Source organism: uncultured Methanobrevibacter sp., assembly GCF_900314695.1.
In the GTDB taxonomy this organism is placed as follows: domain Archaea; phylum Methanobacteriota; class Methanobacteria; order Methanobacteriales; family Methanobacteriaceae; genus Methanocatella.
In genome coordinates, this window is the sequence record NZ_OMWD01000015.1 from 1 (window position 1) to 57524 (window position 57524).

59 protein-coding genes, 1 tRNA gene and 2 pseudogenes are annotated in these 57524 nt (G+C 32.2%); 23 read left to right on the top strand and 39 right to left on the bottom strand.

The annotated features are described in order from the left end of the window. A partial coding sequence (locus QZN45_RS06245; RefSeq protein ID WP_296811898.1) for a hypothetical protein occupies positions 1-3376 on the bottom strand: 3376 nt, incomplete at its 3' end. Between the two features lie 460 nt (positions 3377-3836). Here QZN45_RS06245 and QZN45_RS06250 point away from each other — a divergent pair. After that, entirely contained in the window at positions 3837-4967 is a 1131-nt protein-coding gene (locus QZN45_RS06250; protein WP_296811900.1) for an adhesin, read from the top strand. 56 nt (positions 4968-5023) lie between these two features. After that, positions 5024-5707, top strand: coding sequence for an MIP family channel protein (locus QZN45_RS06255; protein WP_292606913.1), 684 nt, complete (start codon positions 5024-5026; stop codon positions 5705-5707). A gap of 20 nt (positions 5708-5727) precedes the next feature. On the opposite strand, the gene QZN45_RS06260 is transcribed toward QZN45_RS06255, so the two are convergent. Then, entirely contained in the window at positions 5728-6420 is a 693-nt protein-coding gene (locus QZN45_RS06260) for a nitroreductase family protein (RefSeq protein WP_296811902.1), read from the bottom strand. Between the two features lie 88 nt (positions 6421-6508). Between QZN45_RS06260 and pyrH the strand changes: the two genes are divergently transcribed. The 5 genes from pyrH to QZN45_RS06285 are packed head-to-tail and all read left to right on the top strand — an operon-like array spanning position 6509 to position 9376. Then, positions 6509-7186, top strand: a complete 678-nt coding sequence (gene pyrH / locus QZN45_RS06265) for a UMP kinase (RefSeq protein ID WP_292880259.1) — start codon at positions 6509-6511, stop codon at positions 7184-7186. 8 nt (positions 7187-7194) lie between these two features. Further along, the gene (locus QZN45_RS06270) at positions 7195-7983 is read left to right on the top strand and encodes a TatD family hydrolase (RefSeq protein ID WP_296811905.1); all 789 of its coding nucleotides are present in this window, start codon (positions 7195-7197) and stop codon (positions 7981-7983) included. A gap of 15 nt (positions 7984-7998) precedes the next feature. Then, positions 7999-8190, top strand: coding sequence for a DUF2116 family Zn-ribbon domain-containing protein (locus QZN45_RS06275; protein WP_292606902.1), 192 nt, complete (start codon positions 7999-8001; stop codon positions 8188-8190). Positions 8191-8199: 9 nt separating this feature from the next. After that, entirely contained in the window at positions 8200-8523 is a 324-nt protein-coding gene (locus QZN45_RS06280; RefSeq protein WP_292606900.1) for a heavy metal-binding domain-containing protein, read from the top strand. Between the two features lies 1 nt (position 8524). Beyond that, a complete protein-coding gene (locus tag QZN45_RS06285) occupies positions 8525-9376 on the top strand; it encodes a hypothetical protein (RefSeq protein ID WP_292606898.1) in 852 nt (283 codons plus the stop codon). Positions 9377-9391: 15 nt separating this feature from the next. Here the strand turns inward: QZN45_RS06285 and QZN45_RS06290 are convergent, their stop codons facing one another. Beyond that, positions 9392-10681 carry a TIGR02710 family CRISPR-associated CARF protein gene (locus tag QZN45_RS06290; protein ID WP_292606896.1) on the bottom strand — a complete coding sequence of 430 codons (1290 nt, stop codon included), beginning with the start codon at positions 10679-10681 and terminating at the stop codon, positions 9392-9394. Positions 10682-10751: 70 nt separating this feature from the next. Further along, positions 10752-11570: a sulfite exporter TauE/SafE family protein gene (locus tag QZN45_RS06295; protein WP_292606892.1), complete on the bottom strand. Its 819-nt coding sequence runs from the start codon at positions 11568-11570 to the stop codon at positions 10752-10754. Positions 11571-11602: 32 nt separating this feature from the next. Here QZN45_RS06295 and QZN45_RS06300 point away from each other — a divergent pair, with 32 nt between their 5' ends. From QZN45_RS06300 to QZN45_RS06310, 3 genes are all read left to right on the top strand, one after another. Further along, the gene (locus QZN45_RS06300; protein WP_296811909.1) at positions 11603-12730 is read left to right on the top strand and encodes a hypothetical protein; all 1128 of its coding nucleotides are present in this window, start codon (positions 11603-11605) and stop codon (positions 12728-12730) included. Positions 12731-12740: 10 nt separating this feature from the next. Then, complete coding sequence (locus QZN45_RS06305) at positions 12741-13631, top strand: DMT family transporter (protein WP_296811911.1); 891 nt, start codon at positions 12741-12743, stop codon at positions 13629-13631. 467 nt (positions 13632-14098) lie between these two features. Continuing rightward, a complete protein-coding gene (locus QZN45_RS06310; protein ID WP_292880271.1) occupies positions 14099-16000 on the top strand; it encodes an MJ1255/VC2487 family glycosyltransferase in 1902 nt (633 codons plus the stop codon). A 33-nt stretch (positions 16001-16033) separates the two neighbouring features. On the opposite strand, the pseudogene QZN45_RS06315 reads toward QZN45_RS06310, so the two are convergent. The 3 genes and pseudogenes from QZN45_RS06315 to QZN45_RS06325 form a co-directional block, all read right to left on the bottom strand. Continuing rightward, positions 16034-16948, bottom strand: a pseudogene (locus QZN45_RS06315) (transcription initiation factor IIB); the annotation flags it as partial. Positions 16949-17010: 62 nt separating this feature from the next. Next, a complete protein-coding gene (locus QZN45_RS06320) occupies positions 17011-17298 on the bottom strand; it encodes a Gar1/Naf1 family protein (RefSeq protein ID WP_292606882.1) in 288 nt (95 codons plus the stop codon). Between the two features lie 116 nt (positions 17299-17414). Continuing rightward, positions 17415-18152: an RraA family protein gene (locus QZN45_RS06325; protein ID WP_292606878.1), complete on the bottom strand. Its 738-nt coding sequence runs from the start codon at positions 18150-18152 to the stop codon at positions 17415-17417. A 423-nt stretch (positions 18153-18575) separates the two neighbouring features. On the opposite strand from QZN45_RS06325, the gene dnaG reads away from it, so the two are divergent. From dnaG to QZN45_RS06350, 5 genes are all read left to right on the top strand, one after another. Then, entirely contained in the window at positions 18576-19823 is a 1248-nt protein-coding gene (gene dnaG / locus QZN45_RS06330; protein ID WP_292606875.1) for a DNA primase DnaG, read from the top strand. Between the two features lie 182 nt (positions 19824-20005). Continuing rightward, complete coding sequence (locus tag QZN45_RS06335; protein WP_292880334.1) at positions 20006-20608, top strand: biotin transporter BioY; 603 nt, start codon at positions 20006-20008, stop codon at positions 20606-20608. A 44-nt stretch (positions 20609-20652) separates the two neighbouring features. After that, the gene (locus tag QZN45_RS06340; RefSeq protein ID WP_292606872.1) at positions 20653-21039 is read left to right on the top strand and encodes a DUF1284 domain-containing protein; all 387 of its coding nucleotides are present in this window, start codon (positions 20653-20655) and stop codon (positions 21037-21039) included. Positions 21040-21099: 60 nt separating this feature from the next. Next, a tRNA-Gln gene (locus QZN45_RS06345) sits at positions 21100-21171 on the top strand. Between the two features lie 29 nt (positions 21172-21200). Next, entirely contained in the window at positions 21201-22385 is a 1185-nt protein-coding gene (locus tag QZN45_RS06350) for an ATP-grasp domain-containing protein (protein ID WP_292606869.1), read from the top strand. On the opposite strand, the gene QZN45_RS06355 is transcribed toward QZN45_RS06350, so the two are convergent. From QZN45_RS06355 to QZN45_RS06405, 11 genes are all read right to left on the bottom strand, one after another. Further along, the gene (locus QZN45_RS06355; RefSeq protein WP_292606867.1) at positions 22357-22506 is read right to left on the bottom strand and encodes a hypothetical protein; all 150 of its coding nucleotides are present in this window, start codon (positions 22504-22506) and stop codon (positions 22357-22359) included. The genes QZN45_RS06350 and QZN45_RS06355 overlap by 29 nt on opposite strands. A gap of 147 nt (positions 22507-22653) precedes the next feature. Next, positions 22654-23340, bottom strand: coding sequence for a V-type ATP synthase subunit D (locus QZN45_RS06360; protein ID WP_292606865.1), 687 nt, complete (start codon positions 23338-23340; stop codon positions 22654-22656). 28 nt (positions 23341-23368) lie between these two features. Further along, on the bottom strand, positions 23369-24760 hold the full coding sequence (locus QZN45_RS06365) for a V-type ATP synthase subunit B (protein ID WP_292606862.1): 1392 nt from the start codon (positions 24758-24760) through the stop codon (positions 23369-23371). A 2-nt stretch (positions 24761-24762) separates the two neighbouring features. Continuing rightward, positions 24763-26505, bottom strand: coding sequence for an ATP synthase subunit A (locus QZN45_RS06370; RefSeq protein ID WP_292606859.1), 1743 nt, complete (start codon positions 26503-26505; stop codon positions 24763-24765). Further along, on the bottom strand, positions 26502-26819 hold the full coding sequence (locus QZN45_RS06375; protein WP_292606857.1) for a V-type ATP synthase subunit F: 318 nt from the start codon (positions 26817-26819) through the stop codon (positions 26502-26504). The genes QZN45_RS06370 and QZN45_RS06375 overlap by 4 nt, the downstream gene beginning before the upstream one ends. After that, positions 26816-27970, bottom strand: coding sequence for a V-type ATP synthase subunit C (locus QZN45_RS06380; RefSeq protein ID WP_292606853.1), 1155 nt, complete (start codon positions 27968-27970; stop codon positions 26816-26818). The genes QZN45_RS06375 and QZN45_RS06380 overlap by 4 nt, the downstream gene beginning before the upstream one ends. A gap of 15 nt (positions 27971-27985) precedes the next feature. Further along, positions 27986-28597 carry a V-type ATP synthase subunit E gene (locus QZN45_RS06385; RefSeq protein ID WP_292606850.1) on the bottom strand — a complete coding sequence of 204 codons (612 nt, stop codon included), beginning with the start codon at positions 28595-28597 and terminating at the stop codon, positions 27986-27988. A gap of 18 nt (positions 28598-28615) precedes the next feature. Next, positions 28616-29101 carry a V-type ATP synthase subunit K gene (locus QZN45_RS06390; RefSeq protein ID WP_292606848.1) on the bottom strand — a complete coding sequence of 162 codons (486 nt, stop codon included), beginning with the start codon at positions 29099-29101 and terminating at the stop codon, positions 28616-28618. Positions 29102-29164: 63 nt separating this feature from the next. Continuing rightward, complete coding sequence (locus QZN45_RS06395) at positions 29165-31168, bottom strand: V-type ATP synthase subunit I (protein WP_296811917.1); 2004 nt, start codon at positions 31166-31168, stop codon at positions 29165-29167. 11 nt (positions 31169-31179) lie between these two features. Beyond that, positions 31180-31494 (bottom strand): HrpE/YscL family type III secretion apparatus protein, encoded by a 315-nt coding sequence (locus tag QZN45_RS06400; RefSeq protein WP_292606844.1) that lies wholly within the window; start codon positions 31492-31494, stop codon positions 31180-31182. A 165-nt stretch (positions 31495-31659) separates the two neighbouring features. Next, positions 31660-32010 carry a hypothetical protein gene (locus QZN45_RS06405; protein WP_292606842.1) on the bottom strand — a complete coding sequence of 117 codons (351 nt, stop codon included), beginning with the start codon at positions 32008-32010 and terminating at the stop codon, positions 31660-31662. Positions 32011-32071: 61 nt separating this feature from the next. Between QZN45_RS06405 and QZN45_RS06410 the strand changes: the two genes are divergently transcribed. Beyond that, on the top strand, positions 32072-32401 hold the full coding sequence (locus QZN45_RS06410) for a hypothetical protein (RefSeq protein WP_292606840.1): 330 nt from the start codon (positions 32072-32074) through the stop codon (positions 32399-32401). Here the strand turns inward: QZN45_RS06410 and QZN45_RS06415 are convergent. From QZN45_RS06415 to QZN45_RS06465, 11 genes are all read right to left on the bottom strand, one after another. Then, positions 32391-32729: a hypothetical protein gene (locus QZN45_RS06415; RefSeq protein ID WP_296811920.1), complete on the bottom strand. Its 339-nt coding sequence runs from the start codon at positions 32727-32729 to the stop codon at positions 32391-32393. The genes QZN45_RS06410 and QZN45_RS06415 overlap by 11 nt on opposite strands. 1 nt (position 32730) lies before the next feature. Then, entirely contained in the window at positions 32731-33240 is a 510-nt protein-coding gene (locus tag QZN45_RS06420; RefSeq protein WP_292606835.1) for a nitroreductase family protein, read from the bottom strand. A 4-nt stretch (positions 33241-33244) separates the two neighbouring features. After that, the gene (locus QZN45_RS06425; protein ID WP_292606832.1) at positions 33245-34042 is read right to left on the bottom strand and encodes a citryl-CoA lyase; all 798 of its coding nucleotides are present in this window, start codon (positions 34040-34042) and stop codon (positions 33245-33247) included. A 55-nt stretch (positions 34043-34097) separates the two neighbouring features. Continuing rightward, positions 34098-34970: a fumarate hydratase gene (locus tag QZN45_RS06430; RefSeq protein WP_292606829.1), complete on the bottom strand. Its 873-nt coding sequence runs from the start codon at positions 34968-34970 to the stop codon at positions 34098-34100. A 4-nt stretch (positions 34971-34974) separates the two neighbouring features. Then, positions 34975-35877: a peptidase gene (locus QZN45_RS06435; protein WP_292606827.1), complete on the bottom strand. Its 903-nt coding sequence runs from the start codon at positions 35875-35877 to the stop codon at positions 34975-34977. Further along, on the bottom strand, positions 35874-37292 hold the full coding sequence (locus QZN45_RS06440; RefSeq protein ID WP_292606825.1) for an MmgE/PrpD family protein: 1419 nt from the start codon (positions 37290-37292) through the stop codon (positions 35874-35876). The genes QZN45_RS06435 and QZN45_RS06440 overlap by 4 nt, the downstream gene beginning before the upstream one ends. A 90-nt stretch (positions 37293-37382) precedes the next feature. Beyond that, the gene (locus QZN45_RS06445) at positions 37383-37874 is read right to left on the bottom strand and encodes a hypothetical protein (protein WP_292606822.1); all 492 of its coding nucleotides are present in this window, start codon (positions 37872-37874) and stop codon (positions 37383-37385) included. Next, positions 37874-38746 carry a DUF3100 domain-containing protein gene (locus QZN45_RS06450; protein WP_292606820.1) on the bottom strand — a complete coding sequence of 291 codons (873 nt, stop codon included), beginning with the start codon at positions 38744-38746 and terminating at the stop codon, positions 37874-37876. Before QZN45_RS06450 ends, QZN45_RS06445 begins: the two co-directional genes overlap by 1 nt. 182 nt (positions 38747-38928) lie before the next feature. Further along, positions 38929-39417 carry a hypothetical protein gene (locus tag QZN45_RS06455; protein WP_292606817.1) on the bottom strand — a complete coding sequence of 163 codons (489 nt, stop codon included), beginning with the start codon at positions 39415-39417 and terminating at the stop codon, positions 38929-38931. Then, a complete protein-coding gene (locus tag QZN45_RS06460; RefSeq protein ID WP_296811924.1) occupies positions 39418-40380 on the bottom strand; it encodes a DUF3100 domain-containing protein in 963 nt (320 codons plus the stop codon). Positions 40381-40514: 134 nt separating this feature from the next. Continuing rightward, complete coding sequence (locus QZN45_RS06465) at positions 40515-41783, bottom strand: tRNA(Ile)(2)-agmatinylcytidine synthase (protein ID WP_292606936.1); 1269 nt, start codon at positions 41781-41783, stop codon at positions 40515-40517. 62 nt (positions 41784-41845) lie between these two features. Between QZN45_RS06465 and QZN45_RS06470 the strand changes: the two genes are divergently transcribed. Both QZN45_RS06470 and QZN45_RS06475 read left to right on the top strand, forming a co-directional pair. After that, positions 41846-42784, top strand: coding sequence for a transcriptional regulator (locus QZN45_RS06470; protein WP_292606812.1), 939 nt, complete (start codon positions 41846-41848; stop codon positions 42782-42784). Between the two features lie 8 nt (positions 42785-42792). Further along, positions 42793-43179, top strand: coding sequence for a hypothetical protein (locus QZN45_RS06475; RefSeq protein ID WP_292606810.1), 387 nt, complete (start codon positions 42793-42795; stop codon positions 43177-43179). On the opposite strand, the gene QZN45_RS06480 is transcribed toward QZN45_RS06475, so the two are convergent. After that, the gene (locus QZN45_RS06480; protein ID WP_292606808.1) at positions 43176-43970 is read right to left on the bottom strand and encodes a hypothetical protein; all 795 of its coding nucleotides are present in this window, start codon (positions 43968-43970) and stop codon (positions 43176-43178) included. The two genes, QZN45_RS06475 and QZN45_RS06480, sit on opposite strands and share 4 nt — an antisense overlap. Before the next feature lie 4 nt (positions 43971-43974). Beyond that, positions 43975-44316 (bottom strand): annotated as a pseudogene (locus QZN45_RS06485) (heavy metal-binding domain-containing protein). 191 nt (positions 44317-44507) lie between these two features. On the opposite strand from QZN45_RS06485, the gene serA reads away from it, so the two are divergent. Next, on the top strand, positions 44508-46082 hold the full coding sequence (serA, locus tag QZN45_RS06490) for a phosphoglycerate dehydrogenase (RefSeq protein ID WP_292606806.1): 1575 nt from the start codon (positions 44508-44510) through the stop codon (positions 46080-46082). Between the two features lie 56 nt (positions 46083-46138). Here serA and QZN45_RS06495 read toward each other — a convergent pair whose 3' ends face one another. The 4 genes from QZN45_RS06495 to QZN45_RS06510 form a co-directional block, all read right to left on the bottom strand. After that, the gene (locus QZN45_RS06495) at positions 46139-46807 is read right to left on the bottom strand and encodes a Mov34/MPN/PAD-1 family protein (protein WP_292606804.1); all 669 of its coding nucleotides are present in this window, start codon (positions 46805-46807) and stop codon (positions 46139-46141) included. A gap of 8 nt (positions 46808-46815) precedes the next feature. Continuing rightward, positions 46816-47529, bottom strand: a complete 714-nt coding sequence (locus tag QZN45_RS06500) for a tRNA(His) guanylyltransferase Thg1 family protein (protein ID WP_292606802.1) — start codon at positions 47527-47529, stop codon at positions 46816-46818. After that, the gene (locus QZN45_RS06505; RefSeq protein WP_292606800.1) at positions 47529-48293 is read right to left on the bottom strand and encodes an aspartate dehydrogenase; all 765 of its coding nucleotides are present in this window, start codon (positions 48291-48293) and stop codon (positions 47529-47531) included. Before QZN45_RS06505 ends, QZN45_RS06500 begins: the two co-directional genes overlap by 1 nt. 65 nt (positions 48294-48358) lie before the next feature. Further along, complete coding sequence (locus QZN45_RS06510; RefSeq protein WP_292606798.1) at positions 48359-48763, bottom strand: PRC-barrel domain-containing protein; 405 nt, start codon at positions 48761-48763, stop codon at positions 48359-48361. 160 nt (positions 48764-48923) lie between these two features. Here QZN45_RS06510 and QZN45_RS06515 point away from each other — a divergent pair, with 160 nt between their 5' ends. Continuing rightward, complete coding sequence (locus QZN45_RS06515; protein WP_292606795.1) at positions 48924-49646, top strand: tRNA-binding protein; 723 nt, start codon at positions 48924-48926, stop codon at positions 49644-49646. A gap of 88 nt (positions 49647-49734) precedes the next feature. On the opposite strand, the gene QZN45_RS06520 is transcribed toward QZN45_RS06515, so the two are convergent. After that, entirely contained in the window at positions 49735-51147 is a 1413-nt protein-coding gene (locus QZN45_RS06520) for a lactaldehyde dehydrogenase (RefSeq protein WP_292606934.1), read from the bottom strand. A 382-nt stretch (positions 51148-51529) separates the two neighbouring features. Here QZN45_RS06520 and QZN45_RS06525 point away from each other — a divergent pair, with 382 nt between their 5' ends. From QZN45_RS06525 to QZN45_RS06535, 3 genes are read left to right on the top strand one after another with little or no spacing between them, the layout of a single operon-like run. Further along, positions 51530-51907: an ATP-binding protein gene (locus QZN45_RS06525; RefSeq protein WP_292606793.1), complete on the top strand. Its 378-nt coding sequence runs from the start codon at positions 51530-51532 to the stop codon at positions 51905-51907. After that, the gene (locus QZN45_RS06530) at positions 51907-53808 is read left to right on the top strand and encodes a PP2C family protein-serine/threonine phosphatase (RefSeq protein WP_292606791.1); all 1902 of its coding nucleotides are present in this window, start codon (positions 51907-51909) and stop codon (positions 53806-53808) included. Before QZN45_RS06525 ends, QZN45_RS06530 begins: the two co-directional genes overlap by 1 nt. Continuing rightward, positions 53801-54433 (top strand): 4'-phosphopantetheinyl transferase superfamily protein, encoded by a 633-nt coding sequence (locus QZN45_RS06535; protein ID WP_292606789.1) that lies wholly within the window; start codon positions 53801-53803, stop codon positions 54431-54433. Before QZN45_RS06530 ends, QZN45_RS06535 begins: the two co-directional genes overlap by 8 nt. Before the next feature lie 14 nt (positions 54434-54447). On the opposite strand, the gene QZN45_RS06540 is transcribed toward QZN45_RS06535, so the two are convergent. The 3 genes from QZN45_RS06540 to QZN45_RS06550 form a co-directional block, all read right to left on the bottom strand. After that, the gene (locus QZN45_RS06540) at positions 54448-54636 is read right to left on the bottom strand and encodes a class III signal peptide-containing protein (protein WP_292606787.1); all 189 of its coding nucleotides are present in this window, start codon (positions 54634-54636) and stop codon (positions 54448-54450) included. Further along, complete coding sequence (locus QZN45_RS06545; protein ID WP_292606785.1) at positions 54636-55562, bottom strand: type II secretion system F family protein; 927 nt, start codon at positions 55560-55562, stop codon at positions 54636-54638. The genes QZN45_RS06540 and QZN45_RS06545 overlap by 1 nt, the downstream gene beginning before the upstream one ends. A gap of 347 nt (positions 55563-55909) precedes the next feature. Further along, the gene (locus tag QZN45_RS06550) at positions 55910-57343 is read right to left on the bottom strand and encodes a TrkH family potassium uptake protein (RefSeq protein ID WP_292606783.1); all 1434 of its coding nucleotides are present in this window, start codon (positions 57341-57343) and stop codon (positions 55910-55912) included. Between the last annotated feature and the right edge of the window lie 181 nt (positions 57344-57524).

The following is a 57524-nucleotide window of genomic DNA, read 5'->3' on the forward strand; positions in this document are numbered from 1 at the left end:
TAGCCAAATCAGAAGCCGGAGAAACATCAATTATTTCAGAATCATTATTATTACTCAAATCATAATCAAACTCACGAGCACTAACAGAAACATTATTTTCGACAGTACCAGTCTGATTAACCATAGTAATAATATCCAATTGAATATCCTCATCAGGATTTAATTTATTTATTGTCCAAATACCAGTTTTAGGGTTAAATTTACCACTGCCATTATCAGCAACCCAAATCAAGGATTTAGGAAGGACATCATTCACAACAATATCATGAGCGACATCAAGACCATTATTTCTAACAACAATACTCCAAGTCACACAGTCCCTATAGTTCGGATTACTTTCATTTACAGTTTTTACAACCTCCATATCACAAGCAGGATTGATTAATACCGATGCATTAGCACGGTTATTGGACAAATCATGATCAAATTCGTTTCCAGTAACATTAGCAATATTGACAAAACGGCCAGTATTTTCAACTTTACAGATTATTTCCAAAATAACACTCTCACCAACAGCAAGTTTATCGATGTTAATAACTCCATTGGAATAACTACCTTTCTCCAAAACAGAATCAACATAAACAAAGCCATCAGGCAAGACATCAGTCATAACAACTCCAGTTGCAACATCAGGACCATTATTAGAAACAATCAACCTCCATCTAACCAAATCATTGAAATTAGCCTGAGACACATTAACATGTTTAACAATAGCCAAATCAGAAGCCGGAGAAACTTTAATTATTCCAGAATCATTATTATTACTCAAATCATAATCAACTTCCTGACCGGAAACTGAAACATTGTTTGTAATTACTCCTGTTGCATTTACACGACAAATGATTTTTAATCTAGATTCCTGATTAACATTAAGAGTACCAATGTTCCATATTCCAGTGATATGGTCATAATTTCTATCGTTGCTAATCCAAATCAAAGATTTAGGAAGAATATCTTTTGCCACAACGCCATGTGCAGTATCCGGACCATTATTTTTAACGACAATAGTCCATTCCACCAAATCATTATAATCTGGAAGTGAATTGTTAACCATCTTTTTTACTTCCAAATCAGATGTTGGAGGAACAATAATGCTAGATTGATCATGATTGTTAGTTAAATTAATGTCAAACTCTTTAGAAGTCACATTAGCTTTATTAACTATTTCACCAGTTTTATTAATTATGGCAAAAATATTAACAATCTTTTGCTCACCAACATTCAATTCACCAATATTCAATATACCTGTTGCAGGATCATATTTTCCACCACTGTCATCACGGATATAAATTAATCCTTCAGGCAAAATATCAGTTACCACAACGCCGGTTGCTTTATTTGGACCTGCATTTGTAATGTTTAATGTCCAGACAACAACATCTTCAAAGTTATAATTATCTGAATTAGAGGATTTCTCTATTCTGCTGTCTATCTTAGGAGAAACTGTGAAAGTTGTCCTATTGGTTATTGCTTTATAATAGGTATCTTCAAAGTGTTTTGCAGTTACATAGTATTTTCCAGGTTGTAAATTGTTTAATTCATCTGAAACTTCACCTAAATAATTAGAATTCAATGTCTTATTGTAAACAACAGTGCCGTCATCTTTTTCTACAGTCAATTCTATTTCCATGTTATATTCACGATCATCCTGATATAATCTCCCATCATTTGTTGCACCATTAATCGGATTTTCATTATCAATTTTGATTTTAGAATAGCTTGCAGCATTGTAGATTGCATTTGAAACAGCCAAATTATTATATTTTGCAATATTATTTCCACCATGAATGATAGATTTGATTTCTTCACTATCTCCATAATAAATATCATTGGCAAAAATTGGCAATGCATAAACCCATGCCTGATTCTGATACATAGTATTATTGACAAATATTGATTTTTCACTGAATTTATCCAAGTAAACGGCACTACCATTTCTTGCAGTATTATAGTAAAACTCATTATTTTCAATGTTTGTGTTGGTACTGTTTACATAGATTGCACCACCTAAACCTTCATTGTATTTATCTTTATCCGGAATTGCACTATTATTCCTAAATGAAGAATTAACAATGAATGTATTTTTTCCTTTGGTAAATACTGCACCACCATCAATTTCAGCAATATTACCATTTAAAAATGAATTTTTTAATGTGACTGTAGTAGCTTCCATATTCAATGCGCCACCATATGTTGATGCATAATTATCATTGAATTTACAATTATCGAATTCGATATTAAATCCACATAATTGAACTGCGCCACCCAATGGGGCTTCATTTTCAATAAATGTACAATCATTAATTTTTAAATTCATTGAAGGATAAAAACCAAGACCTGTAGATAAGGCTCCTCCATATTCTGAAGCCTTGTTGGATATGAAAATACAATCATTCAATTTCCCAGATGCATGATATGTTAACGCTCCACCCTCATCAGCAGAATTGTTAATAAATATGCATCCTCTATATTCTACACCATTACGGATGCATCCTGCACCACCATGAGTATGACCACCTTTAGAAGTTACATAATTGTTGGTGAAATTACAATTTGAAACAAGTCCATTACAATTTGGCTCATCCATACCTATTTGAATCGCACCCCCATAACAATCACTTCCAACAGTATCAATAACCCGATTAGATGTAAACAAACAATTAATTACTTTTGAATTCTTTCCAAATAACCCTAAAGCACCTCCTGCTATATTTGCAGTATTTGAACTAAATTTACAATTTTTAACAACCGTATTTACCGCAAATGATGAATTATACCTACTACTTACTCCTGCACCACCTGTAGAAGCATGGTTATTTTCAAAAATACAATTATCGATTACAACATTATTGCCTTCAATATATATTCCCCCACCTCTACTACGATTACCATTAATAAATTTTAGATTGCTGATAACAGTGCCTGCAGCCGCACTTTTAATCGAAAAAATCCCTACCGAATTTTTACCATTGAGAGTGGCTGAAGACGATGATGTTATCTCCAATTTTTTATTTATATAAATACCATCATTGTCATTTTTAGATACGAAACTACCTTTTAAAATAATTTTATCATCAGCGCTTGCCTTATTGATCACCTCTTGAATATCACTAAAACTACCGCCATTCAATGTATATGTTTTAGCAGTTAAAATTTCATCTTTTTGATTATTGTCCAAACTTAACAGTTCATTTTGAGAATTTTCTAGCGTATCTTCAACATCTAAACCAATTTCCATTTCACTACTATTTTCATTTAATTCAACAGCATATGAATTGTCCATATTTAATCCAAATGCTGCAAATACTAAACAAACAAATAGCATCGAAATTAAGAAATTTTTGCTAATTGCTATCTTTTGAGTTTTTTTCAACATTTTATCACCTAAGCGAGGACGATGACAAATACCATTAATTAACAAAAGCTATTAATTAGCAATTAAACTTTTTACCTTAATTAAAATCCTAAAAAGAATGTCCCATCATTATAAAATTTAAAACAGTTCCAAAATCATTAGAAAAACTATTCATTAGCCCCCTAACACAAATATTTTTTTATAAACATTTGCCCAAAGTTTAGAACCATAATAATTTTACAAAGTAAAATAAACTTTTTTAAAATCTTGCTAAATTTACCTTAAAATAAAAGATAACCTCCTTTAAATCCTCAAAATCATTATTAAACTTCAATTTATTTAAATTTTTTCTAAAAAACGATAGCAATTTCTTATTTTAAAAAAATATGCCATTCAAAAATAAAAAACATAAAGTGAAATAAAAAAAATATTTTATCTATGAAAGAGAAATAAAAGTATAATAAAAGTTAAGGTAAGAGACATGAGGAAAAAAATCGCAATATTAATAATGGCATTACTATTAATTGCACCAGTTATACAAGATGTAACTGCAACTAAAACTGTTTTTATCACAACAGACAATATTGTTGATCATGATTTCGATGTAGGATTAATAACAGCCATTAAAAACTACGTACAGGAACTTAGCGGTGGAGAACTTCAAGTTGTAATTGATAATCAAGCCCCAGCTGCCGGAGAAGGTTATCGGTCGATTGAAGTAACAAGTGATGCAAGCATAGATTTAGCTGCATCAGATGCTGGAAATTATATACAATTAGCAAATTATAGTGCACATTCCAATAAACAAATTGTTTTTGTCAATATAGGAGATTATGACTTAGATAACTCTTCAAACTACCTCAGAAGAGCATGGGATGACAATTATACCAATGAAACTATTGCTGGAGTGCATGACCCTGGAACACTTCTTAGAAATTCAGGAATATTTTATGTACAACCTGCAAAAGAATTCCCAGACAAATACAAAAACGGCATTTTAGACAATTATGATGATGAAATGGCTAAACAGATTGCTCAAGAAATTGTTGGCATCATCAATACCCATGATAATGATACAAAAGTATTCAGCGAGGATCTGGTTGTTAAAAATAAAATTAGCCCTGCAGGAATGGCAAATGCAAGCAAAGAATTATTGAATAGTGGTGATAAAGAGTTTAATGGGACCTTCGGAGCATACACTGCCCCACAATTATTATATCAAACCAGTTCCTATTTAAATGGTAATGGATTAGATATTCCAAAAACTTTCAAAGAGCCTGAAAATCCAATGGGCGTTTCAATATTTGCAAAAGGATCATATTCAATTTCTGATTATTTCAAAATGGGAGGAATAGTTAGAAATTATATGGACGAACATGGTCAAGCCCCTGACTCAATTGAATATGAAGGTGCACAAATCAGTTATTATGATTTATTATATAACTTCGCAAAAATAACTCAAAATCATACAGACAGTGCACATATGGGCTTTGAAAATGAATATCAGTTTGAAAAAGTAAATAGTTCATTCTTACTGGATGCATTCCCATTCATATTAGTATTATTCATATTATTCCTTGCGTATTTAGTTTATAAACGAATAAGAAGATAATTTTTAATATCATAAAAAACAAAATTTACATTTTAAAAAAAATAGAGGGAAAAATTATGAAAAGATATATAGCAGAATTAATCGGAACAATGGTTCTTGTATTATTTGGATGTGGAAGTGCAGCAATTGCAGGTTCAGTTTTAGGAAATCTTGGTATTGCAATGGCATTTGGATTATCAATTGTAGCAATGGCATACGTAATTGGCGACATATCAGGATGTCACATCAATCCAGCCGTTTCAATAGGTATGTGGATAGATGGCAGAATGGAAGCAAAAGACTTAATAATGTACATTGTATTCCAATGTATTGGTGCAATTATTGGTATTGCACTTCTTGCAGCTATTATTAACTCATCAGCATACCTTGGAGGATATGCTACAACAGGATTAGGTCAAAACGGATTTGGAATGGCATCAAGTGTTGGCCTTAATGTCGTAGGTGCAATTATTGTAGAAATTATCTTAACTTTTGTCTTTGTATTCACCGTTCTTGGCGTTACCAAAAAAGTGGAAAATGCAACTATTGCAGGTATTGTAATAGGTTTAACATTAGCATTTGTACATATTATGGGAATTCCGTTAACTGGTACTTCAGTTAACCCTGCACGTAGTTTAGCTCCTGCATTATTCATGGGCGGTCAAGCTCTCCAACAAGTATGGGTATTTATTTTAGCACCTATAGTTGGTGCAGTAATTGCAGGATTACTATACAAAGGTTTAATTTCAGAGGATGCATAATCCTCTAACTTTTTTTATTTTCAAATTTTTATACTTCCAGTATATGTATAACCCTTAATCTCTTCAAAATCAGTTTTTATTTTAAAATCAAATGTTTTTTCATTAGCAACATACATATGAGCCAATGCGATTCCCACATCAATAGGATTCCACTTTTTAAGAACTTGACGCTTTAATATATTCTGTCTGATTTGATATACGTCAAAGCCATCCCCAGTATGTTTAAAGTACCAAGGTTGCGAATTGATAGCTGACGGCGCTAATCGTGCAGGTTCCAATCTATCATCATCGTTGTCACTGATTTTGGATAATTTTTTTCTTTTGAAGGAATTAACTTCCCTTGATTTGTCATTAGACTTTCCAAATGCAATTGCAATTATGAAATTAGGATCTTTCTTCTTAACTGATGCCATTCCAACCCAACAGCTTCCAATATCAATACTCTGTAAAAAAAGGGAAACCTGCTGAAAAACAAAACCAATATTTTCAAGATAATTTTCCTTTTTCTCGGAATATAATGTCAAGTAATATGGTGCTTTCCAACGAGTCTTAATGTTGAGTTCATTTTTTTTAAGAATTTCATACCTGTAATCGATTTTCTCATTTAATGGCTTAACATTGGATATGAAGTCATGAATAGGCCCCATATCAATGGCTTCATCAACATACTTGCGACAAGATTTCCTAAGATATATCTGATTGACTAAATTCATTGAAAATCACCTTATATAGAACTTTATAATTAAAACAATATAAAATTTAAATAATATTGAATTGATACATTATAAATAAGGTGAATTTATGAAAATTGTTATTGCAATTGGAGGATCAATATTACTTAAAGAATATGATTGTAAAAAATTCCAAGAGTACAGTGCTATATTAAAGGATTTATCTAAAGAACATGAATTATTCGTCGTTGTTGGTGGTGGAAAGCCTGCAAGAGAATACATTGGAGTAGTTCGTGATTTAGGTGCCGGTGAAGCACAATGTGACGATATAGGAATAGAAGTTACAAGAATTAATGCAAAATTATTATTGTCTGCACTTGGAGATGCAGCATATCAAAGAGTTCCTCACAACTTCCAAGAAGCTTTGGAATTCTCAGCAAGTGGAAAAATTATTGTTATGGGTGGAACCGAACCTGCTCACAGTACCGATGCAGTATCTGCAATTCTTGCAGAATACATTAATGCAGACAAGTTAATTAATCTTACTTCAGTCGATGGAATGTATACCAAAGACCCTAACAAATTTGATGACGCCGAACTTGTTCCTGAAATTTCAGCAACTGATTTGCTTGAATTTTTAAGTGGCAAAGATGTTAAAGCAGGAACTTACGAATTCTTTGACACCACAGCTGTTCAAATGATTAAAAGATCCAATTTAGAAACTGTTATTACCAATGGTTTTGAACCTGAAAACTTAATTAAAGCAGTGAATGGCGAAGAAATCGGTACTAAAGTAATAAATGAATAGGTGATTAAGTGGAAAATCTCATTGATATTGGTTTAAACCTAATGCACTCCTCTTTTAAAAAGGACAGATTGGAAATAATCGAAGAAGCCAAAAAAGTTGGAGTCACCCAGTTTATCATTACTGGAACCAATGTACATTCAAGCCATATGGCTGCAGAATATGTTTCAAAATTTCCTGGAACATTATTTTCAACATCAGGAGTTCATCCTCATGATGCAAAGACTTGCAATGGACATACTATCAATGAATTAGAAAAAATAGCTAAAAGCAAAAGTGTTGTGGCCATCGGAGAATGTGGTCTTGATTACAATAGAAATTTTTCACCACAGGATTTGCAAAGAAAATGGTTCGAAGCACAAGTTGAATTAGCTGAAAAATTAGACATGCCTTTATTTTTACATGAAAGAGAAGCACATAAAGATTTATATGATATATTAAAAAGGCATGACGATGTTGTCGAAAAAGCAGTTGTCCATTGTTTTACAGGAACAAAACAAGAAGCACAAAATTACATTGATTTAAGTTGTAGCATAGGTGTTACTGGATGGATTTGTGACATGAAAAGAGGAAGAGACCTGCAAGAGGCAGTGAGTGTTATTCCTCCCGAAAAATTAATGATTGAAACTGATGCACCATTTTTAATACCTAAAAACTTTGATAAAAAACCTAAAAAAAATAGAAACGAACCGAAATATTTACCACATATCCTCGAAACAATTGCACTTTGCATGGGCCTTGATGCAGAAGAACTCGCAGTTCAAGTTACTAAAAATACAAAAGAATTTTTTAAAATATAAAATGGAGATGAAAAAATGGCAGTAGAACCTCATAAACATTGTCCTATTTGTGGGACACCAATACCTTTAAACGAACTTGTATGCTCACCAGATTGTCAAAAAGTTTGGGATGCAAGATTAAATCAAAGAAAAAGATCCCAGATAATATTATATGTCGTTATTGCAATATTCTTAATAATTTGGGCATATTTAACATTTATGAAATAAGTGATAAATATGATTTTAACATCCTCAAATACCCTTGAAAATAAAACAGTTATAGAATATAAAGGATTAGTTACTGGAGAGTCATTAATTGGTTCCAATATTTATAAGGATTTATTTTCAGGTGTTCGTGATGTTGTAGGTGGGAGAACATCCAGATATGAAGAAGAAATCCAAAAAGCACGGGATATTTCCTTAAACAGTATGACTGAAAAAGCTGAAAGTTTAGGTGCAAATGCAATTATTGGACTTAAAATTTCTTATGATAATCTTGGCGGTACCATGGGAAACACCATTCTTGTTACAGCTTATGGTACTGCAATAAAATACGAATAACATGGAACTTAATAGAAAAGACCTTACTAAAAACGAAAAGCTAAAAGCAGTGCTTTGTATCAGTTTTGGTACAGGAATAGGGCTTATTGTTTATGGAATCTTTTTATATTTTCACATTGATATATACGGATGGAATTTAGGTTTAATTTTTGCACCGTTAGCAGCAGGTTATGCTGAAACCATTTTGGCAAATAGAATCCTTGGTGAAGATATTGGAGCAATAAGTGCTTTCATTCTTTTTATTGATACTACTTTTTACAGTTTTATTTTGAAAAATCCAACATTGGGATGGAATCTCATAACTATAGGATCAGTATTAGTTATTCTCCAAGCAGCATTCCCAACATTAATCAATTATATCCTTTTGGTTGTTGTTGGGGGAATTCTTTCAAATTTCATAAAAACAATCAAAAAATATGAAAGGAAAATTCAATCTGCCATTAAACATCAGCAATATGTTAAATGGGACGGACCTGATGTTGAAGAAGAGGAAGAATTGATTATAACTTATGATGAAGATGAGAGTAATCGAAAAATCAATGATTTGGATTTTTACTTCATAACAAGTACCGATATGCAATCTAGAAAACATGAAATAATGGGAATTTATCAAACCGAGATTATTCTGGATAAAGACCGAAGAATTATTAAATTAGAACCTGAAAAAGCTGAACAAAAAGTTCTTTCAAACATTAAAGAAGGAAAAGATGAATGCTTAATCAGACTGGCTGAAAAAATTAAAAAAGATGGTGGAAATGGAATTTTAAATCTATCAATGACCTATAACTTGATTGGATTAGGCGGTGAAAATATCCAAGTTACTGCAAGAGGAGTGGGCATTAATATTTTATGAATATATAATCCGATTTTATAATTGATTATATTCTAATTTTAAATCAAATTTAGCGAATTCTGTTTCATTTAAGAATTTCTTCATATCCTTATCTAATTTTAAAGCCAAATCAACAACAATACCTAAAAAATTATCAAAGTCTTCCTTTGATTGTGAATCTAAACCATGAGCTAAAATGGAATTATTCCTTTTTTGAGTCAAATCTCTAATCTTATTTTCATTATCAATATAATATTTACCAAGCTCATCGCCCAATTCATTAAGTAATAGGAAATCGGCAGTTAAGCCAATTCTTATTTTGCCATCCTCTCTCATTTTTTCGAGATAATTGATGAAATCTTCAGATACATTCTTTTCTAAAAGAATTGAAGTATCTATATCCGAACTTTGAAGGTTATACTTGGACAATTTAACTTGAGCAATCAGTTCAAATGATCTGTATAAACGAGCTATAGCATCATCATATTTATATTCAGCCGCTTTTCTTTTAGAATTGTTAATTAAACATGCAAGCACATAACAATTTTTCAAATTTAATGACTTTGAATTGACAATAATACCTAAAGCCCTTAAATTTTTCTCCAATTTAACTCTGACTTCAATAAATTCTCGATAACTCATATCAACTTCTTTCAAATAAGCATATGCATTTTCAAAGTCCATGTTGTCCCAGTAATAATAGGATTTACAGAGATTTAGAAAAGAGTCTTTAGGAATTGTTATATCTACAATGCGTTTTAAACCATCAATACAAGGCATAAATCGATTAGAATTGAAATTACGTCTAGCCCTCATTATTGAAATTCTATCATATATTTTATACAAATTCTGATAGTTTATTATTTCAGTTCCCAAAGAAACATCACCTTTAGTTCTGTCCCCACTGACAGAAATTAAATCCTTACTATAAAACATTCCACAACAGGCCATAGCTGCAGACATTGTTTTAGTTCCGGATGTGTAATCCATTATAATTTGATATTCCTTGGTTATATCCATATCCAATTCCCATATTTTAGATTCAAATGTTTCAAAACAGGTGTTGAAATCATCAATAGCATCAATAGGAACAATCTCATAATCATCATCCACTATGAATTCATCATTATCATTTACAAATAACTCTTCAATATAGTTGATTGTTTCCCTAGATTTTTCAGATGCAAAAAATACAACTTTATTGGGATATATTTTAGTTATTGTGGAATATAACTTTTGGGCAAGTAATTTAAAACCTCCGTCATCAGAGTTTGAATCGGTTCCAGTTCCTACAATCATAAATAATATAACTTCTTTTCTTTTCATATTATCACTAAAACAATTATAATTAAATATTTTATAATTTTTCTTTAAAAAATTTATGGAATTAGCAAAATTATGGTAAAATACCTAACATTTTCAAAGCCATATACATTACCAAAATTGAAAATACAATTTTCAGTTTCTTTTGGGGAACTTTATGGGCAAATTTTGCACCGACCGATGCTAGTGGAACTGAAAAAGCAGTAATTAAAACAAAATTAATGATGCTTACATAACCTATTGAATATGGAAATGTATTAACTCCCCATCCTGAAACAACATATGATAAAAATCCACCAATTGCAGTTAATGAAATGAAAATCGATGATGTTCCAATAGCTTCAATCATTGAAAATCCTAAAAGAGTAGTAAGAATAGCTATTAAAAATATTCCCCCACCAACACCTAAAAGTCCTGATGAAAATCCTACAGCCAACCCTATAATGGCTGTTGAAAGCAAATTAAAAGGTATTTTTGAATCTTGTCTTTCTTTATTAATATTTATTATGTTATTGACTGCTATAAACAGCAACAAACAGCCAAAAATTATTTCCAATATTCTTGATGGCAATCCAGATGCTACAAATCCACCTATAACCCCACCAATTATTCCAAAGATTCCCAAACGTAATCCTGGCTTAATGATATTATCCATTGTCCTAGTATGCCTATATGCTCCACTTAATGATGTTGGAACAATTATTGCCAAACTAGTTGCTAATGAAATAAGCATTGCCAAATCCGGCTCGACTCCAATGTATTTTAACAAGAAATATTGTAGGGGAACTATAATAAATCCTCCACCAACACCCAAAAGACCGGATGCAAATCCTGCACAAATACCAATTAAAATTAATCCTATGAAATACTCGATTGGAAACATGAACATCATTTATTTAAACTATTAATACTTAAATTATTGTAATGAAAGTTAATAAAACTATCATAATTGGATTGATATCTATAGTGATTGGAGGAATAATCCTTACAAGTGACATTCTTAATCCAATTATTAGACCCGTTACACACTTATTTTTAATGGGATCCTCAAAAGGAAAGGACATTCTCTTTTTTGGTCTTTTAGGGTTGTTTTTGATAATACCCCAATTAATTAAAAAGAATTATGATTCTGAGAAATACCTTCAGATATCAATGGGAATCGGTTGGCTTTTATTAATTTTGGGAATTGCTCTTGAAGTCATGTTCAGACAACAAATGGGAATTAAACTTAACACTGTTTTTTGTTCTATGTCTAACACAATGAGTTCTACAAGCATTTTGCATACCCACCTACTAAAGTCAATTATTGGAGCCCTTATAAGTCAAATTATGGGACCTTTTGTTCAAAGTAACATCAATACTGGCGTTGGCCTATATTCATATGTTCCAAGTTTTGGTTTTTTAGTGATTCTGATAATCCCCGCATTATTTGTCACATTAATTTTAGCAATTAGAAATCGTCCATGGTTTACAAGTTTACTTTTAGCTTTCTTTTCAAGCTGTCTAATTATCGGAGCCATAGATGGAGGATTATTCGGAACACCCGCATTGGTTGGAATTTTAGGATTATATTTAGTATATAGAAATGGATTCTATATGAATTATATTCTTTACACCGTGTTAAGAGATAAAAATTCACTTGAGAAAAACGAAGAAATTCAGCCAGTTTACCGGAATCGTGGATTTAAAGAATGGAGATATATATTTAATAGATTTCTAATTTGGTTTGTAGTGGTTGGAATAATTATCCTAAGGATGAGCGTTGGAGTGGCTGGTGCTGAAACCGATTATTACACAGTAGACGTTGTAAACCCCACAGACAACATTGATTTGGGAGACATTAATTTAAAAGTCATTGAACAAAAAAATTATACCGATTCAAATAAGACCACATATTATATCGACCACAACTATAATGAAATGGAACTTATAAATGATTTGAAGCATCCGCTGAAGAATTCTTGTGAATATTATACTGTAACCTGGAATATCTTCTCTTATCTTGAGGATTACCCTGAAATTAATAGATATAGTTTTATATTACAAAAATAATTTAAATATAATGAAAAAAATCTATCTAATTTTACCAATATTGGCAGGACTGATGTTTGGATCAAGTGGCATTTTCGTTCGAACATTAACTCAAAATGGCATTGATTCAACCACATTACTTTTTTTAAGGTTTTCAATTGCTATAATCCCCCTTTTAATTGCTATTTTTTTAACCGATGCCAAATTATTAAAAATAGAATTAAAGGATATCCCTCTTTTTTTGCTTTGTGCAATATGTATTGTTGGACTGAATATATGTTACAATGAATCAATGAATACTGTTCCACTATCTTTAGCAGCAGTACTATTGTCATTAGCTCCAATTTATGTATTAATTTTAGCATACATATTATTTAGAGAAAACATCACCGCCAAAAAGTTAATTTGTATGGCTTTGGCAATTTTTGGATGCATCTTAATGACTGGAGTTCTTGAAAGCAATTTAAGTGATATTCCATTACTGGGCATCATTTCAGGAATAGGTGCTGGATTATTCTGGGCAATCTATCTAATGGCATCCAAAAAATCGATTGAAAATGGAAATCACACTTACACAATACTGATTTATTCTATAGTTTTCATTTCAATAGCATTGATTCCATTTACAAACTTTAGCCAAATTACAGGTTTCATATCAGTTAATCCCACATTGGCAATCATATTTCTGATTATACATTCAACATTTTCATTTGCCCTGCCATATATTCTTTCTACAGTAAGCTTGAAATATATCGACTCCGGAGTATCATCCATCATAATGTCCGGAGCAGAACCTTTCGCTGCATTAACCTTTGGATTTTTAATCTATTCTGAAGTTCCAACATTTCTAATGTTTTGCGGATTTCTATTAACAATAATATCAATCATGATTATAGGCAAAAAAGAAAATGCGAAAAATTAATTTGACAACCAATAGGGAGAGGTGCATTTCAACTGTAAAATGATTATCAACCAACATTTTAACAAAACTCCACAATAATCTATTTTTTAATTATTTTAAAAGTTTACAACCTATAATAAAAAAAATAAACTTTTTAAGAACAATTCTTTAAAAAAAAGTAAAAAATATTGATTTACTCGGAATTTTTTTTCATACAATAATTTAATTAAAACAGACATTAGCAAAAATATTTATTAAAAATTCAATAAAAAAACAAAATAATGAAAATTAAACAATCATTATAAAATTTAATGAATATAAATGAGCCACTAAACTTGAAGATGAATTTGCCCAAATTCTATTTTCATGTTAAAATATTATTATCTTGGAAAAAAATCAAATTCTAGATACGAACAAAAAACACTTGAAACTTAAAAAAACAACTTTTTTTACAAAGATTTATTAAATCAAAAAATAAATTTAAAAGTATGATTTTAAGCATTATCATACCTACCTATAACGAGGAAGAATACCTTCCAGTTTTATTAGAAAGCATAAAAAAACAAAATTTCAGTGATTATGAAGTAATAGTGGCTGATGCTAATTCAACTGATAGAACACGAGAAATTGCAGAGGAATATGGATGTGTTATAGTAGATGGAGGTCTTCCAGCAGTAGGCAGGAACAATGGTGCTAAAGTTGCCAAAGGAGAGTATTTAATTTTTCTAGATTCTGATTTGGTACTTACAGACGATTATTTGAGAAATGTAATTTATGAATTTAAAATGGAAAGACTTGGAATAGCCATTACACAAATGCTTCCAATGTCAAATAAAATTGAAGACAAATTATTCCACGATTTTGCAAATTACTTTATGATTGGCGTTGAAAACATCAAACCACATGGTGCAGGTTGTTATGGAATTATAGCAAAAAAAGAGTTGCACGATGAATGCAATGGTTTCGATGAATCATTAACTTTTGGTGAAGATACTGACTACATTGAAAGATTAGCTAAAAAAGAACCATTTAAAGTACTAAGAAATGCAAAAATTGGTGTTTCAACTAGAAGACTTGAAGAAGAAGGAATTACAACATTAATAAAACAGTACGGTAAAAGTACTGTGAATGATTTTCTGGGAAAAAGAACTGACGCTGAAGAACTAGATTATAACTTTGACCATGGCCATGAAAAGATTACTACATCAGAATTATCAGGACTTGAAAAAAACGCAAAAAGAATTAATTCAGTTAAATCACGTTATGATAATTCAGTTGAAAGATACAACACAGCCCAATCTAGAATAAAAGCAAATCATCGTAAAAGACAAAAAAAAGTTGTATTTTACTGTGTTTGCGGTGAAGGAATGGGTCATGCTATCAGAACAGGAGTCATTGTTGATAAAATTAAGGAAAAATATGATGTATACCTATTTTCAAGTGACAGAGCATACGAATACTTGAATTCCAAATTTGACAACGTCTATGAAATCGGAGGATTCAATACTGTTTACATTAACAATAAAGTGAATAATCTGAAAACTCTTTCAGATGCCATTAAAAGAAATCCCACAAATATTAAGGTAGGATATGAGAATTTATATAAAAAAGCAGCTCAACTAAAACCGGACGTCATTGTTACTGATTTTGAAATTTATGCTACAATGATTTCTAAAATCAGAGGCATACCCCTGATTAGTTTGGACAATATCCATATGATGACTCAAACTAAAATTGATTATCCAAAAAAATATTTTGGAGAAATGCTTAAAGCAAAGGGAGTTATCAAAACTTATGTTGTAAAACCGAAAATACATATTTTAACCAGTTTTTTTTATCCTAAAATTAAACCAAGAAAAAATGCAGTTATCTACCCTCCAATTATCCGTGAAGACATAATGAAATTGGAACCTAAAGATGGAAATCATGTTATTGTTTATCAAACAAGCCGAGAAAGCGAAAAACTTGTTCGTAAATTAAAAGCACTTAAAAATGAAAAATTTATTGTATATGGGTTTAATAAAAGAGAAAAAGATGGCAATTTAATTTATAAAGAATTTAATGAAGACGAATTTTATGATGATTTGGCATCATCCAAAGCAGTGATTTGTAATGGTGGTTTTACATTCATCTGCGAAGCAATATATCTTAAAAAACCTATTTATTCTGTTCCGGCCAATGGAAATTTTGAACAAATATTAAACGGATTTTATGTTCAGAAATTGGGTTATGGGGAATATCATGAAATCATGAATGCTAAAATGGTCAAAAACTTCTTAAACAGACTTCCAAAATATCAAAAAAGACTTTCAAAAGTTAAAAATTACAACAATGATGGAATTATTAGAGAACTAATATATAGAATTGAAAAATATTCGCTAGGAAAATAATAAAAAAAGGATTAATTAAAAAATTTAATTAATCTATAAAGTTACACCCATTTCCAATTGTTCGGTTAATTCTTTGTATCTGTTACGTATGGTTACTTCAGTTACACCTGCAATATCTGCAACATCCCTTTGGGTTTTTCTCTCACCAAGTAAAACGGATGCAATATATAATGCAGCTGCAGCAACTCCAGTAGGACCTCTTCCTGAAGTCAAACCTTTTTCCATAGCTTTTTCGATTATTTCAATAGCTTTGGATTGTGCTTCACCGGAAAGTCCTAGTTCTGATGCGAATCTTGGAACATAATCAACTGGAGAAGTTGGTGGTAATTTAATGTTTAATTCACGAGTTAAAAATCTGTAGGTACGACCTACCTCTTTTTTAGTAACTCTTGACACTTCAGCAATTTCATCTAGAGTACGCGGAACATTACAACGGCGACATGCTGCATATAATGAAGCAGCAACCACACCTTCAATACTTCTTCCTCTGATTAATTTATTATCTACTGCACTTCTGTAAACAACAGATGCGGCTTCCCTTACACTTCTAGGAAGACCTAATCTTGAAGAATCACGATCAAGTTCACTTAATGCAAATGCTAAGTTCCTTTCAGTAGCACCGGAAATTCTGATTTTTCTTTGCCATTTTCTTAATCTGTACCATTGAGCCCTGTTTCTTGCAGGAATATCACGACCGTAGATATCTTTATTTCTCCAGTCTATCATGGTACTTAAACCTTTATCGTGAATAGTGTAAGTAATTGGAGCTCCAACTCTTGTACGTTTATCTCTTTGTTCATGGTCGAATGCTCTCCATTCAGGACCCATGTCTACAAGGTTTTCATCAATAACCAAACCACAACGAGCACAAACTACTTCTGCTCTTTCATAATCACCAATTAATTCTTCAGAACCACATTCAGGACATACAGTCTGTTTATTATCATCAAAAACTTTTTCTTGTCTTGGTTCTCTTGTAGATCTCCTACCTCTAGTTCTAGGAGCTTCTGTTACTTCTTGTGTCGTGCTTTCATCCTCCTTTTTTTAGGTTTTTTGGATTTTGGTTTTGATACAAATAGTTTTTCACCACAATTTTTCGCAATACGATCCCGATTGGCTGATCTAAATAACCTAATTGAGACGTATGGTTGTTTTGTTGGTCCAAAAACATAGCTAACCTTCCCAATTTTATTTTTATTACTGTCAAAGACAATTCCACCAGGTGACGGTGTTTTAGAAGATCTAGCTATTAATTTACCAGAATTTGCAATATGCAAACTATTTCCTAAGAATTTCATATAATCAAACTAAAATCAAATCTGTATCGTTTATATAATTATAAGAAAAGTAGTATATAAACATATCGGTAATATTTATATACCAAATGAGTTTATATTTAAAAGTTTTACTATTTTCATCTAAGGCCAGTAATCTGTGCTAAAGTCATACCACTGGCCAATTTTTCTACAATTCCTGACTCAGTCAATTTCACTTCAAGCGCTGAAACCATAACTTTATTGAACAATTCCTTAGGAATTATAACAATTCCAGTCTCATCTCCAAAGAAAAAATCACCAGGATTTATGTTATTTCCTTCAATTTCAATTGGTTGGTTTAAAGTACCCAAACCAAGAGCTAAACCAGCATTTGGAACAAAATTGGAAGCAAAAATAGGATAATCCATATATAATAAAGCATCCAAATCACGAACGGATCCATAAATAACGGTTGCCTTAATTCCATTATTTTTAGCCGCAGTAGATGCTAATTCACCCCATATGGCTTTTTCATCATTATCGACTTTGAAAAATAAAATATCTCCATAACCTGCAGCATCAATAGCCAAAGCTGAAGTTCCCCAATCATCACTTGTAGTTTCAGCAGTAAAAATGCTTCCCCACACTTTTAGATTATTAATAGGTTTTATGGATTTTATAGTTCCGGAACGATGTGAAATTCCTTTATATGCATCCGAAATTTGGCATACAGATATATTTTCAAGCAAGGAACAAAGATGAATATGTTCCCTATAATTATCGCCATTAAATTTTAAATCATCAACAGTAACATTTTTTAAATCAATATCCCCAACATTAACCCGCTTATCTAAATTTTTATTTTTATTTAAAACATCACTCGGAGTTACGCTCATTAGCTCACCATATATTCTTTTTTCATAATAGATATTATGATTGCTTTGTTAAAATATTTTTTCAATATGACACATTTTATATATTAGTTTTACCAATATAAGACATGTAGTATTATAAAAATACTTTAATTATTATATGCTCATAAGAGTTTATTTACATTATTCATTATTATAAATTATTATTAATTAATTCAAAGACAGGAGAAAAATCAAATATTAAGGAATCGAAGATTGGCGAGTTTTATAAATTTCAAATTAAATCATATGGAATGAATTGATAAAACCTTAATTGTGTGACGCTCCTAAATGTATTGGCTCTTTTTCTAGTGTATAATAGATAAAAAAATATGTTTATCGTATAATTTATGCAAGTTTTAGTTATTACATAAATTATCCCGATTAATAAGCTTAGGAGGCTTAAAAATGGGAAAAGGTGAAGAATTAACTACAACAAAATATTTAATTCATGCCCAAATTACCGCCAACGGTATTGTTGAAAAGCCTGATGTTGTTGGTGCAGTATTTGGACAAACTGAAGGTTTACTTAGTAACGATTTAGATTTAAGAGAACTTCAAAGAACTGGAAGAATTGGAAGAATCCAAGTTAACATTCATTCCAATAGCGGAAGGGCAAAAGGTGAAATTGTTATTCCATCCAGTTTAGATAGAGTTGAAACCGCCATTCTCGCAGCATCTCTCGAAACAATCAATCGTGTTGGACCTTGTGAAGCTCAAATTCAAACTTTAAAAGTTGAAGACGTAAGAGCAGTCAAAAGAGAACAAGTTGTTAACCGTGCAAAAGAAATCTACAAAAACATGGTTGAAAGCGTCGGTCCAGCCAGTATGAAAATGATTGAAGAGGTAAGGGAAGCAATGAGAGTTCACGAAATCTCTGAATATGGAGATGATCGTTTACCTGCAGGCCCAAGCATACACACTTCCGATGCAATTATTGTAGTGGAAGGCCGTAGTGATGTTTTAAACTTACTCAAATATGGTATTAAAAATACCGTTGCAGTTGAAGGAGTCAGTGTTCCTCAAGCAATTGGTGAATTAAGTAAGAAAAGAACTACCACTGCATTTGTAGATGGAGATAGGGGCGGAGAACTTATCTTAAAAGAACTCTTGCAAATCGGAGATGTTGACTACATTACACGTGCTCCAAAAGGAAAAGAAGTTGAAGACCTAGAAAAAGATGAAGTTCTAGTCGCACTCAGAGATAAAGTTCCTACAGCACAATTTTTAGCAACAAACAATATTCTGAATGAATCCAATAGTTCTAATAAAAAAGACAACAACAATAAAAAATATCAGAATAAACATTCCAAAAAACATCAAAAATTCACTCCTCGTGAAGAAGTTGTTGAAGAACCAGCTGTCGAAGATGATGAAGTTAGCTTAATGAAAGATATGTTAAAAGAATTTGAAGGCACTGGCAGTGGAGCTATTTTAGATGAAGCATTGAATATGACCAAAGAGGTTGAAGTGGAAAATATATACGAAGAAATCAAAGGTATTGAAGGGACCGCTAATAGTGTCATATTTGATGGAGTAATCAGCCAAAGATTAGTTGATGTAGCTTCCGAAAAAGGAATAAAAAAATTAGTTGCATTCAAATCAATGAATATAGTTAAAAAACCACATGATGTGAAATTAATAACTATTAACTAAATACCACATTTTAGGAAATAGAATCACTATTTCCATATTTTTCTTATTTTTCAAAACTTTTTGTTTAATCGGCTTATTGCTAAACTTAAACTATCCTTCAAATCGCAAAAAATTCATAAATAATATATAATATAATAAACAGAAATATTATAGAATTTAGAAATTGGAGGATAAAAATGAATATCGATATGGATAATTATTATAGTACTAGAAAAAATGTATTCGAAAGAATTGAAGATGCTAGTACTGCAACTAAATTACTCATGTCATTAATGATGGCATGTTTTACAGGTATAATGGCTCAAATTATTATCCCACTCCCATGGACTCCAGTTCCTATAACTGCACAAACATTTGCAGTATTATGTTCTGGTTTACTTTTAGGTAAAAAATATGGATGTTTAAGCCAAATATTATATGTTGTTTTAGGTATTGCATTTATTCCATGGTTTGGTGGAATGACCGGGGGTATTGAAGTACTCCTCGGATCAACTGGAGGATTCTTAATCGGATTTATAATTGCATCATACTTCATTGGAGCAATTAGAGACAAATATGCAGATGCCCGTAACTTTACAAAAATGGCACTAGTAATCGGTGTTGCAAACTTTGCATTAATTTACATTCCAGGTCTTGCAGGCCTTGCATTATGGTCCAGTTATGCAGGAGCACCATTAGGAATAATCGATTTATTAATGATGGGTCTTGTTCCATTTATTGCTGGAGATATTGTTAAAATTTTAGGTGCAGCCTCTGTATCTAAAGCATTTTTACCAAAAGACTAAAAAGGTTTCAAACCTTTTCTTTTTTTATTTATTTTACTGATATTATGAAACTTGTTTTACGAGGTCATCATTTATTATGCCTCCAAGGTTTTCAGGGATATGGCTATGACGATGATTTTGTTAAAAATATGACTAAAATCAATCAAGCTAGAAAATCAGAAGGCACAACCATTTCAATTACAAACAGACCGGACGACATCTGCAGATCTTGCCCAAATTTGAAAGATAATTTATGTCAAAATCATAATGAAAACGAAAAAATCGTATCAATGGATAATGAAGTGTTATCTGAATTTGACCAAACTACGGAATATGATAGCATAGATTTATTTAAAAAAGTTGAAAACATATTTAATTCAAAAGAAAGGGTGAGTAAAATATGTTCTAAATGCATATGGCATGACAAATGTTTGTTTTATCAAAAACTATGAACCGATACTTTTAAATACTACATGATAAAGATATATTAAATGTTGTAATACAACAAATATAGTCCCGTAGGGTAGTGGTAATCCTTCTAGGCTTTGGACCCGGAGACGGCGGTTCGACTCCGCTCGGGACTATTTCAATTAACTATTTTTTATGATATTTTATGGAAAAGCTATTACTTATTGGAATTGATACTAGAAGTATGCTTAACAGTGCTTTAAAGCTCAATTATACGATTTATTCTACAAGTTACTTTTCAACTTCAGACACCCCAATTATTGAAAATCAAAAAATTATCCTAAAGGAAGAGGATGGAGTGAGCTGTGGTGTATTTGAAGATAAATTCAATAGCGAAAATATTTTAGAAATTTCCAGGGATTACCTTGATGAAGTCGACTACATCATACCCATTTCAGGAATCTCCCCATCTGATTTTTCAAAAGGACATAAAAAAAAGATTTTAGGAAATAAGAATGTTAAGGATATTGAAAACAAATATAATTTTTATGAAAAAATCAAAGATGAATTCTTAACTCCAATGACTTTTAATGTAATTGATATAGATGAAGCATTTGAAATAAGTAAAAATTATCAGAATATTCAATTTATTTTAAAACCCGTGCAAGGAAGTGGTGGGTATGATATCAACATGTTAAATAAAAACACATATATTCAATTTAACAAAGGCGAATTTATTCTTCAGGAATATGTCTCCGGAATCAATTTAAGTTCATCAGTTCTTGCAAGTAAAGATAGTGCAAAAACAATAATGAATTCAAGATTATTGACAATTAACGATTTTGAAAAAAATAACAGTTTTATATATGTCGGAAATATTCTGCCTTTAACCAAAAAATCCATTATGGCCAATGTAAAAGATATCAACAAAATAAATGACAAGATGACCAACACATCCCAGGATTTAGCAGAAAAATTCAAATTGATTGGCTCTAATGGCGTGGACTATATTCTTAATGAAAATGGACTATATGTAATCGAAATGAATCCCAGACTTCAGGGAACATTTGAATGCGTAGAAAAATCATTGGGAATAAATATGCTCAATGCACATATAAAAGCATGTTTTGGAGAGATTATTGAAATTCCTAAAGCACAATATTATTCCTATAAAAAAATCATTTATTCACCGACAAGAATGAAATATGAAAAAATAGATTTAGAAAATATTTATGATACACCACATATCGGATCGATAACTGAAAAATCAGAACCTTTACTCACAATAATTGACAAAGATAAAGATTTTGAAAAATTATATGAAAAAGTAGAATCAGCAAGTAAAAAGGTGAATGAGTTAGCTAAAAAAAGCCAACAAGGTGCAAAATAAATATTATTGCTCCAATTGTTATCAAAAAAGTAGTTGCAATCATTGCATAAGTCATCCACATGAATACTCTAGCTTTATTATCAGGGTCTTTCATAAACTGGTCAATTGGATTTCTTTTCATTTTAAACACACTTTCTACAAATTTCTAGTAAAAAAATATTTTACAGTAACGATTTTAAATAAACTTTTTTTAAAAATAAATTAATTTTAAAACTTTAATTAAAAAATAATAAAAAAATAGAAGAAAATGAGAAGTATTAAGAAAAATTTAAGCTTCTACATTTTTAGCTGCTTCAGCTTCAGCAGCCGCTTTTTCATTCTTCTCAATAGTGGATCTAATCATTTTCAATCTTACGAAGTTTTCCCTTTCCATTTCTTGGAGTCTCATATCAATATACTTTTCAGTATTTTGGAATCTTGGAATCATAATATGTTCCAAAGCATTTACCCTACGTTTAGTAGCTTCGATTTCTTCAGCGAGTAAGAAAATTGTTTTTTCTACTTCACCCAGTTCGATTAAGTACTTAACAGATTCCTCATATTTTTTAGCAGCTTCGTCTAATTGAATAGTAGTGTCGGAGAATCCATAACCTCTGTCAATAATGGACCTTTCTTCCATTTTGACATCTGTAACAGGTACTGCAACACCCATAACGCTTCTTGAAGTAATATCAACATCAATAGATTCTTTTACAGATAATGCTGCTTTTCTAACAGCTAAATCACCCATTGCAATTTGAGCTTCAAGTAAAGCTTCATTTGCTTCACTTAGACTTTTTTCTGCGTTTTCACGAATACCTTTGACACGATCCAAGATATCAAAAAACTCTTTAATTAAAGCGTCCCTTTTCTCTTTAAGCAAACCATGCCCTTTAACAGCAAGTTTTGTCCTATTCTTAAGGGACAATAATTCCATACGAGTTGGATTAATTCCATCTATAATATCTTGTGCCATTTAATCACCTACATATACTGTAATGAGACTAGTCATCTTTTGGAAGGTATTGTTCAACAAATTCTTCTTTAACCCTTTTGAGTTCAGTTTTAGGTAAGATTTTAAGTAAACTCCAACCAAGATCTAAAGTTTCAAAGATGGTTCTGTCTTCATCTTTACTTTGGGTAATGAATTGGTCTTCAAATGCTTGAGCAAATTCTAAGAATTTTTGATCCCTTTCAGTAAGTGCTTCTTCCCCTACAACCGCAACGAGGTCTCTTAATTCACGACCTTCTGCATATGCAGAATAAAGTTGGTCAGATACACCACTGTGGTCATCCCTAGTTTTTTCGCCTCCAATACCACCACTCATCAAACGAGAAAGTGAAGGAAGTACATCTACAGGAGGGTAAATACCTTTCCTTGAGATTTCCCTACTTAATACAATTTGTCCTTCAGTAATATAACCGGTTAAGTCCGGAATTGGGTGGGTAATATCGTCTTGAGGCATAACTAAGATAGGCATTTGAGTAATTGAACCTTCTTTACCATCGATACGTCCTGCTCTTTCATAAATACCAGCAAGGTCAGTGTACATGTATCCAGGATAACCTCTTCTTCCAGGTACTTCTTCTCTTGCTGCAGAAATTTCCCTTAAAGCTTCACAGTAGTTAGTCATATCTGTTAAGATAACTAATACTTGCATACCTAATGTAAATGCATAGTATTCAGCAGTAGTCAAAGCCATTTTTGGAGTTAAGATTCTTTCAATAGCAGGGTCGTCTGCTAAGTTCATGAATACTGTTAATTTTTCTAAAGCTCCAGTACGTTCGAAATCTCTCATAAAGAAGTTTGCTTCTTCGTTTGTAATACCCATAGCAGCGAAAATTACTGCAAACTCATCGTCTGCACCTAATACTTTAGCTTGTCTTGCAATTTGTACAGCTAAATCGTTGTGAGGTAAACCAGATCCTGAGAAAATAGGAAGTTTTTGTCCTCTTACTAATGTGTTCATTCCGTCAATGGTAGAGATACCAGTTTGAATAAATTCTTCAGGGAATTCACGAGAAGCAGGGTTCATTGGTGCCCCGTTAATATCTAATTCTTCATCAGGAATAATTTCTGGTCCGCCGTCGATAGGTTTACCAATACCGTTAAAGATACGTCCCATCATGTCTCTGGATACACCGATTTTTGCGGTTTGACCGGTAAATCTGGTTTTGGTATCTTTAGTGTTTAAGTCATTGGTTCCTTCGAAAACCTGAATAACAGCAACATCTTTAGTTACTTCCAGAACTTGTCCACTTCTTTTTTCACCAGTAGGTGTTTCAATATCTACAATTTCATTGTAACCAACGCCTTCTACTCCTTCAACAACCATTAAAGGACCTGAGACTTCAGATACAGTAGTATATTCTCTAGTTTTAATATTTGTATTCATTTTTAAGCCTCACTGCATTGTTTAGTAATTGCGGATTGAATTTCTTCAATTTTTGCATCAAATTCATCTTGTGGGATGTATTTCATTTTACCGATTTCTTCTTTAACAGGTAATGCTACAATGTTAGCAATTGGAGCTCCTCTGTTAACTGCTGCAAGAGATTCTTTGTAGAATAATAAAATGGTTTTTAACATTTTGTACTGTTTATCAGGAGCACAGTATGTATCTACATCATCAAATGCGTTTTGTTGTAAGAAATCTTCTCTTAACATACGAGTAGTTTCCAAAGTAGCTTGGTCAGTTTCAGGTAATGCATCAGGACCAACTAATTGTACAATTTCTTGTAACTCTGATTCTTTTTGTAATAATCCCATAGCTTGGTCACGAGTTGCTCTCCAGTCTGCTGCTACATTTTCAGCCCACCAACCTTCAATACTGTCTACATATAAAGAATAACTTTGTAACCAGTCAATTGAAGGGAAGTGACGTTTATCTGCAAGAGATGCATCTAACGCCCAGAACACTTTACAGATACGTAATGTGTTTTGAGTAACAGGTTCAGATAAGTCCCCACCAGGAGGTGATACAGCACCAACTACAGAAATGGATGCAACATTTGGTTCAGTACCAATAGTTTTTACCCTTCCTGCTCTTTCGTAGAATTGTGCTAATCTGGATGCTAAGTATGCTGGGTAACCTTCTTCCCCAGGCATTTCTTCTAATCTTCCAGAAATCTCCCTCATAGCTTCAGCCCATCTTGAGGTTGAATCTGCCATGAGTGCTACATCGTAACCTTGGTCACGGTAGTATTCAGCAATAGTAATACCAGTATATACACATGCTTCACGAGCTGCTACCGGCATGTTGGAAGTGTTTGCAATAAGAACAGTTCTGTCCATCAATGGATTACCGGTTTTAGGGTCGTCGAGGAATGGGAATTCAGTAAGTACTTCAGTCATTTCGTTACCACGTTCTCCACATCCAATATATACAACGATATCTGCATCAGCCCATTTAGCTAATTGTTGTTGTGTAACAGTTTTACCTGATCCAAAAGGACCTGGAATAGCTGCTGCTCCTCCTTTAGCTACGGAGAAGAAAGTGTCTTGTGCTCTTTGACCAGTTACTAAAGGTATATCTGGATCTAATTTTTCAATGTATGGACGACTTCTTTTAACAGGCCATTTTTGGAGCATTTGAACTTTTTCGCCACCTACAGTAGCAATGTCTTCCAATACAGTGTATTCACCTTCAGCAGCAATTTCGGTTACTTCACCTTCAAGTGTTGGAGGTACCATAATTTTGTGTAAAACTGCAGTAGTTTCTTGAACTTCACCAAGAACGTCTCCACCTTTTAAAACATCTCCAACTTTAGCCACAGGTTTGAAAGTCCATTTTTTCTCTTTGTTTACAGAATCTACATCAATACCTCTTGCAATAAAATCACCAGATTCTTCTCTGATGATTCTTAAAGGTCTTTGAATACCGTCGAAAATAGAACTCATTACACCTGGACCGAGTTCTACTGACAATGGACCACCAGTACATTCAACTACTTCACCCGGTTGAATACCGGCTGTTTCTTCATATACTTGGATAGTAGCGGTGTCACCTTCAAGCTCAATGATTTCTCCGATAAGCTTTTCATCACCTACTCTAACCATCTCAAGCATCTGAGCCCCTCTCATACCATCTGCGATAATAACAGGCCCAGCAATCTTAATAATATTTCCTTCAATAATCATTTAACCATCTCTACCCCGATAACTCTTTTAATAAGGTCATTTATTTGATCAGATGATCCTTCTGAGGACCCATCTTTATCAGGTATTTCAATTATCATTGGTAATACATCAGAACCAATTTTCCTATTAATGTGTTCTCGTATTTCATTAGCCATTAATTGAGTAATGATAATAATTGAAATTTCATCATCTAAAAATTTATCAAAAGCTGCGATAGCTTCTTCTGAAGTGTTAACAACTTCAGCTTTTTTGACACCACCAAGTCTAAATCCAGATACAGTGTCAATATCACCTATAATTGCTACAGAACTCATATTAACATCTCCATGATTTTAGAATTAGGGAAGTCTGCTTCTCTTTTTGCTCTTGCAATAATTTTTAAATTTTTAATTTCATTTTCTTTTTGACTTAAATAACCAATAATTGGACCAACACCTAATGGTTTTTTAACGGATAAGGATTTTGCATAATTTGATGCATAAACATCCAATGCTTTTTCAAATACAGCTACTGAACCAGTTTCATTATATACTGGAATTACCTCAGTTAATGCTTCAGCATATTTTGTTCCTTCTAAACCAGACACCACATTAGTAACATCCGGAGATTCCATTAAATCTTTAAGTTTCCATTCACGTAATTGGTATCCTTCTTCTAACATATAAGGAGCAATTTGATCATAATCAAGACCATCTTGTTTTGCCCTTATAATTAATTTAAGATTAGCTACATCAACTTGAGTTCCAACATATGAATATACAATTTGTCTATTTTCATCAGCAGGAACATCAGAAGAACGTAATAAATTGCCTAAATAATATTTATCTAAAGCAGATTCTAATGGAAGAATCATATTAGTTTCTTCATATTGTGGAAGAGCATCTTCTAAAGCAGCCGCATATTCAGTACCATCTAAACTTGTGACAATATCAGTTACCTTTTCAGAATCAGCTAATGATTCCAAATCACCATATAATGATCCGCAAGGAATTAATAATTCTTTAGTTTCATCTGGTGAAAGACCAACTTCCTTAGCAGTTAAAAGACTTTTAATGTTGTCTATGTCAGTTTTTTTAGACATGACAGCAAAAGGATCTTTTACTTCCTTAGGAGCGATTCTTGCAATAAAGTCATAAGTATTAGCACGTTCAACATCCAATGCTTTATCAAGAGGATATTCATCAAGAACATCAGCATATTCAGGAATACCTTTAAGATAGTTTTCAACTTCTTCTACATTGTTGGTTTCAACAATTTCAGAAATTTGTTTTTCATTAAATAGTCTTCCTTTTCTAGCTCTTACTCTTGCACTTGGGTTAAGATAAGGATAAATGTCCAAAACTGGTCTAGATGCAATGATTACAATAACTGCACCAACAATAAGAACTGCCATTAAACAGAACACAAGAAATGTTTCATGTGTAAGTCCAACAGAACTTATTAAAGTAGCAATTTCATCTGCCATAATTTATCCTCCTAATTATTTAAATAATATTTCAGCAACTTCACTACGTAAGATACTTTTAAATCTATCTAATCTAGCTTCAATAGTGTTATTTACTTCAATATCACCATTACTTGTTTTTAAAATAGCTCCACCCATAGCATCAATAGGTTCACCTAATGTAAAAGTGATATCTTCAACTTGGAAAGTAGAGCTTCCTGAAAGTTGACCTTTTATATTGTTAGTGTCAGCTTCATTTAATTGAATAATTAAATCTTTACTACCTATTTCATCAGCAGCCTCTTTAATCATTTTACTTAATGAATCTTCATATTCATCATCACCAGAAGCAGCTTTAGCTTTCAGTTCATCAGTAGCTTTTGCGAAAGCAGCTTCAATGACTTCTTCTTTAGCGCCTAATTCTGCTCTACGAGCATTCATCTTAGCTTCAGAGATAATTTGCTGATATCTCATTTCAGATTGTTTTTTACCATTTTCTGATATTTTGGTTTTTTCAGTTTCTGCGGTTTTTTCAGCTTTTGCAGTAATTGTCGCAACTTCTGCATTAGCTTCTTGAATGATTACATCAGCTTTCTCTTGGGCTTCAGACATAATGCTTGAAACAATTTTATCTGTGCCTGAGCTCATATAAATTGCCTCCTTAACTTATAAGATTCCACCGAATACCATAAGTAAAATAGCAATCAAGAAACCGTAAATAGCTTGTGTCTCTGGTAATGCAGAGAAAATAATACCACGAGCAAACATATCATTGTCTTCTACAATAGCACCAACGGAAGATGCTGCAGCGATACCTTGTCCCATACCGGAACCTAAACCTGCGAAACCAATGGATGCACCTACACCGATAGCAATAATACCTGCTTCTAAAGTTAATTTAGTTGCATTTCCACCTAATAAACCTGAGAATACTAATAATAAGATTGCAACCAAGAAACCGTAAATAGCCTGAGTTTCTGGTAATGCAGAGAAAATAATACCTCTTGCAAACATGTCGTTATCTTCTGCAACTGCTCCTACAGAACCAGCAGCTGCCATACCTTGACCTAAACCGGAACCTAATCCGGCAAAACCAATTGCTACTCCAGCACCAATAGCTGCTAAAGCAGCACCTAATCCTATTTCTGCCATATTTATTCACCTTTGAAATAATATCAATTTTTAAATATAATTTAAGATATAAATGAAAAATTTTTAATTTTTAATTTTTGTAAATGTCCTTTTTGCTTTGAAAGCTTCGAATTTACCTTTACCTTCCATGAAGAATTGAGAGAAAAATTCCACATAGTTAAGACGTAAAGCGTTAATAAATGCACCTAATACTTGGAACAAGAAGTTTGCGATATGACCAAATACAAATACGATTATAGCAAGGATTATACCTACCATAGGGATCATTTGATCAACCATTACAGCCAAGATGTTTACTGTCATAGCAATACCACCTGTAGCCAAACATAATGCTAAAAGACGAGCATATGATAAAACATCTCCCATGAAACCGAAAACATCCATCACACCATATGCACCATTAGCCCATATTAACATTCCAAGGGTTACAACTATTAATACTCCACCTAATACCATACCAATAATACCTATTGAAGGTATGAGATATCCTAAAGCGAGTAAAATAATTCCAGCTTCAAATATAAACCAACAAATTTGAGAACCAATAGCTTCTTTAACATTTCCATATCTAAAGTTGTTAATAGCACCTAAGATAAAACCAATGTTAGTATAAACAACACCAATACCGATAGCTATTTTCAAAATAGTATCTGGGTGTTTAAATGCGTCAACAGGTCCATATACAGTTGGCAACTTAGTATGTAAAATCCTACTAGCGAAATCCCCAATACATCCATTGGTTATCAAACCCAGTACAACGGCCCACAGACCAGACCAGATTAAAATCCAACCAAATGCATTCATGGAATCACTGGTTTTACCTAAACCACGTAATAAAACAACACCAATAAGAGATACGAATAAACCATAAAATGCATCAGTTAAACAGAACCCGAAGAAGAACGGGAATGTAATTGCAACAAAAATTGTTGGATCCATAGAGTTATAACGTACCGGTGAGTACATATCCACGAGGAATTCGAAAGGTTTTGAATACCATCCATTTTGTTGTAAAATAGGAACATCTTCATCATCTGTACCTTCAACCTCTATTGTTTCAAAGGCACAATGTCCATCAGAACTTTTTTCAACTAATTGTTCAACTTTTTCAGTGTCTTTTTTTGGTACCCAACCTTCAAAGACATAAGCATCTTTAGTTTGAACAAAAGATGAAAGAATTTCATTCTTTTCTTTTTCATTTTCTAATTGTTCTTTGAGAGCTAATATCTCATCATCCCACTGTTCAGCAACGGCTTTCAATTCAGCTTTAATTGAAGCACGTTCTGATTCAATGGTTAATAATCTTGCATCAGCATTTGAAATAACCTGTTGAGGAGTACCTTCAACATTACCTATTTCAATTTTCTCAAAGTCATATTTACGAAGTGTTGAATAAACTTCATCACTAAATTCATTTAATGTTACTACAACGATAATGTCTCCTTCTTTATCATCCGCAGGAACAGTAAATACATCTAATTCATCTGTCAAGTTACTTAATTTATTTTTGATTTCTGAAGTAGATTCAGCATTAATCCTTCCAACAGTAGTAGAAGTGTACTTTGAATCTTTTAAAAGAGCTAAATCCATGTCAAAATTAGATAAGCGATTAGCCAAACTTTTATTAGACTTGAGTTCACTTGTTTCAGTGTCGAGTGCGGTAAGTTTTCCTTCTATAACACTTGTTTTAGCTTCCACCTGGGATAGAGTGTCTTCAGCTTTTTCAATAAAAGCTTCAGTATCTAATTTCTCAACTTCTTTTTGAACTGGCATGTCTGGACTAATAAAAGACATTAAAGTGTCCTTTAACCCATGGCCTTCTGATAAAGAATTTCCTAATAGTTCAGATATACCATTTGTTTTCATGAGAAGTGAAGATAATTTACCAGTGTATGGAGTAGCTTTAGCAGGAGTAACTAATTCCGCTAATTCAGGATCTTGCTGAACGCTATCAGAAATATCACTGACTTGTAAAAGCCCTGATTCGTGGAGAGCATCCACAGTCGGAGCTACATACTTATCAAGTGTAACAATTCTAATTTTACGCATTCTAGCTGTCTTGAACATATAATCTCACACTACAAAATATTTTTGACAATAACTGAAGCAGCTTCATCTACATTAGCCATAGCAGCATTTTTAATGCTAGCAACATCTTCATCGGACTTTTTGGCAATAGATTCTGCTTCTACCTTAGCTTTATCTTCTGCATCAAAAACAGTATTTTTAGCTTCATCTTCTGCCTCACCTTTAGCTTGAGAAATGATTTCTTCAGCTTTTACTTTTGATTCAGCAATTAAGTCTTTAGATTGAGACTCTGAATCAATAATAAGTTGTTCAGCATCAGCTTCAGCTTTTTTTATCATTGCGATTGCGTCTGATATCTCTGCCATAATTAATCACCATGGTACACTTATTTTTATTGTGCAATATATATATCTTTTACTATTTAATATTAGTAAAAATAGCTGAAATTTAATTTAGATTAAAAAAAGATATTCAAAATACAAAATGTATATAAAAATTGTTAATAAAAAAAAGAATAAAAGATAAATAATTTATCTATAGAACCATTTCAAAATACTAGGAGGTAATTTTTGTAAATAAGCCAGGATAGCTATTATAATTATTATTACTCCAACTATAAGCAGTTCTATATTAAATGGATAATCCAATAACATATATCCGCTGACACCAATTACAATCCCCTCAAAAAAGAAAACTGCCTTGGTCCAAGATGGATTGAATAATATTATCAAATATGCAATAGCAATCGTAATCAATATAATTGTAGTTGCCATAACATCATTAGTTAATGGTTGATGTCTTAAAATTGGTAACAAAGCCCAAACAATCAACATTACGGCCAACAACACACCCAATATTTTAAACATTTTAACATTTGCCATAATAACACTAATTTTAATATCAACTTCATAATATTTATATCATTTTATCTAATGAATATATATGGAACGAGCAGTTTGGATAATTTTAAATAAAAATTTTTCACTTACATTGGATAGTGAAATCAAAAACGGCAAATTAGTTGATAAAAAATTCTCTCCTGGAGAAGACATTTGGACTGAAGAACTTCCCAGATTAGGTTTTAGCAATGAGGAAATTCAAAAGGATTATGATAAATTTATAAATGACATCATAGCATTATTTAGCGAACCCAACGCAAACCAAGTATTTTCTGATGCCAAAATAGGTGAAGAATCAGAATACCTCAATGCAAAAAGTCCGCTGCTGATAAGAAAAATAGAAGAATATAGTGTGGATGAAATTATAAAATAGCATTTGCCTTATTCAATACATCATCCATGCTGTCAAATTCAAGCTTTTCACCATCTTCCCCGACTTTTTCAGTTGTAATCAATACATGGGGAGATGCCCAGAGATATGAATATGCAAAATAAGCAAGATTAATAAACAAAAATAGCATTGATACCTGCAAAGCCAAAATTAAGCAGACAACCTGAATTAATAAATTTCCATACCTTCTTTTTTTCATTAAAGCAAAATTATCTTCACTTTCAATCATTATAAATTTTTTCTCAGATAACTTCTCTGAAATTTTTTTTATCTCTTCAGAGCTATCTGCACTTAAAATAAAAAGTTTCATTTTAATCTATGTAAACAACAAATTCATCCAACTCTTTTCTTGGAGTGTCTCTTGGTTCAGCATTACCATATCCCAATGGAGTAAATAGTACTGCTTCTTCATTTTCATCCAAGTTTAAAAATTGATGAGCTTTATTTTTCTTAAATGCTCCAATATAACATGTGCCGAGACCTACATCTGTAGCAGCCAAAATCATATGATCCATAACTATTGTTGCATCAATATCAGAAATGTTTTTTCCATCCCATGGCCTTGTCCATGCCTTATCCAATTCTGCAACAACACACAATACATATGGTGCTTCTACAAACCATTTGGCTCCATAAATCTCAGACAATTCTTGTTTATATTTTTTAGTATCAATGACAAATACCTTAAATGGCTGTGCATTAACGCCTGTTGGCGCAATTGTAGCTGCTTTTAAAACATATTCAAGTTTTTCTTTTTCAACTTCCTTATCAAGATATCCTCTAACACTGTACCTTTCATTAATTACATCACTAAATTCCATTTTTTCACCTTCCATAATATTCTATATCATCAAGATCACAGAATCTTCTGAATTCCTCTTCTTCCATTTTCTCTTCATTGATGTGTGCTATAATACCCGGAATTCTTCCAATGATAAATATTCCTAGACCAGTTTCAGGATCAAAACCCAAATCTGACAGAATCGCTGCATTTGCACCATCGACATTCAATCTAATTCCTTTCTTTTGATATGCCAAATCTTCAACTGCCAATGCAAGTTTGATATGAGGTCCGACAAAGCCCTCCTTTATGACTATGTCCATTAATTTATCAGCTCTTGGGTCGACATTATGATACCTATGACCAAAACCAGGAATCTTTTTTTCTCCCAGAATATATTCATTATAAATATCAATGGCTAAACTTGCAATCTGCTTATTGTCAAGAGCAGAATCTTCAGTTAAATACAAAGAGTTAATTTTAGATTGATATAACTCCATTGTTTTTTGGATAGCTCCAGCATGCTTATGGCCGAAGGACAATAATGCTCCTGCAACTGCTGAATTAATTGGAGAGCCTGATGAAGCAACCAAACGTGCAGTCTGAGTGCTTGGCGGAGTAACACCATGATCACAAAAAGAAACCAGGACATGATTGAATATTTTTCCTTCCTTAATAGAAGGCAATTTTCCTTTCAACAATAAATAAATCATGTCACTATATCTTATTTTTTCAATCAAATCTCTCTGATTATATCCTCGAGTAATAATTTTATCCGTTTCAACTTTAGAAATTGTAGTTTTTAATGAACGAGGACTGACTCTAAAATTATTTTCACTCATGATTTTCTTATCCTTTTTTAATTAATTAAACATATATGAATAAAGTATATAAATTTTACAATTTCAAACAGGCAACTCTCGGTTCAACAAAACAAGAAGGCCTGACTGAAACTATTCTAACGCCACTTGCCCTTTGATTTCCAATATTTACATATGAACCTAAAACAGTTGTTTTTCCTCCCAAACCTAAAGGACCTATTTGACTTTCATTTAACTTGGATGAAACAAATTTTTCCACATCGCTCTGATTATCCAAATTACCATAAGCTATTGCCTTTAACAAAAGAGATGTTGCTTCAAAATGTGTCCTTCCAATGCCAATTGCTGGAATTGAAGGAGTGCATCCCAACATCTTCAATGAATCGTTTAACCACCCGCCAGCTGTTGAAATCACATTGGAAAAAGAACGCTTATGATAAACTCTCAATGTTTTGGCTCTTATTTCAGGACCTCCCCCTTCAAGCAAAAAATGAATGTTTAGAGTATCCGGCGAAATATCTCTTTTGTAAGTAGATTCATCATTTGCACAATCTATCAAAATAGGCGCTGGCTTAAGCATTCCCGGTTTTTCAAATAAACCTTCACTTTGTTCAATTCTTTCAATGTCATTTCCTTTTACTGCCATTGGCCTTGCAGGAAGGGAATTTAAACCCAATTCTATTCCTTCATGAATCTGACTTAATAGCTCCCCAGTAATCTGTCTTTCAGAGCCTATTTCTACAATGACATGGGCAATTCCAGTATCATCACATAATGGAAACTTGGTATCTTGAGCAACATTATAGTTTTCTAAAATTTGTGATAAGCACCATGCAGCATTTTCATTTGTTTCCATTTCAATAGCCCTTTCAAGAGCTCTCAATTTATCATCGGATAATTTAGTTGAAGCTTCAACAATAGATTTAGAAATATCATTAACAATATCCATAAAATCACTCAGGAACAGACAGATTATTGGAATTTCTTGGAGATGGAATGGCATCAGGACAGTATGCATCAATTACCCTTTTGACTAATTTAACTTGTTTTATACGTGCTATAGCTTCTTTTTCAGTAGTGTCCCAATTATGATTGGCTGCAACCGAACCTCCGGTTTTAAGATAAACTGGAGAAGCTACCCTAATGAAATCCGGTACTTCATAATGCCTTATGAATCCTCCAGTAGACTTTGGATTTTCGGTATGCAAGTCAATTGGAATATCGATTACATTTCTGATGGATGCAATCATTGGAATTTGTAAATCTCGAACAGGATTCAGTGAATTAAGACCGATTTTTTCAAGCAATATTGCTGAGGCAGGATTGGAATGACCTGCATGAGCGGATAATTTGAAATGAACATTCAATGGAAGTTCTCCGGCTTTTCTCATTTTATCTAAAACCCAAAGCAGTCCTTCATCATACAACAATATTCCCCGAACACCTAACCTGCAGGCTCTTTTAACATCTTCAACAGCATAAACCAGATTATCATAACCTCTTAACCTATATCCAATCCGACTGCCCTCTTTGGTATGAACGGTAGCTGAAGTGTCATAGGTTGCTCTTGGACCTACTGATAAGAATAACTCACATCCATAACCCTTTGCCAAGGAGACCATTTCTGAAATCTCATAATCACCCAGCATCATTATTCCCTTGGTTTGAGTAACCCTATGAATAAAAATATCCTCTTTAATTGATTCCTCTAAAAGCGCATCCATTGTTTTTGGTGATTGAATTCCAGGAACTTCAAAGCGATATTGGCCGCCATCTTTAAATCGCTTATCTGATTGGAAATCTTTGTAAGTCTCTTCGATACCAATTTGTTTGAGAAATTCTTTTGTATCATTCATAATATCTGCCCATTCAATTTTTCAACAACAAAAGCCATGGAATAATCTTCCAATCTATCAATAACAGTTAAATTTTTTATATCATAAATAGGATTCAAACCTTTGAACTTGTCAATCAATTCCCTTAATTGTAGAGGATTTTCAAAGTCACCTTTTGGAAGCAATGTAAGATTCTGGAACAATCCGTTTCTAAATTGTTTATCCAATTTAATGATGACATTAGAAGGCCTCTTATTCGGATATAATTGATTTAACTTATCATCAGATATGACAATCATCCTATTTGCAATATTTTTAATGCTGTTTACAACATCCACGCTGGAATAATTATCCAAAAGGCCATATTCAATTAATTGATTTATCTTATCAACACTTACTTCACCGACCACAAGAGATATAGCTACAGCATAAGGCAAGCTTTGTTTTAACTCTTCCAGATTCTTTGGATTGAAATTATCATGTTCGGCAGCAATTTCGTATGTTTTGACAGCCACGTTTTCAATGTGATCATATTCATCACCTATACTTGCCTTAAGTTTTAATGCTGTGTCGATTGATGAATGCAAATGTCTGCAAAACGGATATTTTTTAAAGTAGATGTCCCTTACCCTAACTTTTCCGACTTCTTTTAGGGCATTTTCAAATGAAAAGTTATCTTGGTCAAAATCAGTATTATCATATACCATGGTTTTTAAGAATCCTTCATCACCTTCAAATATTGTTTCACTGCCCGTAAAACCATTTCTTGCAAGCAATGCAGACAACAGCCCATTATAAGAAGCCTTTCCAGCATGCAATGCCTTACCCATTGATCCACCATGATCTGATTCTAAAAGACCTGCAGCCTGAGTTCCGCATAATCCCAAAGCATTCAAAATTTGCTTTTCGTCAAGCTTTAATAATTTTGAAGCGACTGCACCTGCAATAAATGTTCCTATAGTGCCTGTTGTATGGAACCCTTTGTTCCTATGTTCAGGATTTACCAGTTTTCCAAGCAAAATTCCAACTTCATATCCGACAATAACACCTTCCAAAAAGTCTTTTCCACTTAAATCATGACTTTCAGCAATAGCCAATGCAGTTGGAAATATAACCGCACCCAAATGAATTTGAGCACCCCTGTGACCATCATCCAATTCCAGCACATGTGCTGCAACACCATTTAAAAATGCGGCACTCAATATGCTGGTTTTTGTTTTTCTACCCACAACAGACGCTTTTAAATTTAAATTTAAGTTTCCAGAAAATATTTCTTCAACTGTGTTAAAGGCTATATTTGAAGCATCCTCAACAGATCCTCTGTATGTTACTCCAAAAAAGTCTAAAAAAGCTGCTTTGACAGTAGTGATGGATTCTACAGTTGCCTGTTCATATCTATAGTTTGAAATAAATTTAGAAATATTTTGTAAAAACATAAAACACCTTATTTAGTATTTGTAAAAAGTAGTATTAAATAGTAACTTACGATGTAAAACAATTTTTCAAAAGAATATGAAAAAAATTAATTAGATTGCAGGAACACCGGTTGCAACCAATACTATATGCGCTACAATTGCTGCACCATAATAAGTAGCTGCAATAACTAAAACTGTAACAACAATGGCTCTCCAACCTAAAGCCTTAAATTCATTCCAGCTTTTACCCATTCCTATACCGACATATGCTAAAAATACAGTTACAATAGATAAAAGCTCTATTTTAGAAACATAATATAATACGAAATCAGAAGTCGGCATTCCAGGAAATGCCAATACGATTCCAATTATACTTATGTAAAGAATTGAAGAGATGTTAAATGGTAAATACCTTTCAAGCCATACCCCCACAAGAGTTATAAGGGACAGTATTCCCATTCCAACTAAAGAATCAGTCATAGGATGTTTATAACCCAAATAATTTCCAATTACAGTAATGATTGAAAATATCGCTAACAGTAATATCCAGTTAAAAATTCCATGAACGGAAACATTTTCAGATCCATCTATCAAATCAGTCATCATTCATCCTCCTTTTCAACTGGATCTTTTCCAATTTTTGGTTCCAACCAACGATACACCCTTTCGGTTAAAGGAAGTGCCAAAAATATTACAATATAAATACCTACACAGAATGAAAGCAAATTACTGAATCCTGCGAACGCTTCGATTTGTGATTCCAATCCTGGAAAAGCTGCAAGAGTAGGACCAATAGCTGCCGCATTCATACTTGCACTGCCCACACCACTTGCCATAGCAAATGCATATGGATGCAATGGCAAGAATGACAATGATAAAGTAACAAGGAAACTGATGAATATAGTACCAATTACAGTACCAATAATGAATATTGCAAATACCCCTCTGGATTCAGGAGAGTTAAAACCATATTTATCAACAACAACAGCAACATTCGGTTCACGACCAATGGAATTAGTCATACCAATTGCTTCTTCTTTAAATCCTAAAAGTAAAGCAATAGGAAGTACAAGAATAGTTGCCAAGTGTCCTATTTCCTGCAATATCAATGCAGGCCCCATTTCAAAAATCAGATGAATTGACTGGCCACTTGAAACAGCCAACTTAGCAATTAGAACACCAATGAAAAGCATCATAGCCCCTTCAGCAATACGAGCCTGTTTTCTTTTAATCCATGTAATGCGCTTATCCAAATAAAATATTAAACCTAAAACAATTGTATAAATCAGAGGCATTATAGTGATTGCAACATCACCAGTTATGGGAATTTTTTGAGTGCCTATTAATTCGGCTACGACTACCAAAATAAGTACAGTAACATGTAATCTATAATCTCTCCATGGATTTTTCTTTAAAATTCGTTTATCCGTTTTTTCACGGTAAATATGTTCCACTTGCCCCTCATCATCATGCATCGGAATAATCGCCAACTCCCAAACCAGCACCAAAAATTAATCAATAATGCTCAATATTAATAGATTACTAAACCTATTATATTTAAATTAATAGCATTTACTTTTTAAAAATACACGAAATGAGAATAAAAATATATAAATTTATAATAAAAAACACAAAATGAGAATAAAAAATAAGATTGTTATACTGGAACTCCAGTAATAACTAAAACTAGATGTGCAACAATTGCTGATCCAAGGTATGTGGATGCGATAACTAAAACAGTAACGATAATCGCTTTCCAACCAAGTGCCTTAAACTCATCCCAACTTTTTCCAATACCTATTCCAACATAGGCTAAAAACACAGTTACAATGGATAATAATTCAACCTTTGAAACATAATACAAAACTGCTTCGGAAGTTGGAACTCCTGGAAAAGCAATGAAAATTCCAATTAGACTAATATAAATAATTGAAGAAATATTTAATGGAAGTTTACGCTCTAACCAAACACCGATTAAAGTAATTACAGACAATATACCCATACCAACTAAGGAATCATAAATTGGATGTTTATAACCTATATAATTCCCAATAACAGTGATTATAGAAAATATTGCCAATAGAAGTATCCAATTAAAGATGCCCTCAACGGACACATCAACAGATTCATCAAGCAAATCAGGCATTTATTTACCTCCAGCTGTTTCTTCATCTTTATTATCATTTCCATCTCCGGAAGATTTTCCTATTTTGGGTTCCAGAATATAATATAATTTTTCAGTCAAAGGAAGAGCGATAAATATCACAATATAAATCCCAATGGAAAATGAAAGCAAGTTACTGAATCCGGCAAAAGCTTCGATATTTGTTTCCAATGTAGGGAATGCCGCAAGAGTTGGACCTAAAGCAGCTGCATTCATACTTGCACTACCTACACCACTAGCCATAGCAAATGCATAAGGATGCAAAGGCAATAAAGAAGTACTTAAACTTGCTAAAAAACTAATAAACACAGTACCAATCATCGTACCTATGATAAATAATGCAAAAATCCCTCTTGCTTCAGGAGAATTAAATCCATACTTATCAACAACAACTGCAACTTCCGGTTCACGACCAATAGAGTTTGTCATACCAATAGCTTCCCTTTTAAATCCTAAAAGTATAGCAACAGGAAGTGCGATGAGAAGTGTTGCCAAATGCCCTAATTCCTGTAACAACAATGCAGGCCCCATTTCAAAAATCAAATGCATTGATTGACCGCTGGAAACAGCCAACTTAGCAATTAGTATTCCTATGAATAACATCATAGCTCCTTCAGCAACCCTAGCTTGCTTTCTTTGAATCCATGTAATAGGTTTTGCCAAATAAAACACCAAACCTAAAACCATAGCATATAAAAGAGGCATTATTGAAACTTCAACACCTTTTGCCAAGGGAATTTTAATAGGACCTATTAACTCAGCAATAATCACTAAAACAAGTACAGTAGCATGTAATCTATAATCCTTCCACGGATTTTTCTTCAAGATTCTCTTATCAGTCTTTTCACGATAAATATGATTAGTATCTGGAATTGTACCCACTCCCACCCAACATGCATTAACATGTGATAAGCATACTTTAAAAAAACAAGTATATAAATCCATATGATTTAGTTCCCACAAGTTCTAAAAATATGAATAAAAATTAGTATAAATTAAACAAAAGTTCACATAAAGTGAATAAAAAAATTTTAATTAAAAACAGTCAAATTAAATATAAATAAATAAAAAAAGCCCATTTATATTAAATTCATTCTACAAATAGGTTTTGAAAGATGTCGCCTTGCAGAAACTGGTGTTTCATAAAATTGATAATTTTTTAAATTTCTAGTGATTTTAATAGGAACTTTTTTGTCAGATGTAATCTTTTTTCCACATTTTTTGCATTTAAATCCCTTATTTTTCCCGGCAGAAGTCATTCTTTTTCCACATGCACATATTGGATTTTGATACTCAACATCATTTAATTTTAACATCTGAAATTTTTCAATGTTAAATGTATTTTGCTCCCCAATCCCTCCAAAGACCTTAATGACATCACCAGGGCGTAAATTGGAAACTATCTTTCTAAAATTTTTTGTTGGCTCATAAGCACCACATTCAATCTCGCCAGATTCATCGAAGATGAAAAAGAACATGTGCCCTCCATCTATAATCTTAGGCACATTTTTTACTTCACCAATAACTTCATAACATCCATATTGCTTCATGTCTGAAATATTATCTGCTTTCTGGATGTGCATATCTGTATGCTGATTTGTTTTGAAAATGCACCAATCAACAATAGGTTCCCCAACCTTGACAATGTTTTTGGCAGTATGCAAAGAGTCAACATTATTTGATCTGATACCATATAAAACAGGACATGGAGTTTTTGGTTCTATGGCAATGTAATTTTCTGAATAGTCAATATTTTCAAAAGTATCCGGAAATGTTTCTTTATCCATCAGATAAACTGATTCATAATCAATTTGACGTTTTGTACCATAATTATCCGCACTTCTATATGCAAGCAGCTCATAAGTATAATCAGATAATGGCAAGCTAATTGCAGCAATTGATCCGATAATCCCCCTGCCTTTTTTGAATTTATGAATTTCACAACCGACAGATTTTCCAAATTTTTCTGCTTCCTCAATTGTAATGAACTCATAAATGGCTCTAAATGCATAATTTTCCATTTCTTCAGTGATTTCCCCATCATAAAAAATTACGCCAGGATTTGTATTGTCACAGTCAAACATCGATAGCTTTTCCACTTCATTCAGGACGATTTCTCGAGCCAAATCAGCCTTTTCATTATTTAAAATTTTTAAACTGACCCCACCATTTCCCCGAGTTTTGAATCTTGCAAACGGATTTAACCTGATTAACCTAGGATAGTCAACAAGTTCTATCGCATTATCCTTAAATTCATTAATTATCTGACTTGCCAAATAAGTGGTACACATCCCATCGGGAGAGTCCGTATCATCTATTCCAATATATAAATACTTAATTACAATCACCTTCAAATAATAACATATATTACAGTTATAAGAATATATAGTTTACAAAGAGGTAAGTTAATATGTTAACTAGAAGCCAATTGTTACATAATATTGAAAAACTATTAAAATCCCAAGGTTATAAAACTTCAGATATTTATGACCAAGGTTCTTTCGATATAGTGGCACGTAAAAAACTACTCATCCTACTTTTAAAAACATTTCAAAATATAGACAGCATCAATGAGACAAACGCTCATGAAATGAAACAATTGGCCAATATTTTTCTTGCTTCCCCAATCATTATCGGAGAAAGATCAAGAAACGGTTTTCTAGAAGAGGGAGTAATCTACGAAAGATACGACATTCCCACCATTGGCTTTGAAACCTTGAAAAACATGATTCTTTATAATGAATATCCTGAAATTCTGGCGGACAGAGGAGGATATTTTGTTAAGATTGACGGCAATGTGATAAAACAATATCGTGAGGAGTATTCATTATCCCTAAAAGACTTGGCGGATTTGGCCCATGTTTCAAGGGCGACAATGTACAAATATGAAAACGAAATTGTTCGCGCCAATACTGAAACTGCCATGATTTTAGAAGAGATTTTAAATACAAAAGTAACACTCGATATTGATTTATTGAAACAACCGCAAAAGGAAGATATTGAATTCAGCAATGTTGATGATACTCTTGACCTATCAAAGTTAGGATATGGTGTTGTTTCAACAAACAAAAGTCCTTTTGATGCAGTGGCTAAGATGAAAACTTCAGAAAAACAATCCCCATTAATGGCGAATGTTGAAAAAAACAGGACTGAAAAAACATTGAAAAGAATGGCAGTTCCCCTAAAGGATTTGTCTGTGGTGACAACATCCGAACCAGTGTTCATAATCAATAATGAAAAGATAAAAGAATCTATCGGAACCATACCTGTAATCAAATCATGGGAACTGAAGGAATTTGAAAATTCAAAAGAATTATTGAAAATGATTAAAGAGAGAAAAGAAAATTAGGTGGCAAAATGGAGAATTTAAGCATTAGCGATATGGAAAATTACCCAATCAAATGGGTTTGTAATTATGCAGGTCAAAAAGCTATTGGAATATGTGGAAAAACACAGAAAATAGCCATGTTCGCATCCGATGAAAGAGTATCCAGAATATTGGATGACATCGTAATTGGAACAGATGAAAACCAGGAAGGATACGGATGCGAAGAAAAAGACAGATGCTGCAATTTCAAATGTGAATACTGCAACATTAGTCCAAGACAATATCTGCAAATTACAGGTAAAAAACCATCAAATAAAAATATAAAAGATTTGATTAATGGGTTAAAAGCCTTAAATGACTCCCTTGAAGAAGAAAAGTTAGTTCCTTTTGAAGAATATGAAGTTGTAAAATTCTAATATTCCCTCAAAAGAGAAAAATCTTCTTTTGCTTCATCCACGCTAGCCACTCCAAGAGCGATTGCATCAACAAAATCAACATTCCTGAAAAATTCAAAGGAATCCTGTGGTTTCAAAACGCCAACTGCAAAAACTCTTGAAGCAATAATTTTTTTATTTAAATTGACTACTTTTTGAATAAATTCCTGCCTTTGAGCTTTATTAAATGCACTTATATCCATCATATAAGATAGAGAATTGTATGGAATCATATAAAAATCAAATAAATCAGTGTCAATATTATCATTGAGAAAATCAGTTGTTTTTGATGGAAATGCAGTAACCAATCCCGAAAGTGAACCAGTGTCATTTATTTGAGACAATATTTTTGAAGTCAACTTCCAATCATACCCATCAACAATAAACTCATCAACAAGCATTACCGGACAATCATAGGTTGAAAACAGCTCAATATCCTCATCCCAATCCACTTCTTTTGCAATATCATAATTAGGATTTAGATAATCCACATCACTTTTTCCAATTGTAGCTATGACTTTCATTTCACATCCATTTTCAGATGCAATATCATATGCTTTAAGTAGATTATCATCATTAACAAGATTTATAGCTCTTACACCATTGTTATAAGAGCCTATGATTACATCAGCAATATTTTGAGGATTATCATATAAATCAATTTGATAAAGTCTGGATCTGTGCCCAAAATAAGGTTCGGCCATGAATGGACCATAACCTAAAATACACTGTGGAATTACTTTTTCTTTGTATTTCAAATCATCAAAAAACATATCATTACCCTTCTTTTTCTATTATAACAGCTGTTCCATATGCTAAAACTTCTTGCATATTTTGAGAAATGCTGTCTGAGTCCAATCTCATGGAAATAATTGCATTTGCCCCCAATTCTTTTGCATGAACAACACATCTTTCAATAGATTCATCTCTTGAATCTTCCATCATCTGAACATACTGTTTGATTTCCCCACCAAGAAGTCCTTTGAGACCGGCACCTATATCACCCCCAAGACCTCTTGCGCGTACTGACAAACCATATACAAATCATTTATTCTCAACAATTCTATATCCTGCAATATAATTTGAACTTGAAATTGGAAATTCTTCGAAAGACACCATTTTTTCACACCGTTTGTTATCAAGGTCCATTTATAAAAAAAGACAATGAACAATTAATAGTTATGAAATATGCTTATAAAAATATTACTTAATGGAATTATATTTAAAATTATAAATATAATAAAAAACATATTTTTATCTAATATTTATTATTAAATATTCATTCTAAAAACAATTATTATGGTGAAAAAATGAAAGTACTTATTGCTGACGCTATTAACGAAAAAGGTATTGAAAATTTAAAGGAAGTAGCTGAAGTCGTTGTTGATACCAGCATCACTCCTGAAGAATTAGCTAATACCATTCATGAATACGATGGAATTGTTGTCCGAAGCCGGACAAAACTTACTGCTGACATTATCAAAAAAGCAGACAACATGAAAATCATTGCAAGAGCTGGTGTTGGAGTGGACAACATCGATCTCGATGCTGCAACCGAGAAAGGTATTATGGTTGTAAACTCCCCAGAATCCACATCAATTACTGTTGCAGAACATACTATGGGATTATTACTTACAATGGCTCGTAAATTATCCATTGCTGATAAATCTGTTAAAGATGGAAAATGGGAAAAGAAAAAATTCATGGGAGTTGAACTTAGAAATAAAACTCTCGGTGTAATTGGAATGGGCAGAATCGGTTCCCAAGTTGTAAACAGATGTAAAGCATTTGAAATGGATGCAATGGCATATGACCCATACTTACCAGAAGAAGTTGCAAAACAAATGGGCGTAGAATTAACCGACTTGGATACTGTGCTTAAAAATGCAGATTTCATCACAATTCATGTACCACTTACCCCTGAAACCAAACATTTAATCTCTACAGAACAATTTGAAATTATGAAAGATACTGCATTTATTACAAATTGTGCCCGTGGTGGAATTATTGATGAAGATGCATTATATGATGCTTTAGTCAACAACAAAATTGGTGGAGCTGCATTGGATGTATATGAAGAAGAACCACCAGCTGAAGATTCAAAATTATTCGAACTTGACAACATTGTATTAACTCCACACATTGCTGCTTCAACTAAAGAAGCACAAAGAGATGCTGCAATTATTGTTGCTGATGAAATAATTGATTTGTTCAAAGGTGGAACACCTCAAAATGTATTGAACATGCCACGTATCGACAATAAAACATACAAAGAAGTATCTCCATACTTAGAATTATGTGAAAAATTAGGCAGTTTCATATCTCAAGCTGTCAACGGTAAAATTAAAGAAGTTGAGATTGTTTACAGTGGAGAATTAGCTGAAATTGATAATTTAGAAATTTTAACAAGAACTGTACTCCAAGGTGTAATAAATCCATTCTTAAGTTCTCCGGTAAATGCTGTCAATGCTGCTCTTGTTGCTAAAGACAGAGGAATCAGCGTTACTGAAGGAAGAAGAAATAATGCTAAAGGATATGACTCATTAATCAAAGTAACTGCTAAAAGTTCAAAAGATAAATTCTCAGCCGAAGGTACAAACTTACACGAAGCTAGAATTTTAAAAGTAAATGATTATTGGGTAGACGTTATTCCAGAAGGACACATGTTTATTGCAAAATACGAAGATGTTCCTGGAAGTATCGGAAGTATTGGCACCAAATTAGGAGAACACCAAGTAAACATTGGAATAATGCAAGTTGGACGAGATGAACAAGGTGGAAGAGCTATTATGATTTTAACTTTAGATAAAGAAATTCCACAAAATGTCATCAAAGAAATCCAAGAATTGAACAATGTTTACGAAGCTATTGGGCTTGAATTATAAATAAAAAACGATTTTCACCATTATTGTTTTTTATTTTTATTTTTTTTAAAATAAGACTATTTTTTAAAATCGCGATAAATTCTTTTCACACTACCATCAGAATTGATTTCAATTTTTATTACTTGAGGATTATTGTTTAAGTTTCTTTTCTCATATTCTTCATAGTGGTCAACAAAAGTATCATCAGTTGTGAAAAATTCATCATCGTCTTCGTCAAGAAGTCCTGGCTTAAACTCATCATTATCATTTAGGACATCATCTTCATCAAAGAATTCATCAGATTTATCTTCAATCAAATAACTATAATCCCCAATAATATAATCCTGATTATTACCATACCTGTCATAAGCTTTAAATGTCGCCAAAGAATATGGGAGGCAAACAATCATATGGAAATAACCATTTTTTGAAAATGTTGTCAAATCGGCATCAGATGGGCTTGCACTAGGACCCGGATGTGAGTGAACTGATCCCCAATATTTTGTATTCATAGGAATCATTTCAGTATGCACTACAGCACCAGTTTCACAGGTTTCACCAGGAACAAAAATCAGACCAGTAATATAAAGTATTTTATTATTTATTTCACCATCAAAAAAAGCTAAAAATTCATTTGGATAAGCTTTCTTAGCATAATAGATTACAGATTCTAGAACTTCCCTATCTACTCGAACTTCATTAAATTCTTCATCATTATTTCCAAAAATTTTTGAAATAAAGCCCATTTTTTCACCTAAATAATATTTTCAAAAAATTCTTCATTAAATTTTGGAACATCCCAGTCAACGTAAGCATAAGTCCTATATGAAATTTGTTCCTTATTTTCTTTTTTGTTAAATCCGATTATTTTTTTACTTTTCCTGTATACTGCAATTCCTCTTTTCTTATATGTTTCAACATCATTTAAATTAATGCCATTTTGATACAATAATTCATGAATATCACTTGACTTAAGCCCATTTATTTTATCATTAGCTTCGTTATTTGAATATTTAGATTTAAGGAAATAAATGCCATGTGATGCAATGCAATTTTTCCAGGATTCATCCTGTCGCCATTTAAAGTATTTTAATACATCCCCATCAGCAATTGGGATGATTCTTGAATCAAAAGCAGGAGGCTTTTTAAAATCCTCCCCATAATGCATTACAAATGAACTGGCAGTGAAACTGGCAATTACAGAATTGATTTTTTCGATTCTTCCATCAAAAGGAATTTTATCTAAAAGCAAGCTTATTTCATCTGAAAAAGTATAAACAAAACTTGGAGAAAACTCTTTAAACAAATCTTTACAAACATCAGCCATGACCTTATAGAAATTCTCGTCATACGGCTTAACTAAATTCAAATCATCAGCCAACTTATGAAAACTTCTACCATCAAGCCTGACAATGATTTTTGAGTTTTTAGGGACTTTCAAAGACGAATAAACTTCATAATCTTTCATTACATTCCCACACTGATAGTTTCATTAAAACTTTTAAGCAATCTAATTGCTGAAAGTGCCGCCAGCATACTGGTTTTTGGATTGGCCGCACAAGGATAATTCATTGTTGTTGTTTTAAATTCACCAAAATCTCCTTTTGCAGTAATTTCATGAACATTTCTGTCAACATTCGGATCTACAATTATCTTTACATCAATGTCCCTTTGACAGGCAATGCTGATTGTTGCAGCAACATTGATATTTAATGGGAATTCCTTTACTGCTTCTGATGCCTTTCCTTCAAATAAAACTTCTTCTTTGTCAATGGTTTTACCTAAAGATTTTGGAGATTTACGGGTAACGAGGCTTACTTCCTTTAAACCAAATTTAGCAACTGCTTTAATCCCATCCAAACCCACAATAGCTCCAGACGGCAAATGAATTTTAGCATTATTCTGTTTAGCGATTTTTTCTATTTTTTGATAAAATCCAATGTCCATAAATGCACCAACACTCATGATAATCATGTCACGACCTTGTCCTAAAACTTTAGGTGCAAAATGTTTAACAGAATCCGGTGAAGCACATTCAAGGACCAAATCAACATTTTTTACCATTTCATCAAAATCAAGCGCAGCCACACCGCCAGCCAGTGAAGCCAGGTTTTCCGCTCTTTCAATATCTTTGTCAAAGAAGTATGCAATTTCAATACCATTATTCTCTGGAACAATGCTTGTTGTTATAATATTAGCAATGGCTCCACAGCCTATAATACCTACTTTCATAAAAATCACACTATAAAATGTAAATCTAATAAAAATTATAAAAAAAAGAACTGGCGAAAGATTAATTATAATCTTTCAGCATCAAATTGGACTTGAGTTTCGTTTTGTGGTTCAGTTTCAGGTTGTTTTGGAACTACAGGCTCAGGGATTTGTGGTTCTGCATTTACTTTTTTCATATCCCTTGGGTTAATTAACATAATATCCCCAATAGCTTGAACTTTATCAAAATCAACAGTCAAAACATCATTTTGAAAAGACCTCATATCATTTTCTTCAGGCACTTCCCCACGAATACTGCCTAAAAATGAATTCATGAATCCAGCAGGTTTTCTTTCTTGCTCAATAGCCCTAACTTGCAATTTTGAAATAGTCCCTAACCTAATATTAAGAACAACATCTTCAACACGCCCTACATAATGTCCTGTATTTGTATAAATCTCTAAACTACGTAATTTTGAAACTTCTACCATGTTTACACCACAAGTAATAATAATTAAATTAAATATGTATAAATTTATTTTATTGTTAATATAAATAGTTTATGTTTTAAATGTTTTAAATCGCTTTTTTACAAAAAATTTATTAAATTATAAAATTAAAATATTAGTTAGAATTAAAAGAGGACTTCAAATGTGGGATACAACTAAAGATTATAGAATTTTAGTAGCAAGCAAAGCAAGAGAAAATTATTTAAATCTAATTCCAACAGCTTCATTTAGAGGAAGCTGGAATAAAAAACAAGCTATTGATTTAGGAAAACAGATGAATAGTGATTTCCAATCATTAACATATTCCTATCTAGAAGGTGACGAATTGGTAAACTCACCAGATGTTGCTAGCTTAAAAGAAAAGGCTTTAAAGATTATTGAATATTTAGGCGGAGACGATTGGAATAAAAAGTTTTTAAGCAATGCTCCAAAGGACGAAAAGGAAAAAACACAGGAAAATATTGCGAAGGTCAGATTTTTCCTTGACACCATCATCGGCTTAAAAGAGCGTTTGGCATTAGGTCCCATTAATGATCCAATCATGGGCATTGACATTAAAGTTGGAGAAGTAATGAGCGTTACACAACATCCCAAAAATGACAATCTCATGTTATGTAATGTTAACCTTGGAAAAAGAGCCATAACAGTTGTAACTAATGATTTGAATGTTAAAGACGACAATAAAGTTGGAGTCTCCCTGCTCCCACCACAAGCATTCAGCGACATAGTAAGTGAAGGAATGTTTTTAGGAATGAATGGAAGTATCCTCAAAGACGTTGAAGGCGAACTTGGAGCAATGCCAAAGGGCATACCAATGGAATCCCTTAACGAAACACGTAACCTTGTTGAAAATTATTTAAAATAGCTTTAATAATTTGTTTTCAGCGCCACCAAATTAATAAGCCATTAATAGTAAAAAAAATCAAAAAAAAATAATGAAATATGCCAGAAGTTCATCTTAAATTCAAACCAATTAATTTGGTTTTTGTCATTTCTTCCACAGCATATTTTATTCCTTCTTTTCCAACACCACTATTTTTAAATCCACCAAACGGCATGTTATCAGTTCTGAATGTTGACTGCTTATTAACAAATACTGTTCCGGCTTCAATTTCATTTGCACATTTCATTGCAGAGTAATAGTTTTCAGTGAATACACCAGCTTGAAGACCATATTCAGTATCATTGGCCATTTTTATAGCATCATCAACCCCATTAACACGAATAATCGGTGCAATAGGACCAAATGTTTCATTAATAACTAAATCCATATCATGTGTGACATTGTCAAGCACTGTTGCCTGGTAAAAAGCACCATCTCTTTTTCCACCAGTTAATATTTTTGCACCACCATTAACAGCATTGTTTACACTTTCTTCAACTTGAATTGCAGCTTTTTCATTAATTAATGTGCCTAACGTAGTTGAATCATCCAAAGGATTTCCCATGACTAATTTTTCTGTTTCCAAAACCAATTTTTCACAGAATTCATCTGCTATTTCATTATCAACTATTATTCTTTTAACACCCATGCACACCTGACCTGCATTTAGAAAAGCCCCATTAATAACACCTTTAACTGCATTATCCATATTTGCATCTTTTAAAACAACCAATGGATCATTTCCACCAAGTTCCAAAGTAACTTTTTTCATTCCTGCTTTTTGAGATATCATCAATCCGGTCGTTACACTTCCAGTGAACGATATCTTATTAACATCATCAGAAGTTACCAGATAATCTCCAATTTCAGAGCCATATCCAGTTACAGTGTTTACAACACCATCAGGAAACTCTTCATTTAACAATTCCGCAAATTTCATTACTGTTAATGGTGCTTCTGTTGGGGGTTTTATGATTACCGTATTTTTACATGCAATTGCAGGTGCAATTTTGTGAATTGTTAAATTTAAAGGATAATTAAATGGAGTGATGGCTGCAACAACACCCAATGGAACTTTTTGAGTGAAGGCAAAAAATCCCTTACCGTTAAGACCTGCGTCCAAAGGTACACTTTCACCATAAATTCTTTTTGCCTCCTCGGCTGCAAGTTTTAATGTTTCAATAGACCTGTCCATCTCAACAAGAGATTCATTTATTGGCTTTCCAACTTCAAGAGTTAGTAACTCTGCAAAATCCTCACGATTATCTTTTAATTTATCGCAAACATTGAATAATTTATTTGAAACTTTAAAAGCAGACATTTCTTGAAGAAAACTTTTAGCATTATTAGCTTCCAAAATAGCTAAATCTGCAGTTTGCCTATGCGCAATTGGAACTGTATCAATTACATCACCATTATAGGGATTTACAACATCAACCAAATCTTCACTGGAAATATGCTTTCCACCTATTAACATATCCATCATATCACAACCAAAAATATAACTATTCCCACCCTATGGAAATTAATGATTCTCACTCTGAAACATTTGACTTTAAAGAGCATGCATTACCTTGAATTCCATCTTCCAAAAGGTTTGACAATTATTTAATTAATTAGCCCTCTTTTACTGTTGAAAAAGTTTTAGAAACCATTTCATTGTCAATTATAATTTAGATATTCTAACTATTTAAAATGCATCAGAAATATTTTAAGAAATCATAGAAAATATGAAAACAATGAAAAAAATCCCTAAGTTAGACAACCTCATGATTAACAAATTTTCAAAAAATTGCATAAAGTTAATAATAGTAAGAACACATAGTATAAAATAATGAAAAACTTAGCACAATAACTATGATAAAATGAAATCCATAACCCTAAATTTAGATATTAAAGAATTATATAAACTAAATGAATTTATTGAAGGTATTCTTCAAAAACAGGACTTTCAAATTGAATTGATTATTGAAGAGATTTTTGCAAATATCGTTAATTATTCCAATAGTGATTATATTAAAGTCAATGCTGACTATGATGATTCGACATTAACAATGGTGTTTATTGATAATGGAATAGAATTTAATCCCCTTTTAAAAGAAAATCCTGACTTCCCGGACAATATTGATGATGCAAATATTGGGGGATTAGGAATATATTTAACAAAACAGATGGCAGATGACTTGCATTATGAATATAAAAATGGTGAAAATCATCTGAAAATTATTAAAAAAGTGGAATAATGAAATCCAAATTAAAAAAAACTCTAATACCCTTAATACTGATGATTATTCTAGATTTGGGTGCCTATTATTATGTTGGCGGATCACAAAATTTTGGTGCTGGTTTAAATGCATATTTAGGTTTGATATTTGCTTGTGGATTGTTGCTTGGACCCTACGGAGCAGCTGGTGCAACTATAGGGAATATGATTTGTGATTCGATTAGGGGTTATTCTCCAGAAACAATGATAATATCTGCCATGGTTACTTTCGGCAGTTCCTATTTGTCATATATGTTATGGTACGAACCATTTCACAAAAAATCAAAAATTATAAGTCCTAGGCTAATCAATACGCATTATTTATCTAAATTTCTAGTTTTACTACTGTTATCTGGAGTATTGTATGGAATACTCACCAAAATATTATTCGTAATCACATATCCTAGATTAGCTTCAAGCTCATACATATTTTTTAGATACTTTTTAAACTATGTCAACTTTGGATTCATGTTTGGTGTTATTGGAATATGGATTTCCAGAAAAATCAACTTTATTCATACCCCAAAATTATCAAATAGAAAATTGAATAAAAAATTATATTTAGCAATTGTTTTATTATTAATCATTTCTATTGCAACTATCATAATTGCAGATTATACAATAAAGATTGATTCCCACCACATTCTAATGTGTGAAACAATGATTGTTTTGATTTTGTTATATTCTTTTTTCACAAAACCGATGACTTCAAAAATTCATCAGGTTAACTTCACATCTATTCTTGAAAAAATTATGGATTCATTTCTTATTGTAACACTAATTATTTTAATCTTTGCAATGACAATATCCGAAAGTACTACTTTTGGATATGTGCTTATAGAGTATCTCCCTGTTCCTAATTCGGATGCCTTTGTGATACTATTAGTATTCGCAGATGCACTTTCCTTGTTTTTCTTCATCCCATGTCTAATTGTTTTAAGATATGTGGAACGTAAGGTTATCCGACCAACAATATCCTTTTCAAAAATAAAAGATTTCATTAAAAAAGGAGAAAAAATTGAATCAGATGGTTTGATTAATATTTATTCTGAATATACTGATGAAGAAAATGAAATTGGACTGCTTGCAAGAAGTTATACTGATTTAATAAAGTACAATAACCATTATATCGAAAATATTCATAAAATTGAAAGTGAAAAAGAAAGAATTAAAGCAGAACTTGAAATTGCAGAAAAAATCCAAAAAGCAAGCTGGCCAACTGAAAAAATGGATGAAGAAGATTTGAGTGTTTTTGGATTTTCAAAACCAGCTAAAGAAGTTGGTGGTGACTTTTACGATTATTACGAAATTGATGATGAACATGTTGCCGTGGTGATTGGTGATGCATCAGGAAAAGGAGTTCCTGCAGCTCTTCTTTCAACTATTACTCAAGCAATAATAAAACTAATATTGAAAACTGAAAAAGATCCTGCAAAAGCATTATATATTCTTAACAACCAACTATGTGAAAATAACACCGAAATGATGTTTATAACATTATGGTTAGGAATTTTTAATAAAAAAACCAATAAACTTAAATTCTCAAATGCAGGACACAATCCACCAATAATATATCAAAATAAAGAATTTAAATTTTTAAATACAGATACTGGAATTGTTTTAGGCATTATGGAAAATTATGAATTTGTAACAGAAGAAACTGACGTTGCAAAAGGGTTAGTTCTATACACTGATGGAATTACTGATGCAAATAATCATGATGAAGAATTGTATGGTGAAGAACGCCTAATTGAGTTTTTAAATTCACGTAAATTAGATCAAAAAATCATATCCCAATTAATGCATGATATTGACGAATTTAGTGAAAATGAAGAACAATTTGACGATATGACATTGTTAATTTTAGAGAAACATGATTAAATTAGCTTATACCAATGTAGAAAACCTTGATTTGAAAAGAGGTTATGAATTAGTTTCAACTAATCGAAAGAGCAAAATCGATTTTTACCGATTTGATAAGGACAAAAAACTCAGCTGCGGAGTTTATCTTTTGGTTATGAAATTACTGAATGAAGAAAACATTACCGATCCCATAATCAAAACTGAAAAATATGGTAAAGCATACATATCCAACTATGACAATATCCATTTTAATGTAAGTCATTCGAGAAACATGATTTGTTGTGCAATATCCGATAAACCTGTAGGTACAGACATCGAATTTAATGACCCTACAATTGATTTAAATATAGCCAAACATTATTTCTTCAACAGCGAATATGAAAACATCATGAACTCCCCAAAACCAATTGATGAATTCTTCAATTATTGGGTTTTGAAGGAAAGTTATATGAAATACACTGGTTTAGGATTTAATTTAGACCTTGACAGCTTTGAAATACTTATGAGTGAAGACATTAAACTTAAAAATGATAAAGATAATCTTAAGTTTAATCTTTTCAGTATTGAAGAATATAAAATAGGTATCGCAAGTCACTATAATGTTAATCATATCTATAATTATCCAATCAACGAGTTATATTAACTAAAAATGAATAATCAAATTTTTTTAAAGTATCTCTCGAGATTTCTTAACTCATTATTAAACTCTTTTACTTCTTTTGAATCTATTTGTCCGCTTAAATCAGACATATAATTTTTATACATGTAAATTGCCAGCAAAACCACAACCATTATTCCTCCAAAAAGTAATATAAATTCTGCAGACGTTTGACCGCTTTTATCCACTAAAATCCCCCCACAAACATACTTCCACCGAATGTTGTTACCATATAAAAAATAGCAAAAGATGCAGACACCAATGGAAGTGAAAACTTAATTCCTTTTTTAAACTCGCCATACATAATCAAACTGATAATGAAAGCTACCAAAATAGAATGAATAATCAAATAAATCTCGCCCGCTACAGGAGCAGTCAAAACAATTTCTGATTCCATACCATAATTTTGCATAAACCCAGAATAAACTCCAACCATACCTATCGCAAAAGGAGTTGCCACAATTGCCGAAATTAAAAGGAACATGACTGACATCATTACAGTTGATTTCCTCTCACGTTTTAATGCAAGCAAGTCCCTCAAATCATCCGATACCTCAAAAAGTACTCCAGATACGCTTGATCCACTTTTACGACCATCTAAAATAATGTTAAAAATTCGCTCCAATTCTTTAGATTTTAGACGTTTTGCCATGGCTTGCCATGCATCATCAAAATTCCTACCCATACGAATTTCAACGATTGCCCTTCTCATTTCATCGTATAGCGGCCCTTCACCATACTGTGACATGTCTTCCATTGCATTTTCAAAACTGAGTCCGACCTGCAGCATACTTGAAAGTTGCCTTAAAAAGTCAGGTGCAGTTTTTTCGATTTCCTGTGCTCTTTTTTCCTGTTGGACAATAACATATGTGAAAAGGCCAGGAATTACGAAAAATGGTAAAATCAATAGTGACACCGGAAAGTTTAGAACTGCCAATGTTAATGCCAAAACAATTTCAGAGATTATAATGAAAATTACAATCATTGCCAAAACTTTAGTTGCATCAGTAAAAATAGCTCCACTCAGTAAAAATTCCTGTAATTTGGACAAATACTTTTCAGGAATAGTATTGTCGAAAAATATTGCTAAATCATCAATTATTTTAAATTTCATAAAATAAAATTTGGTTTAATATAATATAAAGTATTGGTTATTTTCAAAAGCAATAATAGAGAATGAAAACAAGAATTCATACCAATTAAACAAAATGTTTGGTCAAATGAAATAACACTTAAATGAATTAATCCAATTGGGAAAAAAGGTAATAAAATAAAAAGAGACAATATCTACGATGCATAAGAATTAAAAAATTGTTTTAGACAAAACTCAAAAAAAAAAGAATAGAACAAATTAAACAATTTATACCTCATACCCATTGTTTTAAAAGATTTCATAATAACACATATTAAATCACTTTTACATCATATCTAAAACACCATGACAAAAATATTGAAAAAACTTCATCTTTTAAAGATTTCAAATACTGCCCTCATAGTAATCAATAATGGATAAATTTCCAATCTTCCACTCAACATATTAAACATGCCGATAATCTTTAATGGCCATTCCATTGTTTGTGAAATTTGTCCTATTTCCAAACCAACGTTACCCTGCATGGACATTGTGAAAAACAATGAATTAAAAGGGTCATGACCATATAAACTTAATAACGACCAAGTGATTAAAATACACATGAAATAAAGTGTTATATAATTTCCACTTTGCGCTACAATTTCTTCAGTGAGCTTTTGGTCGGATTTCGGCAAAGGAACAACACTACCCACTGGAGACAATATTTCACGTGAATTTCTATATATTCCTTTAAAAAAGGTAATAACCCTCATCAACTTAAGTGCACCGACAGTAGATCCTGTAGAACCCCCAATAAGCATTAACATCATTATAATGAATATCGTAAATGGTGGCCACCCACCCATGACAGTTGCACTTTGAATACTTGCCCCAGTTGTTGTAACGGCAGAAACTACCGTAAACAGATTGTCCATAGGAACAATATTGGATGTTACATATATCAGGAAAGTTGAAACCGCAATCAAAGAGATTAATGCTTTAAACTGCATATCTTGAATTAATGACTTTCCCCGTGTCTTGATAATATTATAATGAACCAAAAAGCTTGTTGCACCCAATATCATCAAAAAAATCGTAATGAAATATATCAGGTCATTTTGATAAAATCCAATATTCGCATTTTTTACGCTCATACCACCAGTGGAAATAATGCAAAATGTATTACAAATGGAATCGAAAAGAGGCATTCCAGCAAGAGAATATAAAACAATTCCCAAAACAGTAAATATTAAATAAATTTTGATGATTTGTTTGATTGTGGCTTTTATTGATGGTTTAATTCTCTCTTCACGAGCTTCAGATTGATATAGTTTGGATGACATGACACCAGGTTTTGTTAGAATAGCAATTATCATAACAATTACTCCCAAACCACCAATCCATTGTTGCAGTGCTCTAAAAAATAGTATGCTATATGGTAGAATTTCGACATCAGGATATATTGTAATTCCACTGCCAGTTAATGCAGACATACATTCAAAAATACTGTCAACGATGCCTATACCAGTTACAAAATAAAGTACCAATCCACAGATAAAAGATGCCCAAATCCAAGACAAAGACGATATCATCATGGCATGCTTCATACGTATTTTATTAATTGAATATTTTTCCAATCCTTTTATGAAAATCAAACCAACGACAATTGATATAGTAGCAGGCATTAGAAAATAAACCGCATTAAACTCCAAAAATATCAAATCAATAATTATTGGAACTAAACACATTGCTCCAATACCAATCATCAATAATCCACAGTTTCTAGCAACAATCAATAAATCCTGTTTATTAATATATCGCATATATCCACCCACTACGTTAATCATTTAAATATTGAATAAATAGATATATAAATTTTTAAGAAAAAAATTTTTTACAAAAAATGGCAATGTTGAAATCCTAGAATTTTTTTCACTTGAAATTTCACATCGATGTGATTTCTTGATGTAAAATTAGTATTTCTTTGATTAGCCAGATATATGT

What these genes read in the sequence shown, in the direction of transcription:
- QZN45_RS06250 (WP_296811900.1), top strand. Translation starts at nt 3,837, where the DNA reads ATGAGGAAAAAAATCGCAATATTAATAATGGCATTACTATTAATTGCA.
- QZN45_RS06255 (WP_292606913.1), top strand. Translation starts at nt 5,024, where the DNA reads ATGAAAAGATATATAGCAGAATTAATCGGAACAATGGTTCTTGTATTA.
- QZN45_RS06260 (WP_296811902.1), bottom strand. Translation starts at nt 6,420, where the DNA reads ATGAATTTAGTCAATCAGATATATCTTAGGAAATCTTGTCGCAAGTAT.
- pyrH (WP_292880259.1), top strand. Translation starts at nt 6,509, where the DNA reads ATGAAAATTGTTATTGCAATTGGAGGATCAATATTACTTAAAGAATAT.
- QZN45_RS06275 (WP_292606902.1), top strand. Translation starts at nt 7,999, where the DNA reads ATGGCAGTAGAACCTCATAAACATTGTCCTATTTGTGGGACACCAATA.
- QZN45_RS06280 (WP_292606900.1), top strand. Translation starts at nt 8,200, where the DNA reads ATGATTTTAACATCCTCAAATACCCTTGAAAATAAAACAGTTATAGAA.
- QZN45_RS06285 (WP_292606898.1), top strand. Translation starts at nt 8,525, where the DNA reads ATGGAACTTAATAGAAAAGACCTTACTAAAAACGAAAAGCTAAAAGCA.
- QZN45_RS06290 (WP_292606896.1), bottom strand. Translation starts at nt 10,681, where the DNA reads ATGAAAAGAAAAGAAGTTATATTATTTATGATTGTAGGAACTGGAACC.
- QZN45_RS06295 (WP_292606892.1), bottom strand. Translation starts at nt 11,570, where the DNA reads ATGATGTTCATGTTTCCAATCGAGTATTTCATAGGATTAATTTTAATT.
- QZN45_RS06300 (WP_296811909.1), top strand. Translation starts at nt 11,603, where the DNA reads ATGAAAGTTAATAAAACTATCATAATTGGATTGATATCTATAGTGATT.
- QZN45_RS06305 (WP_296811911.1), top strand. Translation starts at nt 12,741, where the DNA reads ATGAAAAAAATCTATCTAATTTTACCAATATTGGCAGGACTGATGTTT.
- QZN45_RS06310 (WP_292880271.1), top strand. Translation starts at nt 14,099, where the DNA reads ATGATTTTAAGCATTATCATACCTACCTATAACGAGGAAGAATACCTT.
- QZN45_RS06320 (WP_292606882.1), bottom strand. Translation starts at nt 17,298, where the DNA reads ATGAAATTCTTAGGAAATAGTTTGCATATTGCAAATTCTGGTAAATTA.
- QZN45_RS06325 (WP_292606878.1), bottom strand. Translation starts at nt 18,152, where the DNA reads ATGAGCGTAACTCCGAGTGATGTTTTAAATAAAAATAAAAATTTAGAT.
- dnaG (WP_292606875.1), top strand. Translation starts at nt 18,576, where the DNA reads ATGGGAAAAGGTGAAGAATTAACTACAACAAAATATTTAATTCATGCC.
- QZN45_RS06340 (WP_292606872.1), top strand. Translation starts at nt 20,653, where the DNA reads ATGAAACTTGTTTTACGAGGTCATCATTTATTATGCCTCCAAGGTTTT.
- QZN45_RS06350 (WP_292606869.1), top strand. Translation starts at nt 21,201, where the DNA reads ATGGAAAAGCTATTACTTATTGGAATTGATACTAGAAGTATGCTTAAC.
- QZN45_RS06355 (WP_292606867.1), bottom strand. Translation starts at nt 22,506, where the DNA reads ATGAAAAGAAATCCAATTGACCAGTTTATGAAAGACCCTGATAATAAA.
- QZN45_RS06360 (WP_292606865.1), bottom strand. Translation starts at nt 23,340, where the DNA reads ATGGCACAAGATATTATAGATGGAATTAATCCAACTCGTATGGAATTA.
- QZN45_RS06365 (WP_292606862.1), bottom strand. Translation starts at nt 24,760, where the DNA reads ATGAATACAAATATTAAAACTAGAGAATATACTACTGTATCTGAAGTC.
- QZN45_RS06370 (WP_292606859.1), bottom strand. Translation starts at nt 26,505, where the DNA reads ATGATTATTGAAGGAAATATTATTAAGATTGCTGGGCCTGTTATTATC.
- QZN45_RS06375 (WP_292606857.1), bottom strand. Translation starts at nt 26,819, where the DNA reads ATGAGTTCTGTAGCAATTATAGGTGATATTGACACTGTATCTGGATTT.
- QZN45_RS06380 (WP_292606853.1), bottom strand. Translation starts at nt 27,970, where the DNA reads ATGGCAGATGAAATTGCTACTTTAATAAGTTCTGTTGGACTTACACAT.
- QZN45_RS06385 (WP_292606850.1), bottom strand. Translation starts at nt 28,597, where the DNA reads ATGAGCTCAGGCACAGATAAAATTGTTTCAAGCATTATGTCTGAAGCC.
- QZN45_RS06390 (WP_292606848.1), bottom strand. Translation starts at nt 29,101, where the DNA reads ATGGCAGAAATAGGATTAGGTGCTGCTTTAGCAGCTATTGGTGCTGGA.
- QZN45_RS06395 (WP_296811917.1), bottom strand. Translation starts at nt 31,168, where the DNA reads ATGTTCAAGACAGCTAGAATGCGTAAAATTAGAATTGTTACACTTGAT.
- QZN45_RS06400 (WP_292606844.1), bottom strand. Translation starts at nt 31,494, where the DNA reads ATGGCAGAGATATCAGACGCAATCGCAATGATAAAAAAAGCTGAAGCT.
- QZN45_RS06405 (WP_292606842.1), bottom strand. Translation starts at nt 32,010, where the DNA reads ATGGCAAATGTTAAAATGTTTAAAATATTGGGTGTGTTGTTGGCCGTA.
- QZN45_RS06410 (WP_292606840.1), top strand. Translation starts at nt 32,072, where the DNA reads ATGGAACGAGCAGTTTGGATAATTTTAAATAAAAATTTTTCACTTACA.
- QZN45_RS06415 (WP_296811920.1), bottom strand. Translation starts at nt 32,729, where the DNA reads ATGAAACTTTTTATTTTAAGTGCAGATAGCTCTGAAGAGATAAAAAAA.
- QZN45_RS06420 (WP_292606835.1), bottom strand. Translation starts at nt 33,240, where the DNA reads ATGGAATTTAGTGATGTAATTAATGAAAGGTACAGTGTTAGAGGATAT.
- QZN45_RS06425 (WP_292606832.1), bottom strand. Translation starts at nt 34,042, where the DNA reads ATGAGTGAAAATAATTTTAGAGTCAGTCCTCGTTCATTAAAAACTACA.
- QZN45_RS06430 (WP_292606829.1), bottom strand. Translation starts at nt 34,970, where the DNA reads ATGGATATTGTTAATGATATTTCTAAATCTATTGTTGAAGCTTCAACT.
- QZN45_RS06435 (WP_292606827.1), bottom strand. Translation starts at nt 35,877, where the DNA reads ATGAATGATACAAAAGAATTTCTCAAACAAATTGGTATCGAAGAGACT.
- QZN45_RS06440 (WP_292606825.1), bottom strand. Translation starts at nt 37,292, where the DNA reads ATGTTTTTACAAAATATTTCTAAATTTATTTCAAACTATAGATATGAA.
- QZN45_RS06445 (WP_292606822.1), bottom strand. Translation starts at nt 37,874, where the DNA reads ATGACTGATTTGATAGATGGATCTGAAAATGTTTCCGTTCATGGAATT.
- QZN45_RS06450 (WP_292606820.1), bottom strand. Translation starts at nt 38,746, where the DNA reads ATGCATGATGATGAGGGGCAAGTGGAACATATTTACCGTGAAAAAACG.
- QZN45_RS06455 (WP_292606817.1), bottom strand. Translation starts at nt 39,417, where the DNA reads ATGCCTGATTTGCTTGATGAATCTGTTGATGTGTCCGTTGAGGGCATC.
- QZN45_RS06460 (WP_296811924.1), bottom strand. Translation starts at nt 40,380, where the DNA reads ATGGATTTATATACTTGTTTTTTTAAAGTATGCTTATCACATGTTAAT.
- QZN45_RS06470 (WP_292606812.1), top strand. Translation starts at nt 41,846, where the DNA reads ATGTTAACTAGAAGCCAATTGTTACATAATATTGAAAAACTATTAAAA.
- QZN45_RS06475 (WP_292606810.1), top strand. Translation starts at nt 42,793, where the DNA reads ATGGAGAATTTAAGCATTAGCGATATGGAAAATTACCCAATCAAATGG.
- QZN45_RS06480 (WP_292606808.1), bottom strand. Translation starts at nt 43,970, where the DNA reads ATGTTTTTTGATGATTTGAAATACAAAGAAAAAGTAATTCCACAGTGT.
- serA (WP_292606806.1), top strand. Translation starts at nt 44,508, where the DNA reads ATGAAAGTACTTATTGCTGACGCTATTAACGAAAAAGGTATTGAAAAT.
- QZN45_RS06495 (WP_292606804.1), bottom strand. Translation starts at nt 46,807, where the DNA reads ATGGGCTTTATTTCAAAAATTTTTGGAAATAATGATGAAGAATTTAAT.
- QZN45_RS06500 (WP_292606802.1), bottom strand. Translation starts at nt 47,529, where the DNA reads ATGAAAGATTATGAAGTTTATTCGTCTTTGAAAGTCCCTAAAAACTCA.
- QZN45_RS06505 (WP_292606800.1), bottom strand. Translation starts at nt 48,293, where the DNA reads ATGAAAGTAGGTATTATAGGCTGTGGAGCCATTGCTAATATTATAACA.
- QZN45_RS06510 (WP_292606798.1), bottom strand. Translation starts at nt 48,763, where the DNA reads ATGGTAGAAGTTTCAAAATTACGTAGTTTAGAGATTTATACAAATACA.
- QZN45_RS06515 (WP_292606795.1), top strand. Translation starts at nt 48,924, where the DNA reads ATGTGGGATACAACTAAAGATTATAGAATTTTAGTAGCAAGCAAAGCA.
- QZN45_RS06520 (WP_292606934.1), bottom strand. Translation starts at nt 51,147, where the DNA reads ATGGATATGTTAATAGGTGGAAAGCATATTTCCAGTGAAGATTTGGTT.
- QZN45_RS06525 (WP_292606793.1), top strand. Translation starts at nt 51,530, where the DNA reads ATGAAATCCATAACCCTAAATTTAGATATTAAAGAATTATATAAACTA.
- QZN45_RS06530 (WP_292606791.1), top strand. Translation starts at nt 51,907, where the DNA reads ATGAAATCCAAATTAAAAAAAACTCTAATACCCTTAATACTGATGATT.
- QZN45_RS06535 (WP_292606789.1), top strand. Translation starts at nt 53,801, where the DNA reads ATGATTAAATTAGCTTATACCAATGTAGAAAACCTTGATTTGAAAAGA.
- QZN45_RS06545 (WP_292606785.1), bottom strand. Translation starts at nt 55,562, where the DNA reads ATGAAATTTAAAATAATTGATGATTTAGCAATATTTTTCGACAATACT.
- QZN45_RS06550 (WP_292606783.1), bottom strand. Translation starts at nt 57,343, where the DNA reads ATGCGATATATTAATAAACAGGATTTATTGATTGTTGCTAGAAACTGT.